The 57,671-nt window shown below is 33.3% G+C and carries 62 protein-coding genes (1 of these 62 running past the window's edge); 29 read left to right on the top strand and 33 right to left on the bottom strand.

Translation table 11 applies throughout. The features are described 5' to 3' along the window. The 12 genes from ACGLWY_RS16655 to ppsA form a co-directional block, all read right to left on the bottom strand. Nucleotides 1-372, bottom strand: partial view of an MBL fold metallo-hydrolase RNA specificity domain-containing protein gene (locus ACGLWY_RS16655; protein ID WP_396620805.1) — the 5' end (the start) only. 1,002 nt of this gene lie to the left of the window's left edge; only the first 372 of its 1,374 coding nucleotides appear in the window; the start codon lies at nt 370-372; the stop codon falls past the left edge of the window. 4 nt (nt 373-376) lie between these two features. Next, nucleotides 377-1,213 carry an ATP cone domain-containing protein gene (locus tag ACGLWY_RS16650; RefSeq protein WP_396620804.1) on the bottom strand — a complete coding sequence of 279 codons (837 nt, stop codon included), beginning with the start codon at nt 1,211-1,213 and terminating at the stop codon, nt 377-379. A 38-nt stretch (nt 1,214-1,251) separates the two neighbouring features. Next, entirely contained in the window at nt 1,252-1,650 is a 399-nt protein-coding gene (locus ACGLWY_RS16645; RefSeq protein WP_396620803.1) for a hypothetical protein, read from the bottom strand. Nucleotides 1,651-1,912: 262 nt separating this feature from the next. After that, nucleotides 1,913-2,767: a universal stress protein gene (locus ACGLWY_RS16640; RefSeq protein WP_396620802.1), complete on the bottom strand. Its 855-nt coding sequence runs from the start codon at nt 2,765-2,767 to the stop codon at nt 1,913-1,915. Between the two features lie 293 nt (nt 2,768-3,060). After that, a complete protein-coding gene (locus tag ACGLWY_RS16635; protein WP_396620801.1) occupies nt 3,061-3,900 on the bottom strand; it encodes a universal stress protein in 840 nt (279 codons plus the stop codon). Next, nucleotides 3,897-4,754 (bottom strand): universal stress protein, encoded by an 858-nt coding sequence (locus tag ACGLWY_RS16630; RefSeq protein ID WP_396620800.1) that lies wholly within the window; start codon nt 4,752-4,754, stop codon nt 3,897-3,899. The genes ACGLWY_RS16635 and ACGLWY_RS16630 overlap by 4 nt, the downstream gene beginning before the upstream one ends. Nucleotides 4,755-4,782: 28 nt before the next feature. After that, nucleotides 4,783-5,628 (bottom strand): universal stress protein, encoded by an 846-nt coding sequence (locus tag ACGLWY_RS16625; RefSeq protein ID WP_396620799.1) that lies wholly within the window; start codon nt 5,626-5,628, stop codon nt 4,783-4,785. 79 nt (nt 5,629-5,707) lie between these two features. Further along, complete coding sequence (locus tag ACGLWY_RS16620) at nt 5,708-7,426, bottom strand: adenosylcobalamin-dependent ribonucleoside-diphosphate reductase (protein WP_396620798.1); 1,719 nt, start codon at nt 7,424-7,426, stop codon at nt 5,708-5,710. A gap of 134 nt (nt 7,427-7,560) precedes the next feature. Beyond that, nucleotides 7,561-8,139, bottom strand: coding sequence for a hypothetical protein (locus ACGLWY_RS16615; RefSeq protein ID WP_396620797.1), 579 nt, complete (start codon nt 8,137-8,139; stop codon nt 7,561-7,563). Between the two features lie 50 nt (nt 8,140-8,189). Next, on the bottom strand, nt 8,190-9,299 hold the full coding sequence (locus ACGLWY_RS16610) for a fatty acid desaturase family protein (protein WP_396620796.1): 1,110 nt from the start codon (nt 9,297-9,299) through the stop codon (nt 8,190-8,192). Between the two features lie 65 nt (nt 9,300-9,364). Further along, nucleotides 9,365-10,120, bottom strand: coding sequence for an SDR family oxidoreductase (locus ACGLWY_RS16605; protein WP_396620795.1), 756 nt, complete (start codon nt 10,118-10,120; stop codon nt 9,365-9,367). A 6-nt stretch (nt 10,121-10,126) separates the two neighbouring features. After that, nucleotides 10,127-12,538: a phosphoenolpyruvate synthase gene (gene ppsA / locus ACGLWY_RS16600; protein ID WP_396620794.1), complete on the bottom strand. Its 2,412-nt coding sequence runs from the start codon at nt 12,536-12,538 to the stop codon at nt 10,127-10,129. A gap of 197 nt (nt 12,539-12,735) precedes the next feature. On the opposite strand from ppsA, the gene upp reads away from it, so the two are divergent. Beyond that, a complete protein-coding gene (gene upp, locus ACGLWY_RS16595; protein WP_396620793.1) occupies nt 12,736-13,389 on the top strand; it encodes a uracil phosphoribosyltransferase in 654 nt (217 codons plus the stop codon). Between the two features lie 1,434 nt (nt 13,390-14,823). Here upp and ACGLWY_RS16590 read toward each other — a convergent pair. The 3 genes from ACGLWY_RS16590 to ACGLWY_RS16580 form a co-directional block, all read right to left on the bottom strand. Further along, a complete protein-coding gene (locus ACGLWY_RS16590) occupies nt 14,824-15,666 on the bottom strand; it encodes a universal stress protein (protein ID WP_396620792.1) in 843 nt (280 codons plus the stop codon). A 205-nt stretch (nt 15,667-15,871) separates the two neighbouring features. Beyond that, complete coding sequence (locus ACGLWY_RS16585) at nt 15,872-16,918, bottom strand: response regulator (RefSeq protein ID WP_396620791.1); 1,047 nt, start codon at nt 16,916-16,918, stop codon at nt 15,872-15,874. Further along, nucleotides 16,915-18,417: a PAS domain S-box protein gene (locus ACGLWY_RS16580; protein WP_396620790.1), complete on the bottom strand. Its 1,503-nt coding sequence runs from the start codon at nt 18,415-18,417 to the stop codon at nt 16,915-16,917. Before ACGLWY_RS16580 ends, ACGLWY_RS16585 begins: the two co-directional genes overlap by 4 nt. 351 nt (nt 18,418-18,768) lie before the next feature. Between ACGLWY_RS16580 and ACGLWY_RS16575 the strand changes: the two genes are divergently transcribed. From ACGLWY_RS16575 to ACGLWY_RS16535, 9 genes are all read left to right on the top strand, one after another. Next, on the top strand, nt 18,769-18,972 hold the full coding sequence (locus ACGLWY_RS16575) for a dodecin family protein (protein ID WP_396620789.1): 204 nt from the start codon (nt 18,769-18,771) through the stop codon (nt 18,970-18,972). 353 nt (nt 18,973-19,325) lie between these two features. Continuing rightward, nucleotides 19,326-19,724 (top strand): hypothetical protein, encoded by a 399-nt coding sequence (locus ACGLWY_RS16570; protein ID WP_396620788.1) that lies wholly within the window; start codon nt 19,326-19,328, stop codon nt 19,722-19,724. A gap of 2 nt (nt 19,725-19,726) precedes the next feature. Then, complete coding sequence (locus ACGLWY_RS16565) at nt 19,727-20,125, top strand: DUF302 domain-containing protein (RefSeq protein ID WP_396620787.1); 399 nt, start codon at nt 19,727-19,729, stop codon at nt 20,123-20,125. After that, on the top strand, nt 20,115-20,414 hold the full coding sequence (gene trxA / locus ACGLWY_RS16560; RefSeq protein ID WP_396620786.1) for a thioredoxin: 300 nt from the start codon (nt 20,115-20,117) through the stop codon (nt 20,412-20,414). The genes ACGLWY_RS16565 and trxA overlap by 11 nt, the downstream gene beginning before the upstream one ends. 358 nt (nt 20,415-20,772) lie before the next feature. Then, a complete protein-coding gene (locus ACGLWY_RS16555) occupies nt 20,773-21,381 on the top strand; it encodes a WG repeat-containing protein (protein ID WP_396620785.1) in 609 nt (202 codons plus the stop codon). 13 nt (nt 21,382-21,394) lie between these two features. After that, nucleotides 21,395-22,480, top strand: coding sequence for a site-2 protease family protein (locus ACGLWY_RS16550; RefSeq protein WP_396620784.1), 1,086 nt, complete (start codon nt 21,395-21,397; stop codon nt 22,478-22,480). Nucleotides 22,481-22,490: 10 nt separating this feature from the next. Beyond that, nucleotides 22,491-23,564 (top strand): efflux RND transporter periplasmic adaptor subunit, encoded by a 1,074-nt coding sequence (locus ACGLWY_RS16545; protein ID WP_396620783.1) that lies wholly within the window; start codon nt 22,491-22,493, stop codon nt 23,562-23,564. Further along, complete coding sequence (locus ACGLWY_RS16540; protein WP_396620844.1) at nt 23,561-24,823, top strand: ABC transporter permease; 1,263 nt, start codon at nt 23,561-23,563, stop codon at nt 24,821-24,823. Before ACGLWY_RS16545 ends, ACGLWY_RS16540 begins: the two co-directional genes overlap by 4 nt. Before the next feature lie 659 nt (nt 24,824-25,482). Then, a complete protein-coding gene (locus ACGLWY_RS16535) occupies nt 25,483-26,082 on the top strand; it encodes a hypothetical protein (protein ID WP_396620782.1) in 600 nt (199 codons plus the stop codon). A gap of 79 nt (nt 26,083-26,161) precedes the next feature. On the opposite strand, the gene ACGLWY_RS16530 is transcribed toward ACGLWY_RS16535, so the two are convergent. Next, complete coding sequence (locus tag ACGLWY_RS16530) at nt 26,162-27,865, bottom strand: ABC1 kinase family protein (RefSeq protein WP_396620781.1); 1,704 nt, start codon at nt 27,863-27,865, stop codon at nt 26,162-26,164. Next, nucleotides 27,849-28,238 carry a hypothetical protein gene (locus ACGLWY_RS16525; RefSeq protein ID WP_396620780.1) on the bottom strand — a complete coding sequence of 130 codons (390 nt, stop codon included), beginning with the start codon at nt 28,236-28,238 and terminating at the stop codon, nt 27,849-27,851. Before ACGLWY_RS16525 ends, ACGLWY_RS16530 begins: the two co-directional genes overlap by 17 nt. A gap of 261 nt (nt 28,239-28,499) precedes the next feature. On the opposite strand from ACGLWY_RS16525, the gene ACGLWY_RS16520 reads away from it, so the two are divergent. From ACGLWY_RS16520 to ACGLWY_RS16465, 12 genes are all read left to right on the top strand, one after another. Continuing rightward, nucleotides 28,500-28,907 (top strand): HPP family protein, encoded by a 408-nt coding sequence (locus ACGLWY_RS16520; protein WP_396620779.1) that lies wholly within the window; start codon nt 28,500-28,502, stop codon nt 28,905-28,907. Nucleotides 28,908-29,014: 107 nt separating this feature from the next. After that, nucleotides 29,015-29,296, top strand: coding sequence for a heavy-metal-associated domain-containing protein (locus ACGLWY_RS16515; RefSeq protein ID WP_396620778.1), 282 nt, complete (start codon nt 29,015-29,017; stop codon nt 29,294-29,296). A gap of 221 nt (nt 29,297-29,517) precedes the next feature. After that, nucleotides 29,518-30,192 (top strand): ABC transporter ATP-binding protein, encoded by a 675-nt coding sequence (locus ACGLWY_RS16510; RefSeq protein WP_396620777.1) that lies wholly within the window; start codon nt 29,518-29,520, stop codon nt 30,190-30,192. An 87-nt stretch (nt 30,193-30,279) separates the two neighbouring features. After that, nucleotides 30,280-30,732, top strand: a complete 453-nt coding sequence (locus ACGLWY_RS16505) for a hypothetical protein (RefSeq protein WP_396620776.1) — start codon at nt 30,280-30,282, stop codon at nt 30,730-30,732. 1 nt (nt 30,733) lies between these two features. Further along, nucleotides 30,734-30,934 carry a hypothetical protein gene (locus ACGLWY_RS16500; protein WP_396620775.1) on the top strand — a complete coding sequence of 67 codons (201 nt, stop codon included), beginning with the start codon at nt 30,734-30,736 and terminating at the stop codon, nt 30,932-30,934. A gap of 12 nt (nt 30,935-30,946) precedes the next feature. After that, nucleotides 30,947-31,840, top strand: coding sequence for a DnaJ C-terminal domain-containing protein (locus ACGLWY_RS16495; protein ID WP_396620774.1), 894 nt, complete (start codon nt 30,947-30,949; stop codon nt 31,838-31,840). After that, the gene (locus ACGLWY_RS16490) at nt 31,840-32,142 is read left to right on the top strand and encodes a chaperone modulator CbpM (RefSeq protein ID WP_396620773.1); all 303 of its coding nucleotides are present in this window, start codon (nt 31,840-31,842) and stop codon (nt 32,140-32,142) included. The genes ACGLWY_RS16495 and ACGLWY_RS16490 overlap by 1 nt, the downstream gene beginning before the upstream one ends. Nucleotides 32,143-32,252: 110 nt before the next feature. Continuing rightward, nucleotides 32,253-32,849: a CDP-alcohol phosphatidyltransferase family protein gene (locus ACGLWY_RS16485; RefSeq protein WP_396620772.1), complete on the top strand. Its 597-nt coding sequence runs from the start codon at nt 32,253-32,255 to the stop codon at nt 32,847-32,849. Between the two features lie 11 nt (nt 32,850-32,860). After that, complete coding sequence (locus ACGLWY_RS16480) at nt 32,861-34,087, top strand: metallophosphoesterase (RefSeq protein WP_396620771.1); 1,227 nt, start codon at nt 32,861-32,863, stop codon at nt 34,085-34,087. A gap of 196 nt (nt 34,088-34,283) precedes the next feature. Beyond that, a complete protein-coding gene (locus ACGLWY_RS16475) occupies nt 34,284-34,748 on the top strand; it encodes a pyridoxamine 5'-phosphate oxidase family protein (RefSeq protein ID WP_396620770.1) in 465 nt (154 codons plus the stop codon). Between the two features lie 97 nt (nt 34,749-34,845). After that, complete coding sequence (locus tag ACGLWY_RS16470) at nt 34,846-35,961, top strand: DUF6544 family protein (protein WP_396620769.1); 1,116 nt, start codon at nt 34,846-34,848, stop codon at nt 35,959-35,961. Beyond that, nucleotides 35,948-36,112, top strand: a complete 165-nt coding sequence (locus ACGLWY_RS16465; protein ID WP_396620768.1) for a hypothetical protein — start codon at nt 35,948-35,950, stop codon at nt 36,110-36,112. Before ACGLWY_RS16470 ends, ACGLWY_RS16465 begins: the two co-directional genes overlap by 14 nt. 166 nt (nt 36,113-36,278) lie before the next feature. Here the strand turns inward: ACGLWY_RS16465 and ACGLWY_RS16460 are convergent, their stop codons facing one another. From ACGLWY_RS16460 to ACGLWY_RS16450, 3 genes are read right to left on the bottom strand one after another with little or no spacing between them, the layout of a single operon-like run. Next, entirely contained in the window at nt 36,279-37,262 is a 984-nt protein-coding gene (locus ACGLWY_RS16460; RefSeq protein WP_396620767.1) for an MlaD family protein, read from the bottom strand. Nucleotides 37,263-37,272: 10 nt separating this feature from the next. Beyond that, nucleotides 37,273-38,055 carry an ABC transporter ATP-binding protein gene (locus ACGLWY_RS16455; RefSeq protein WP_396620766.1) on the bottom strand — a complete coding sequence of 261 codons (783 nt, stop codon included), beginning with the start codon at nt 38,053-38,055 and terminating at the stop codon, nt 37,273-37,275. Further along, nucleotides 38,052-38,849 carry an MlaE family ABC transporter permease gene (locus ACGLWY_RS16450; RefSeq protein WP_396620765.1) on the bottom strand — a complete coding sequence of 266 codons (798 nt, stop codon included), beginning with the start codon at nt 38,847-38,849 and terminating at the stop codon, nt 38,052-38,054. The genes ACGLWY_RS16455 and ACGLWY_RS16450 overlap by 4 nt, the downstream gene beginning before the upstream one ends. Before the next feature lie 128 nt (nt 38,850-38,977). On the opposite strand from ACGLWY_RS16450, the gene ACGLWY_RS16445 reads away from it, so the two are divergent. Further along, nucleotides 38,978-39,763, top strand: coding sequence for a patatin-like phospholipase family protein (locus ACGLWY_RS16445; RefSeq protein ID WP_396620764.1), 786 nt, complete (start codon nt 38,978-38,980; stop codon nt 39,761-39,763). Between the two features lie 128 nt (nt 39,764-39,891). After that, entirely contained in the window at nt 39,892-40,851 is a 960-nt protein-coding gene (locus ACGLWY_RS16440) for a L,D-transpeptidase (RefSeq protein WP_396620763.1), read from the top strand. Between the two features lie 387 nt (nt 40,852-41,238). Here the strand turns inward: ACGLWY_RS16440 and ACGLWY_RS16435 are convergent, their stop codons facing one another. Further along, nucleotides 41,239-41,817, bottom strand: a complete 579-nt coding sequence (locus ACGLWY_RS16435) for a hypothetical protein (RefSeq protein WP_396620762.1) — start codon at nt 41,815-41,817, stop codon at nt 41,239-41,241. A 406-nt stretch (nt 41,818-42,223) separates the two neighbouring features. Between ACGLWY_RS16435 and ACGLWY_RS16430 the strand changes: the two genes are divergently transcribed. From ACGLWY_RS16430 to ACGLWY_RS16420, 3 genes are all read left to right on the top strand, one after another. After that, nucleotides 42,224-42,556 carry a hypothetical protein gene (locus ACGLWY_RS16430; RefSeq protein ID WP_396620761.1) on the top strand — a complete coding sequence of 111 codons (333 nt, stop codon included), beginning with the start codon at nt 42,224-42,226 and terminating at the stop codon, nt 42,554-42,556. 13 nt (nt 42,557-42,569) lie between these two features. Further along, nucleotides 42,570-42,842: a hypothetical protein gene (locus ACGLWY_RS16425; protein ID WP_396620760.1), complete on the top strand. Its 273-nt coding sequence runs from the start codon at nt 42,570-42,572 to the stop codon at nt 42,840-42,842. Between the two features lie 231 nt (nt 42,843-43,073). Continuing rightward, a complete protein-coding gene (locus ACGLWY_RS16420; RefSeq protein WP_396620759.1) occupies nt 43,074-44,201 on the top strand; it encodes a T9SS type A sorting domain-containing protein in 1,128 nt (375 codons plus the stop codon). 369 nt (nt 44,202-44,570) lie between these two features. Here the strand turns inward: ACGLWY_RS16420 and ACGLWY_RS16415 are convergent, their stop codons facing one another. From ACGLWY_RS16415 to ACGLWY_RS16360, 12 genes are all read right to left on the bottom strand, one after another. Then, nucleotides 44,571-44,972 carry a hypothetical protein gene (locus tag ACGLWY_RS16415; protein WP_396620758.1) on the bottom strand — a complete coding sequence of 134 codons (402 nt, stop codon included), beginning with the start codon at nt 44,970-44,972 and terminating at the stop codon, nt 44,571-44,573. Between the two features lie 94 nt (nt 44,973-45,066). Beyond that, nucleotides 45,067-46,449, bottom strand: a complete 1,383-nt coding sequence (locus tag ACGLWY_RS16410; RefSeq protein ID WP_396620757.1) for an NAD-dependent succinate-semialdehyde dehydrogenase — start codon at nt 46,447-46,449, stop codon at nt 45,067-45,069. A 240-nt stretch (nt 46,450-46,689) separates the two neighbouring features. Then, nucleotides 46,690-47,241, bottom strand: coding sequence for a ferritin (locus ACGLWY_RS16405; RefSeq protein WP_396620756.1), 552 nt, complete (start codon nt 47,239-47,241; stop codon nt 46,690-46,692). A 24-nt stretch (nt 47,242-47,265) separates the two neighbouring features. Further along, complete coding sequence (locus ACGLWY_RS16400) at nt 47,266-47,937, bottom strand: flavodoxin reductase (RefSeq protein WP_396620755.1); 672 nt, start codon at nt 47,935-47,937, stop codon at nt 47,266-47,268. A gap of 29 nt (nt 47,938-47,966) precedes the next feature. Continuing rightward, the gene (locus tag ACGLWY_RS16395; protein WP_396620754.1) at nt 47,967-49,706 is read right to left on the bottom strand and encodes a thiamine pyrophosphate-dependent enzyme; all 1,740 of its coding nucleotides are present in this window, start codon (nt 49,704-49,706) and stop codon (nt 47,967-47,969) included. Between the two features lie 252 nt (nt 49,707-49,958). Then, complete coding sequence (locus ACGLWY_RS16390; protein ID WP_396620753.1) at nt 49,959-50,153, bottom strand: hypothetical protein; 195 nt, start codon at nt 50,151-50,153, stop codon at nt 49,959-49,961. A gap of 21 nt (nt 50,154-50,174) precedes the next feature. Next, a complete protein-coding gene (locus tag ACGLWY_RS16385) occupies nt 50,175-50,873 on the bottom strand; it encodes a type 1 glutamine amidotransferase domain-containing protein (protein ID WP_396620752.1) in 699 nt (232 codons plus the stop codon). A 21-nt stretch (nt 50,874-50,894) separates the two neighbouring features. Then, nucleotides 50,895-51,890 carry an NADP-dependent oxidoreductase gene (locus ACGLWY_RS16380; protein ID WP_396620751.1) on the bottom strand — a complete coding sequence of 332 codons (996 nt, stop codon included), beginning with the start codon at nt 51,888-51,890 and terminating at the stop codon, nt 50,895-50,897. 66 nt (nt 51,891-51,956) lie between these two features. Next, the gene (locus ACGLWY_RS16375; RefSeq protein WP_396620750.1) at nt 51,957-52,271 is read right to left on the bottom strand and encodes an HPF/RaiA family ribosome-associated protein; all 315 of its coding nucleotides are present in this window, start codon (nt 52,269-52,271) and stop codon (nt 51,957-51,959) included. Between the two features lie 64 nt (nt 52,272-52,335). Continuing rightward, nucleotides 52,336-52,926: an ATP-binding protein gene (locus ACGLWY_RS16370; protein WP_396620749.1), complete on the bottom strand. Its 591-nt coding sequence runs from the start codon at nt 52,924-52,926 to the stop codon at nt 52,336-52,338. 84 nt (nt 52,927-53,010) lie between these two features. Further along, entirely contained in the window at nt 53,011-53,460 is a 450-nt protein-coding gene (locus ACGLWY_RS16365) for a PAS domain-containing protein (RefSeq protein WP_396620748.1), read from the bottom strand. 1,102 nt (nt 53,461-54,562) lie between these two features. Then, nucleotides 54,563-54,799, bottom strand: a complete 237-nt coding sequence (locus ACGLWY_RS16360; protein WP_396620747.1) for a hypothetical protein — start codon at nt 54,797-54,799, stop codon at nt 54,563-54,565. 362 nt (nt 54,800-55,161) lie between these two features. On the opposite strand from ACGLWY_RS16360, the gene ACGLWY_RS16355 reads away from it, so the two are divergent. Together ACGLWY_RS16355 and ACGLWY_RS16350 are read left to right on the top strand one after the other, a co-directional pair. Next, complete coding sequence (locus ACGLWY_RS16355) at nt 55,162-56,268, top strand: zinc-dependent alcohol dehydrogenase family protein (RefSeq protein ID WP_396620746.1); 1,107 nt, start codon at nt 55,162-55,164, stop codon at nt 56,266-56,268. A 129-nt stretch (nt 56,269-56,397) separates the two neighbouring features. Beyond that, a complete protein-coding gene (locus ACGLWY_RS16350) occupies nt 56,398-57,258 on the top strand; it encodes a YceI family protein (RefSeq protein WP_396620745.1) in 861 nt (286 codons plus the stop codon). Nucleotides 57,259-57,671 lie beyond the last annotated feature (413 nt).

Here is a 57,671-nt window from a genome sequence, read left to right as displayed (position 1 = left end):
AGGATTGTGCTTGGTATAATTTTCTTTATTAGCTTTTTCTGCTTCTTCCTCTTGAATTTTTGCACTGTCTCTTAAAATGATTTCCGCAATGGCCAAGGTAGGTGCTGTTCCTATTATTTTTCCCGTAAAGCCCTGTTTTACCAAACGCGGTAAATACCCCACATGATCCAAATGCCCATGGGTGAGCAAAACCAGATCAATAGTGCTAACATCAACAGGAAGGTCACACCAATTGAGTTCTCGAAGCTCTTTAAGTCCTTGAAACATCCCACAATCAATTAAAATATTTTTTTCAGAGGTTTCAATTAGAAATTTTGATCCGGTGACCACTCCAGATGCCCCCAAAAAATTAACCTTTATATAATTGTCCATAGCATCAATGTTTACATAGCATGTTTATCTCTTTAAGGATTTTTGCTTTTCGGATGTCGGAAACTCCTAAGTGATCCAGAAAAAATACATCATCTATTAAATCCCTACAGAGTACAACATCCCTGCTTAATAAAAACTGCTTTTCGCGACCACTCAATAAGGTGGAAACAGTTATAGGATATAATCCCAATCGGTCTATACGATCTCTTAAACCATCGTTTTTTGGATAATCCCAACTCAACAAATACAACCCTATACATTTACCATATTGCAACGCATCTTCAGTAAACCGTGTGTTTGTGACCAGCCAGCCTTCATTAAGCACTGTATCATGTGGTTTTGAATCCCAATACGACTTGATATCTTTGTAACGTGAAGCAATGTATAGAGGTACTTTAACATTGCAATTTCTTCCTTCTTCACTATGAAATTTACATTCAATTACCGTAGTGGTACCGTTCTTACTAGCTACTACATCGATTTCATGGGTCACGCACTCACCTTGTAATATTTCACCAACAAGGGTTTGATACCCTGAATATTTTAAAATAGTGCTTACAAAGCGTTCAAAAGGATACCCCGTGGGTCCCAACTCATAAATTGCCTTTTTAAGTTTGTACTTTGATGCCAGATAGCTTCCCTTTTTTTTGAGTAATGCAAACGCTCGGTTATAAATTTCTTTTGTAGAGATACCATCATATAATTCTTCCTGAACTTTATCTATAATTTGGTTTACTGTTTGATTGTCTGCACCAGATTTTCTTAATGATGTGTGCAGTTTACCCAGTGAAAACTTTACCTTCTCACCTGAAGATTTAACAACTTCAAAATCAGTTTCCATAGATCCTTGAAATAATGTTATAATAACAGCTCTATCTATTATTTAGATTCAAAGAAATCCCTTACCCATGCTACAACCTGATTATCGGTCATGCTATCAGTTTTTCTAATATCTTTGATTTTCATACTTACATTTTTATGGTTTTCTTCCAGCTCTTTTGCGAATTTTTTATAGGTTTCCGCAGGACCAAAAATGACTAATGCATCCGTATCGTTTATCTCTTGCGTTATATCCTTGAAATATGATTTGAACTGTTGCTTTTCTCGTTCTAGATATTTAATATCCTTAACGATTTCTTTTGCACCTCCAACATGTCTATTTGCCGTAACATTATAATTATCTATATCAGAGTGGATTACTTTCATGGTTTCCTTATCGTTTTCTAGATTAACAATAAGTGCTCTGCTTTTATCTAACCAAATACCTGTATTTTTCATATGTAAATATTTAGCCCCCTAGCCCCCGAATGGGGAAACTCATCCTGGTTCTAAGGGTTGTGTTTAATTGTTTATTCGTTTATTTGTTAATTCTGAATTCATAATTCATAATTCTTCCAATCATATGGACACGAGCAATAGCGAACTGGCGAAGCAATCGCTTTGCTTTCATTGGTGTTTATCTCACAAATTTTATTTTCATTGGTGTTCGATGATTATCAATTGTGTTTCTAAATCATGCCGATTTCATTTTCCTATAATTTTAATTTCTTAAATCATGCATCACTAAAATGGGTACTTTTAAATCAAAACTGATTTCTTTTACCAATGGACGTGTAAGTATGCTTCCGAAAAAGGCATGCTTTCTATTGATAAACGCTACCATACCACTTTCTCTGCTTTCAACAAAACAATTAATAGCAGAGGGAACAGATATATTTCTCAAAGAATGGAATGAATGGTTTACATCTTCAAAATATTCATCTAAAAGTTCTTTTCCATTCAATTGCTCTTCATTCAATTCCTCTTCGCCAGCAACGTGTAATACTTTTATTGAGGCTTTACATCTTTGAGCTATATCGATTAAATAGCTTAATTCCCGTTTTTTAAAATGTGTTTTGTAACTGGTTGGAAATACAATTTCCTTTGGCAATTGTATTTCTGCTAATTCGGGAACCACTATCACAGGACAGTTTCTCACTTTCTCCATAATACTAACGGCGGTGCTTCCAAAAACATTGCCTCTTGCTTTTGTTTCGCCTTTGGTACCCATAACAATGAGTTCAATATCTTTCTCCTCTACGACATTTTTAATGGCCTCCAAAGGATTGTTAAACAGCGATATGGTCTGAAAGTTATGTTTTGGATCTCCTTTCTCCCCAAAAGCAAAAATGTTCAAAAGTTTTGCTAATTCGCTTTCTGAGTTTGTTTTCTCTGTTTCATACATATCACTTCCCGGCACCATGTTAGCAATGCTATAAATATTTTTTGAATCGACAGAAAACACATTGAGGAGATAAAATATACACGCCTCATTCTTATAAAGTTCCAAAGCATAGTGGATAGCCTGCAAAGCATTCGTTGAAAAATCTGTTGGTAATAATATCTTGCGTTTCATCTGTTTGTATTTATTATTTTTTTAATTGTCAGATGACATGCTCAAATATCATATCCCGAAAGCTTTCGGGAGGTTTTTGACATATTTGTTAATGGGCATTTCATGAGTTTATTTTTTTGATTATATAATCATTGTTTCCTATAAAAATTTTTACAATTCACTGCAAACACAGTGATAATGGATTTTTAAAGAGATTACTGATTTGTTGTGACCTAGCTTTTTGTAATAATTAATCTAAATAATCTTCCGAATTTTCTATTGTCTATTCTCTATTCTCTATTTTCTATACCAGCTCACTCTGGTATTACCAATACGGGAACTTTTGGGTGGAAAGCCAGTTTCTTTATCACTGGCTCATTGATTATGGTTTCTAAAAGACTGTGCTTATACTTTACCATAGCAAGCATCTCTATTTTGAGTTCTTCAATAAATGTTGTAATCGCTTCTGCTTTTTTTGTGTAATCGGGCAACCAATGAAAACTGCATTCATAATCGACCAGATAGTTTTCAAGCATCGCCATATTATACTTTTGAATACTTGACAATTCTTTTTCGGTACTAATATGTACGACTCGAATTTTAGAATTGAATAAATCTGCCATATTTTTGAGTGCCCTTAATTCATCATTGTAAAAGCGATTGTAATCCGTTGGAAATGCTATTTGCTTTGGCGCAATGAAATCATGTTCATCTGGAACAATTAAAATTGGGCAGTTTTTAATCTTGTTAACGACTTTTACTGTATTGCTTCCAAACAAATAATCAATTGAACCTGTTGCTCCCTTAGTTCCCATAATAACAATATCAATAGCATTTTGTTTAACTGCTTCATTAACAGCATCCATTAGTTCCTCTTCAAATAAAAGCGTTTTGAAATCATGGTTGGCATTGGCATTGGCAATTTCTGTCTGGTCTTTTAGATCTGCCAATTCCTTTAATGCTTGCTCTTTTAACGTATCGACATAATGCGTGGTAATATAAGTTCTGGATACAGGATTTAAAATATATCTGGAATGCAAAAAATAAAAGGTACAAAATTCGTCTGCATATAATTTTAAAGCATATACAATAGCGTTCCAAGCATTATCGGAAAAATCGGTTGGCAGTAAAATATGTAATGTCTTGGTTTTCATGACTCGCGATGTGATTTAGAAGGAATTACCAAAAATGGAATATTCAAATGAAACCCTATTTGATTGATAGTATTCTTAAAAAATAAATTTTCAAAAAAAGAATGTTTATTGTTTATCATGGCTAACATATTGATTCTATACTTGAGCTGAAATTTAGTAATGGCATCTACTATCTCCATACTTTCAACATCATGGAATAAATAAGCTGTGCTTTTGAACATATTTTCTAATACCAGTTTATGACTCTCTTGTGTTTCTGTTAAATCATAGCCTGTTGAAACATGCATGGCATTTATTCTTGAATGGTGCATTACTGCAATATCTACCAGAAGGTCTAAGGATGTTTTTTGATAATCAACATCAAGATCGGTTGGAAACAGAATCTCTAAAGGTGATTCATATTCAAAATCTGATGGAATGGCTAGAATTGGGCATTTTATATTTTTAAAAACCTGAACGGTATTTGAGCCTAACAATACTTCTTTGGCTCCTGTTGCCCCTTTTGTACCCATAACTATAAGGTCAATATGGCGTTCGTCAATCAATTCTTTAATACCAAGAACCAAAGTATCAAACCTGGCAATCGTCTCAAATCTATGGTTTGTATTATTTTTAAATTCCTTAGAAATTCGGTCCATAAACCTGTCCAAACCCTGCAATGAAGCCTCTCTTATGGCATCTCCCAAACCGAATTGAGCTGGATATGCCAACACATACTCTACATGGTAAATAACGGGGATATACGTGTTAAACAAATGAAATGTACATTCATCATCTTTATAAAGTTTTATTCCATATTTGATGGCATTCCATGAATTATCTGAAAAATCGGTGGGTAAAAGAATATTTTTCATAACCAATAACTTTTTAATGTATTTATATCTACCGTGTTGCGTTTTGCAGCGCCAAAAGTGGTATTTTAAGGTCCACACTTACTATATCTATGTTAGAAGGAAACAGCATATCCTCTAAGAATGAATGTTGGGTATTCACCATAACCAACATATCTATGGCATGAGTCTTTATATAATTTTGAATCGTTTCAGTTATTTTTTTACTGTGCTCTATGTGAAAAACAATCTTGGTTTTACAGATGGTTTCTTTTATAAAAGCTTGGTTATCTTCTTGTCTAAGTGATAATTTATCGCTTTTCGAAATATACAATACATCTATAATGCTTTTATTAGATACGGCCAGATCACATAACAATTTTAGTTCGCGATGTTTGTATGGAATTAGATAATCGGTTGGAAACAAAATATGTTTTGGCTGTGTATTGGTATAATTTGAAGGAATCGCCAAAACTGGACATTTCACGTACTTCAAAACCTGAAAAGTATGGCTTCCAAATATAATATGTCGCTCATCAGACTTTCCTTTCGTACCCATTACAATCAAATCAATCTTTTTAGAATCCGCAATGAGATTAGCTTCGTCTACCAGCGTATTGTAAGCAGATATGGCGTGAAAAGTGAACCTAGAGTTTGACGTCATTTTTTTTACAGTCTCAAGAAGATTTTCAAGACTTTTTTGCGATTGGTTCTTCACTTTTTCCAAAATATCATCAAAAACCTCACGGGACGCCAACTCTTCATGATTATAAAAGTCATTTTGATAGGCATGCATAAAGAAAAAATCAACCTTTTGATGTTTAAAAAATTCCAATGCATATTTGACCGCATTCATTGAATTTTCAGAAAAATCTGTAGGAAGAAGTATAGATAGCATCGCATATACTTTTTAGGATTTCAGATAAATTTAAACTGTTTTTTAGATAGAAACTATGATATATATCAGATAAAATCAATTAGCAATCTGTACTATTATTAAGACTACATTTTTGAAGTATCTGGTGGTCTTTACTGCCATAGCGATAAATCGTGATACCTTTCAGTTTATATTCCCATGCCATCCTATAAATATCAGAAACATCTTTAACACCAGCATCTTTAGATAGATTTATAGTTTTTGAAACGGCATTATCAGTGAATTTCTGAAAAATCTTTTGATGCAACAAATGGTACTGCCAAGATATTTCCAAACTTGTTTTAAATAAAGACTTTATTTGTGGAGGTATGCTTTCTACTCCCTGAATACTACCAGATTGGTAGAGTTGCTTTTTCAAGGCATCGGTCCATAGATTCAGCGCCTTCATTTTTTGTAGAAAAACACTATTTAACTCTGTTTGTTTTTTTCCTCCTAAGATGCCAACTCTTTTATAAGCCAAGGCAAACAAGGGCTCAATCGAATAGGATGTGTTTGCAATAACCGAAATAGTCCCTGTAGGTGCCATACTATTACAGGTAGCATTTCTCATTTTGTAATTTGGAAAAAAAATGCTTCTTTCCCATTCTGGAAATGAACCTTTTTCCATGGCTATTGCTGCTGAAGCCTTATAGCTTTCTTGTTTAATAAATTCCATAAGTTTTTCACCTAAAGTGAGTGCTTTATCGGATTCATAGGGTATTTCCAATAAAATGAGAAGTTCTGCCCATCCCATGACTCCCAGTCCGATTTTTCTATTGGATTTTGTTATCGCCTCCACTTCTGGCATTAAGTAATGATTTACTGTAACAACATTATCCAAAAATCGAATGGCAATTTGAATGATAGAAGCTAATTCCTCCCAATCAACCTCATATTTATTATTGACCATACGTGTCATTTTTGAAAGGTTGATTGACCCTAAATTACAACTTTCATAATTCAACAAAGGCACTTCACCACAGGGATTTGTACAATTTATATTTCCCTGTTTAGGTGTTGGATTTGCGGCGTTTATAGCATCCAAAAAAACCAATCCAGGATCTCCTGTTTTCCAAGCTTCTTCGACAATCAGTTGCCATATTTTTTTTGCTTTGAGCGTTTTCTCTATGTTAAGTGTACGAGGGTTTATAAGTTTCCAGTTAGAATCGTTCTCAACAGCTCGCATAAAATCGTTTGTGATACCTACGGAAATATTAAAATTCTCAATAGCTTTTTTACTGGATTTTGATTGAATAAACTCAATAATGTCAGGATGGTTGACATTTAAGATCCCCATATTGGCTCCACGCCTTTTGCCTCCTTGTTTTACATATTCCGTGGCAGCATCATAAATTTTCATAAAAGCAACTGGACCAGATGATGTACCGCTTGTGGAACTCACCAAATCATTTTTAGGTCGCAGCTTCGAAAAATTAAACCCAGTGCCTCCTCCACTTTGATGTATCAAAGCTGCATGCTTTAAAGTCGTAAAAATACTTTCTAGGCTATCCTCTATTGGTAAAACAAAACACGCACTTAATTGACCGTTTTTGCAACCTGCGTTCATTAAGGTTGGTGAATTTGGCAAGAATTTAAGCTGACTCATAAGGTCGTAAAACATATTTTCCCAATCGACAACACGCTCCTTTTCGCAACTTGCAACAAATTTGGCCACTCTACGAAAAAGCTGTTCGGGATTTTCAATAAGGGCTCCTTTGCTATCTTTTAGTAAATAACGGTCCTCAAGAATTTGTATGGCATTTTTGGTCAATATTTCCATATTAAGAGAGTTTAAAGCATTGTTTTTACCTCCCCCCCTTACAATGACTATTTTATCTTAGAATGGTATTTCTATAGTTATTTATTGTTTTATAATCCATTCTATATTAATAATATCACTATCTATTTTGTCCGTTATATAGCAGGTAAATAGTTAGAGAACTCTACTTTTACCTCCACCATCTTCAAGTAAAAGAGAAGCTCCTTTTTTGTTTTCTTCGAATCATATACAAACTTGTCAAGTCCCGCCCAAACCATAAACCAGCCCGCAGGTTCAAACAAGACCCGCAGCATGTGTGTGACATACTGTTCTGACCCAACGAATGAAATATAGCTCGCAATAATCATACAAATAATGCCGGACACAGTTAATATAAAACCTCTTCTATTTGTTTTCCTGATATCATCACCAAGTTGCCCAGCCATCATTTGAAAATGTTCATGTAGACGCTTTGCAATCGTAGCCTCGTCTTGCTTACTTCTCACCTGTTCTATCAATAGGAGGTTTAATTTGGATAGTTTTTCACCCTTTTTTCTAACCATTTTCTTTACCTGAATAATAAAATCATCTGAAAGTGTTCGTTCTGAATAAGGCATGGGGTCAAAATCAGAAAATAAATCATCGTAGGAATCAATCCATATACTTACTTCACTCGGCTTTGATGGTGATTTTTTGTAAGTTTCAGCTTCCTTACCCTTGTAGATAATTTCCATGATAATAAAATTATGTGAATACTAAAGTCAATTTTTAGCGTTATACTGGCTTAGAAGAGCAGAGTATGCTCTTCGTTACCTTGTTGTCTGCCCAACGCCCTCAATCTCCTTATATGTGAAGTAAATGCATCAATTAATGTTGGTTTAAGATTATATGTTAGTCCAAAATCACGTGCAGTTTGTTCTACAATAGGTGCCATTTTTCTATAATGGATATGGCAAATATTAGTAAACAAATGATGTTCTATCTGGAAATTAAGTCCACCTATATACCAATTTAGAAAAAGGTTATTTCTAGCAAAATCAGATGTAGTCAGTAACTCATGAACGGCCCATGTATTTTTAATAACACCTTCTTCGGGAAGAGGTTGTTCTGTTCCTTCCACCACATGCGCCATCTGAAAAACGGTACTCATAATCATTCCAGCAGTTATGTGTAGGATAGCAAAACCTACCAATATTTGCCACCAGATAAAATCTGTTAATAGCAGTGGCAGACCAATAATAATAGATACATATATTGCCTTTGCTATTATAAGTTTAACGATTTCAAGGGGCGGTTTGCGGCCTTGTTCTTTGGTTAATCCTGCTTTATTAAATTTTACCAATTGCCCAAAATCTGTAACCAGCTTGGATAGTGTCATAAGCCCATAAAAAAAGAAGGCATAAACATGCTGGAACCGATGAAATTTTTTTAATGGTGCATGCCGGCATAAACGTATGACTGCTTTTGTTTCAATATCCTCGTCATATCCATAAATATTTGTAAATGAATGATGAAAAATATTGTGCTGAACTTTCCAATTGAATGTATTGCTTCCAAGAAGATATATGGTAGAAGCAAATAAATTATTTACCCATTGTTTGCTGGAAAAAGCACCATGTGCCGCATCGTGCATCACCGACATGCCTATACCTGCTTCACCAACACCCATTAGTATAACAAGCAATACTACCAACCATATATTCATTGGGGTAGTTAAAATAAATACAAATGGTACAATGTAGATAGACAACATGATGATTGCTTTTACAAACATCATTGCATTTCCTTTCTTGGAAATTCCTTTTTCTCTGAAGTAATTATTAACGTTTTTTCTTACTTCCGTTCCAAATTCTTTTTGATGTGAATCATTGGAAATAAATTTTACTGTTTTCATTGTCTAATATTATTTTATAGTGAACAAAATATGAAAAAACGATTTTTATGAAAAATTAAACATAACTATTGAACTACCCATCCGCCATCAACCACCATGGCATGTCCTGTTACAAATGATGCTTCATCCGAACACATCCATAACACGGCATTCGCAACTTCTTCTGGTTGTCCGAGTCTCCCTATGGGTTCCATTGCTGCAAACTGCTCTTCAGCTTCTTTTTTGTTTCCAGTAATCCTATCAATCATGGGCGTTTTAATTGCACCAGGGCAAACGGCATTCACCCTTATCCCTAACTTTGCATATTCTAAAGCGGCGGTTTTCGTTAGCCCAATAATACCATGCTTTGAAGCTACATAAGCTGGTAAACCAGAAAAGCCCACCAACCCTGCAATAGATGCCGTGTTAATAATGACACCTTTGCCCTGTTTTTGCATTTCGGGAATTTGATTTTTCATGCAAAGCCAGATACTTTTGAGGTTAACACCAATGGTTTTGTCCCAATTTTCTTCGGTACATTCATGCGTCATTGCCATGATTCCTTCAATGCCCGCATTGTTGAATGCATAGTCTAGGCGACCAAAGGCACTAATCGTTTTCTCTATCATTGTTTTTACATCCACTGCTTTTGATACGTCACATTTGATAAATATGGCTTCTCCTCCCGAAGATTTGATGAGATTGAGTGTTTCATTATCCTCTACCCAATCTACAACAGCTACTTTTGCTCCTTTTTTTGCAAATGCAATGGCTGCAGCTCTACCGATTCCGAATGAGCCTCCAGTTACGATGGCTACTTTATTCTTAAATTGTGTTTCCATTATTATTTATTGTTTTACTAATTCACGCTCTGCATCTATAATATTTTCAATTCCCTTGATCAAAGCATCAGGATTAAATGAAATACTATCTATTTCTTCTTCTACTAAAAATTTGGCAAATGCAGGAATATCACTTGGTGCCTGTCCACACAAACCAACCTTAATTCCTTTTCGTTTTGCAGCGCGAATCGCTTCTCTTATCAATCCTTTTACCGCAGGATTTTCTTCACTGAATAAATAACTAATTAATGCTGAATCCCTGTCTAAACCTAATGTAAGTTGAGTCAGATCATTAGAGCCTATGGAAAATCCGTCAAATAGTTTGGCAAATTCATCTGCTAATATGACATTACTGGGAATTTCGACCATCATATAAATCTCCAAACTATTTTCTTTTTGAGTCAATCCGTTGATTGCCATTTCTGCAATTACTTTTCGTCCTTCTTCTAAAGTTCTGCAAAATGGAATCATTAATTTAACATTGGTCATACCCATTTCATTACGTACCTTTTTCATGGCTTCACATTCCAAAGCAAATCCCTTTCTGTAAAAATCACTGTAATAGCGAGACGCCCCACGGAAACCAATCATTGGGTTTTCTTCATGTGGCTCAAAATACATCCCTCCAATTAAATTTGCATATTCATTGCTCTTAAAATCACTCATGCGGACAATCACATCTTTTGGATAGAACGCTGCTGCCACCATGGAAACTGCCTCGGCCAATTTATCAATGAAATAGTTTTTTCCGTCTTCATATTCTTTTGTCAATTCTTTTAGTTCCTTCTTCACCTGTTCATCTTGTATTTTCTCTGGTTCAATGAGTGCCAATGGATGTACTTTTATAGCATTCGAAATGGCAAATTCCAAACGCATGAGTCCAACTCCTTTATTGGGATAATTACTAAGCTCAAAAGCGCGGTCGGGATCGGCAAGAATGAACATGGGAGCAATGTCCGGCATAGCCAATTGACTAAAATCCTGTTCCGATATTTCCATTTTTAAAATTCCTTCGTATACATGTCCTTCTTTTCCTTCTGCACAAGAAACGGTGATTTCTTGACCATTCTTAATGACCTCTGTTGCATTACCACAGCCAACCACAGCCACTGTTCCCATTTCTCTTGCTACAATAGCGGCATGACTGGTTCTACCTCCTTTATTAGTAACAATGCCTTTGGCTTTTTTCAATACTGGATCCCAATCAGGGTTTGTAATATCGGTTACCAAAACCTCTCCTTTTTGCAATTGATTTCCGTCCCGTGGATTCAAAATGATTCGAGCTTTCCCTGTTGCTATTTTATCGCCTAATGCAATTCCTTTGGTCAGTAGTTTTCCCTTTTCTTTAAGCGTAAAAATCTCACGTATTTGCTTTCTCCCTTTTCCATGAATAGTTTCCGGTCTTGCCTGAACGATATATAACTGATTAGTTAATCCATCTTTCGCCCATTCAATATCCATTGCCTTTCCATAATGTTGCTCAATTTTGTAACACCATTGAGCCAATTGAATAACTTCCTGGTGTGTCAATGAAAATTTATCCTGCTTTTCTAAAAGGGTATCCCTATTTATAATTGTTTTTTCTGCTGATACGCTTTTAGTCTTATCCACATACACCATTGTATATTCTTTCTTGCCACAACGACTTTTTAAAACAGGGTTTAAATGATTATTCAAAAGTGTTGGTTTAAATACAATCCACTCATCGGGTGTAATTCTACCCTGAACAATATTTTCTCCCAAGCCCCAACAACTATTAATGATTATGGCGTTTTGAAATCCACTGTCCGGATCAATTGTAAATGCCACACCCGAAGATGCCTTATCGCTTCGCACCATTTGCTGAACGCCAACCGAAATAGCGATGTCCATTCCTGTAAAACCCATGTCGTGGCGATACTTTATGGCCCTATCGGTAAATAAAGATGCATAGCAAAGATGTACCGCTTCAAGTAACTGTTTCTCTCCACTAATATTTAAAAAAGACTCCATGCGTCCTGCAAAACTGGCAGTAGGCAAATCTTCAGCGGTGGCACTACTCCGAACCGCGACATCTAAATTTTTAATACCACAATCGTTAGAAAGTTTTTTATATGCTTCATTGATTTCATCAATAATTTCGGTTGGAAATGTTCCAGATAAAATCAAAGTTCTTGACGTTTCTCCAATGATAGCAAGATTTGAATACTGTTTTGTATCTAACGAAAACAATAAATCATTTAGTTGTTGCTCAATCATATTGTGTTCGAGAAATAAGCGATAGGCATCTGCTGTTAATGAAAAACCATTAGGAGTGTTAATCCCTTTAGGGTTTAACTTATTGTACATTTCGCCAAGCGAAGCATTTTTTCCGCCAACTTTTGCAATATCAGAAATACTGATTTGATCAAAGAATAAGATGCGATTTGTACCTTTCATTATTACTTTAATTGGTGGTGTGATTGGAATTATGTTTATAAAAATTTATATCTTCATAGTTTAATCACAATATAATTCTATCCTTGTATGAAGTTAAATGTATTCACATAAATCAATAACATCAATGATATATGTCATTTAAAAATTGAATTTTATTCATCAATTTTAATCCACATAACATATTAATCTCAAAATCAATGATTGTCCATGATTTTTCTAAAAACAATTCTATTTTAAATCAGTTCATGTCTGAATTAAGGGATATTGATATACAAAAAGATGCCATGCGCTTCAGAAAGAATATTGAGCATATTGGTGAAGTATTAGGATATGAATTGAGCAAAACATTACATTATAAAAATAAAGATATTAAAACACCTTTTGGGAGCAAGACGATGGCCGTATATGATGATCAACTTGTTGTATGTTCAGTGTTAAGGGCTGGCCTAACTTTGCATCAGGGATTATTAAATTACTATAACAAAGCTGAGAATGCATTTATATCGGCCTACAGGGACCACAGCAATAACAGTGATTCTTTCGAGATTGTTATTGAATATCTTGCATCACCATCACTTAATAACAAAACCTTGATTTTATGTGACCCTATGGTGGCATCTGGAAAAACCTTGGTAAATGTGCTGAAAGCTTTTAAACAACATGGGGTGCCAAAACAAATACATATAGTCGCAGTTATAGGCTCAAAAACCGGGATAGAATATATCAACAGGATATTTCCTAAACACACCCATTTATGGATTGCCTCCATAGATGACAAGTTAAGTAATAGAGGTTATATTATTCCTGGTCTTGGTGATGCTGGTGATTTATCCTTTGGAATAAAATTATAAGGATTGTTGAATCAAAAACGGAGAAGTTAGATATTTCTCCGTTTTCGTTGTACATTCAATTTTATCTTGTAACCTTTTCTAATCGCTAATATTCCTTCATTGCTAAAGAGAATTTAGCTTTTCAGTTAAAAAACAACTTTGAATGTCTTTTTGTAGATATTTTATATTTATTATGAAATTTAACAGTTAAAAAACAGGAAGTCGAAACTCCCTGTTTTCCCAAAACATTCAATGATGCTATCTAACATGCGGTTTTCAGCAATTGAACATTATCACTAATGATCAAATGGAGGTTTTCCTGTTGTATAACAGCTTCGAACATCTTGTTTCGACCTTGACATCTTGCAATGGCAAGGTCTATGCTTTTTAAAAAACAGGAAGCCAAAGCTTCCTGTTTTCCGAAGAATTTAAGTTTATCAATTAACATTAAAAACAAACAGTATTATAACTCTATTGCTAAAGGGCAACTGATAATGTTATGTTAAGTAATATCTCCAAATTCTTCTTGAAGGCTAAAAAATCATACGATTTATAGACTTCATATATTTTAAATGAGAAAGAACGCTTTTATTTATGATGCTAATTTACTATACCAATATGGGTTTAAAAATGATATATATCAGTTTGCAAAAAAAAAAAAAACGACACTAGTTATCCTATAATAGTATAAAAGAGGCTGTCTAAAAAGTTCTTTAAATTTAATTTGTCAGGTTGAGCTTGTCGAAACCGATATTGATTACCAGTAAGTTAAAATATTTCGATAAAGCCTGTGCTGAGCTTGTCGAAGTGCTCAATATGACATAGAACTAGACTTTTTAGACTGCCTCCTTCTGATTAATAGCTTATTATTTAAGGATTTTCATTCTAAATCTTTAAATAATATTATAAAAATATAGAGGAGATATGTTTAATGAAATGATTATTATCAGTTTAAAACTAATAAAGTACAATACCATATGACTGATTCAAGAGGAAGAGTCCCGTTAGAAATAGCAAAATATAAATAACTTGTACTAACTTAACATTTATAAAATTCAGCCAGATTACTGTTCTTTTAGGTATAATAAAAAGTGCCAAACCTATAAATAAAGATGACCATCCAATAAGTGTAATTATTAAGACCCATGATGGACTCCATATATTATGGAACAATATATTCAACAAACCCACAATGGTTGCCAAAAGTGATGAAAGAATAAGAAATTTTTCGTCCTTTAAATCTTCAAATACTTGTTTAATCCTAATGGGATTGAAAGTCAAAATCACAAAAAATATGATAAGGTACCAACCCCAGAATTTTGCTAAAAAAAGTGATACGTCCATAGATATCGTTTTATGAGGTCAATAGAAGCTCAATTAATAGATGAATCCAGAACAAAGCTATTATTTATGTATTAAAATTATCATGATAATTATCAGCTTAAATGGTATAAACTATTCATGAATTACTAAAAATGGAATATTGGTATGGTAACTTATCTCTTCAACTTTGGAATGGAATAAAATTTGTTGAAAGTAATTTAAATTTTTTGCCACCATGGCAATCATATTAATATCCCTGCTTTGTACAAAACATTCGATAGCATCTTCAACACTTTCATTGGTAAGATTATAAAAACGCACTTCAAAATTACTGAAATAGTCCTGGATTAAATCCTTGTTATCTTGCTGACTTAAATTAAATTTTTCATGTTTATGACCAATATGCACTACTCTTAGGCTTGGATGATGCATCTCTATGATTTCATAAATAGGTTTTAGGAGATTAACGCCATAGGTTAAAAAATAATCTGTGGGAAAGGCTATTTCGTTCAGGTTAGTAAACGTCGCATTTTCTGGCACTATCAAAGTCGTGCACTTTACTTTTTTTATAACATCTGCGGCATTGCTTCCAACAATTAATTTCTTTAGACCGGTAGCTCCTTTGGTTCCCATTATAATCATGTCGATTTTCTTTTCATCCACATGCTTACGAATGGAGTCTATAAAAAACCCATAATCTGTAAGTATAAAAAAATGGTGGTTTTTATTAACAGGAAATTCTTGGGATATCCGCTTCAAAATTTTTCTTAATTGTAATTTAGATGGCTTTATAAAGGTCTTTTCAATTAAATCTTCGGTATCCATATAATATGAATCTTCTGTTATTGCATAACTCAATGTATTGACATGCAATAAATAAAAAGTGCAGGTTGAACCCTCAAAAAATTTAAGTGCATATTTAATGGCATTCCATGAGTTTTCAGAAAAGTCCGTGGGCAGTAAAATGGTTTTCATCTGTTTATTTTTATTGCTTTTTAATTGCCAGATGGAACGCCCTTAATAATCATCCTCGTATCTGTGAATGCTATTCTCATGGGTGTTTCATATCATTTATATTACATCAGTACCTAATTGCTTAGTAGGTGCTTAACAAATATATAGGGTTGGGTAGCGTCCTAAAATGATTTCCATCATGTTTAGGAACAATGACTGATGGTTATTAAATATCCTGAAGTTTTTGAAGGTTCAAAATTTTAATATTTCTTCCTTCAATTTCAATAAGTCCCGCTTTTTTAAAATTAGTCATGGCCCTAATAAACGTTTCGGTTGCAATGCCAGCAACGCTTGCCAAATCACTTCGAGAAATTTTAATGGGATCTTCTGGTTTTCTGTTCATTTTTTCTGCAAACTTCAAAATAGCTGTTGCGGTTTTCCTATTTACAGAACTGTAAGCCATTTGCAACAATTGGTCTTTGACGTCTATAAGGTCGTTAGTAAGTAGCTGAATAAGCTCCAAAGTGACCTTATGGTTATTATCGAGAATGTTTTTGAGTTGGTCTTTTGAAATACCAACCAACTCTGTATTCTTGACAGCCGTTGCAGCTTCCTGATAGGGAATATTTTGAATAAATGATGTATATCCAAACAAATCGTCTGCTTTATATAAGGCAGTTATAAGCTCTTTACCTTGTTCATCTAATTTATGGCATTTTACAACACCCTTAATAACCAAAAAGATATGATTGGAATTTTGTCCTTCTCTATAAATGGCTTCACCTGCCTGAAACTCAAATGCCTCCCCATTATCATCAAAAAAATTTTTAAGATCGTTGAGCGTTCTGATTTCATCATTCTTATCAACTTTTTCCAGAATATCTTTATTCTCCTTTAAAATAGCACCCTTTGCCAAACGACTTTCAATGGCCATTATAAGATCTTCTTCATTAAATGGTTTGGTGATATAATCATCTGCCCCAAGATTCATTCCCAAACGTACATCCTTTCGATCCGTTTTTGCAGACAAAAAAATGAATGGTATAAACTTGGTATTTTCATTTTTTGAAAGCAACTCCAAAACCCCATAACCATCCAATTCTGGCATCATAATATCGCAAACAACAATATCTGGATGCTGTTGGATGGCTTTTTCAACACCTACTTTACCATTGGAAGCCATAATGACTTCATAACCTGATAACTCCAGTATTTCTGCAGTGTTTAGCCTTAATGAGACATCATCTTCTATTAATAATACTTTCGTTGTCATGAGGCATTATTTGGTATGGTTAAAATAAACGTTGATCCTTTATTTTCCTTACTTTTAAAGGTTATTGTGCCACCTAAATTCTCTATATGGGACTTTGCGATATTAAGACCAATTCCCGTTCCTTGGATTATTAAAACATTTTCTGCCCTAAAGTAACGATGGAATATATTCTTTTGGTCTTTCTTTGGAATTCCAATACCAGAATCTATAACTTCAAAAGTTGTCTTGGATTCATCTTGCTTGATATTTAAATGAACAACCGTGTTCTCTGACGAATATTTGATAGCATTATGCACTAGATTGGACAGGGCCAACCCTAAAGCCTTTTCATCTTGTACCAAGGATATATCTTCTATTTTTTCAGGATATTTAATTTGTTGCCCTTCCTTTAGCAACATGTTGGCATTGTAAACAACTTCATCAATTAATTTACTCAATCTAAAGGGCGTAAACTTGTAATTTATTCTTCCGGCTTCCAATTTTTCAATAGACAAAAATTCGTCCAGTATATTATTTAGATAATTCACTTTATCTGTAATCATTTTAATATGTTTTTCCCTTTTGTCTTGATGCTCTTGAAATGAATATTTACTTAAAAGGATGCAAGAGGTTAATATAGTGCTCAATGGTGTTTTAAATTCGTGGGAAACAAGAGATAAAAATTTGGTTTTCAATTCGTTAATATTTTTTTCTTGCTTGAGTGAGGCTTTAAGTTGCTTTGTCCTTAACTTAACCGTTTTTTCTAATTTTTGGGTGTAGTTTCTTTGCTCTGTTATATCTAGAGTAATAGCCACAAAGACTTCTTTCTCTCCTAAAATTGATAATTCCAAATTCACATACACAGGATATGTGGTTCCATCTTTGCGTTTATGGATCGCCTCAAATTCAATTTTGTCTTTACTTTTTTTGACTAAAGGCTCTGTTAGTTTTCTTATTTTTTTCTCATTAAATTCAGGTTTAATATCCATGAGAGTCATTTCTTTTAATTCACCCAACGAATAGCCCAGGTTTTTTTGTGCGCCATAGTTGGCATTGATGAATTTTAGCGAAATCGAATCAAAGACATAAATTTCGTTTAGTGAATCGTCGAATATTTTAGATAGGTAATTGCGTTCTTGTTCGACTTGTTTGCGCTCTGTAATGTCAATGATAAGAACCATTATATAGGTTTTATCGAAAATTGTAAAAGGATTCAAACCGACCTCAACAGGAAATTGATGACCATTTTTATGCAATCCGAATAAATCATGACCATCACCCATTTTACGTTTCTCACTATTTTTATAAAAACCCTCGAAATAAGTATTATGTTTGGAGTGGTAATTTTTTGGGATTAATGTATTTAATCCTTTTCCTTTTAATTCATGTTTGTTATAGCCAAACATAGTATCGGCAGAAATATTTGTGGAAACAATGTTCCGATTTGCATCTACAATAACAATACCCTCTGAAACCGCATCAGATAAAATTTTAAAAATATCCTTATCATCGTTAAACATTTGTTTTTCAGATTAAAAAGAGTTATAGAACTCATCTTGACTTTTTCTATTTCCTAAAACCTGCCTGCCGGCAGGAATGACTAAAATCCGTCCATATTTCGTTTCTTTTTTTATGCTTAGTCTGCTATGCCTTTCAAAAAGTGCCCCATCTGTTCAAATTTTATCTCATTTTCGGTTAAACACAAAAAATCAAGATGAGTTCATAAAGATAAAACTTATTGTACTAATTATCATGGTATTATTTCAATAATAATAACAAATTAACAGGAAATAAGCGTCATGATATATATCATTATAAACGTGACGTTCATTTACTAATTTTAGATGTATTAATTTATAAATTATAAAATCATGGGAGTATTAAAAGTCATTGAAATTTTAGGCAATTCACAAATCAATTTTGAAGATGCTATCAAAAACATTGTTGCTGAAGCCTCAAAAAGCGTCAAAGGAATTAAATCTGTTTATGTTAAGGACATGCAGGTTTGTGTAAAAGAAAATCAAATTACCGAATATAGGGTCAATGCCAAGGTAACATTTAGCGTACAAGATTAAGAGACTATCTAAGAGACTGTTTAAATTTTATCCTTTGGCTCTTTTATGTGCCTTTTTCCGTCATACTTTAGCTATTTTTCGGCCCATAGCTATGGCTATGAATCTCAAAATACCTTCATCTGACAAAAAAATACCCTATAAAACATTCCAAAAATAAAGTTTAAACAGTCTCTGTCAAAAATCCTTTTGTTCAAACCCTTTCTATGTTATACGCTCTGGAAAGGTTTTGTGTTAAAATGAATCGCAAAGTACAGTAGCTTTAAAATGAGTTCATGATATATATCATATAAAAAAATATGCTATTCTTTAATTTTGTATAAAGCAATACCATTAAAATGACATCTAAAAAGCACATGACCTTAAAATTTTATCAGAATTTGGGTAAATTATTTTATGCCATGGCTGCAGCTGACAACAAAGTTCATGAAGCAGAAATAAACAAACTCAAGGAGCTTGTTAAAAAAGAATGGCTGGATGTTGATGACATCGAAGACAAATTTGGAACGGATGCTGCCTACCAGATAGAAATTGTTTTTGATTGGTTATCCCAAACCCAGGATGTCGAACTTAATATTAAAGCCTGTTATGATGATTTTATAGCCTATAAAAAAGAGCAGAAACACCTTTTTACAAAAAATGTAAACCGATTGATTCTTAAAACGGCAAACGCTATTGCAGAAAGTTTTTCTGGAAAAAACAAATCGGAATTAATGCTTTTAGCTAAACTAAATATCGAATTAAATAAAAAATAACCATGAGCTATTATTTTAGTACAGTTATTAAAGGTGATTTTGATAACATCGTAGACAAAACAACAGCATTACTTCAAAAAGAGGGCTTTGGTGTGCTTACACAAATAGACCTCCAACAGACTTTAAAGAAAAAGCTGGATGTCGATTTTAATAGATATAAAATCCTTGGTGCTTGCAATCCGCAGTTCGCTTACAAAGCACTTCAAGTAGAAAATAAAGTTGGTACGATGTTGCCTTGTAATGTCATTGTACAAGAACTCAGCAATGGAACTATTGAGGTGGCGGTGGTCAATCCCATTCAATCCATGCAAGCGATAAAAAACCAAGCATTGAAAGCTATTGCCAATGAAGTTACGGACAAACTAAAGAATGTCATTAAAAACCTAAAAGATGAAAAGTAATTTTAGCAGTATTATCGATTCTAACATTCCAGTCCTTGTCGATTTTTTTGCCGATTGGTGTGGTCCATGCAAAATGTTGTCACCTATTTTAAAAGACGTGAAGACAGAACTTGGTGATAAAGTCAAAATTGTTAAGATTGATGTCGATAAAAATCAGACATTGGCTGCACAATACCAAGTGAGGGGTGTTCCTACCATCCTTTTGTTTAAGAACGGCAAACAATTATGGAGACAATCCGGTGTATTGCAGAAAAATGACATCATCAATATCATAAATAGTCATAGTTAATAACGTTCTTAAATAACCTGAGTTCAATATAAATTTTAACGAAGTTAGATGTTAGAAGGACAAAGTTTTGAGTTCAGAGTTAAGTTAAAAGTTTAGAGCTTGATGTATCGATGAAGTTTGTGATACACGATTCAACGATTACACGGTTAAACAATTAAAAATTATAGGGATGTTTATCAACCTGAATCAAGGATTTTGTAACGATATCGTTTTTTATTTATCAACTATTTAAATACCTGGATATCAGATTTCATTACATCGAACTCACGTTAAATAAGGAAGTAATTTATCATGATCAATATCATTTTATAATAGAAGTACAAATGCTAACTTAGGATTTATTATAAAATATTCAGTCATGAAAAAATTACTAATTATACTTCTTATCATTCCTGTTGTTGCGTATGCACAAATAACAGAGCAGTTAGATTTTATAGCACCTTTTAAAGATGACATAGCAGCTGTTAAAAAAGGTGATTCTTGGGGATTTATAAATGAAAAAGGCGCTATTGTTATAGATTTTCGAGATGATTTAGTTCTAACTGAAGTCGATGGTTATAAATACCCCGTTTTTAAAAATAACCGATGCCTAATTTCTGAAAACAAAAATGGCATTACATACTTTGGATACATTGATGAAACAGGTAAAACAGTAATTGCCCCCAAATTTTTAAATGCTTTGAACTTTAATAACAATAAAGCCATTGTATTAGATGTTATTAAGGAAAAACTAGGAACCAATAATGTCTTGGGTAAAAATGTCGTCAACTATAGATATTATGAAGTTGTTATAGATATTTATGGGAATATTGAACATTATTTAAACCCACAAGGAACCCATATCGTTTTAGACAAAAAATTTCTGAGAACACCACCACCAGAAATAACATCAAAAAGAATATCTGATTACTTGTATGCTGTTATCACTGAAAACAAGAAATGGAAAATAGTAGTAGTAAACAACTAAAAATCTATTTTCAATGAAAGCAAATCTTCATCTAGGCAGTATTTCAGGTATTAAAATAATAGTGCATTGGACATTCTTTTTTTTAATTGCCTGGATAGTTTTAAGCGAATTAAATCGTGGCGGTACTACCGAAAGTATTTCATTTAATGTGGCACTGGTATTGGCTGTTTTTGCATGTGTAGTTTTACATGAGTTTGGACATGCTTTAACCGCCAAACGCTTTGGTATAAATACTAGAAAAATAACATTACTCCCCATTGGTGGCATGGCGAGTTTAGAGCGCCTACCAGAATCACCAAAGCAAGAACTTTTGGTTACGCTGGCTGGACCTTTAGTAAATGTCTTTATTGCTATTTTTCTCTATTTTATTGTTCCTGTTGATATGTTTATGCACTTAAATTTAACAGAAACCTTTGAATCACTTACCAATTATACGTTTCAAAGTTTTTTATTTTATTTATATTTAGTCAATATTGGTTTGGTAGTTTTTAACCTGATTCCAGCATTTCCTATGGATGGAGGTCGCATCCTAAGAGCCCTTTTAGCTATGAAAACGAATCGTGTTAAAGCAACACAGATCGCATCGAGTATAGGGCAATTTATAGCCATACTTTTTTTATTTATAGGTTTATTATTCAATCCATTTTTAATCATTATTGCCTTTTTTATTTTTTTAGGTGCTTATGGTGAAAACCAAATAGTTCAACATCTGGAGTTACTTAAAGGACATAGTGTTGAAGAAGCTATGATCATTAACATGACTACTTTTAATCCAGACGATTCTATAGATTTGGTTGTAAACAAAATCATTTCAGGTACCGAAAATAATTTTGTCGTTATTAAAGACCATGAAATTAAAGGCATTTTATACCATAAAAATATCATTGAAAACTCCAATAAAAATATATTGGTAAAAGATATTATGGAAACAACTTTTAAAACCGTCAAAAATACTGATGATCTCAATGACATTTATCATATTGTTTTTTCTGAAAAAAAATCATTTATACCCGTTCTAAAAAAAGAAAAGCTTGTTGGTGTTATTGATGCCACAAACCTAAACGAATATATTTTATTACAAGCCAAATTATCTAGTTGATATGAACCGCATGCTATTCCTAAGTATTTTTTTTATCATATCGTCTTGTTCTAAAAAAAAGGACAGAATACTTCCTACAAAAAGACCTTTAACCGAGTCGGTATATTCTTCAGTAACCATTCAACCTGATAGCTTATACCAAGCTTATGCTATAGTTTCTGGTATTTTAGATGCTAATCTAGTTGAAGAAGGTGATGTCGTTTTAAAAGATCAAGCTATTATACAAATCATAAATAATACCCCTAAACTTAATGCACAAAATGCCAAATTGGCTTTGGAATTAGCTAAAGAGAATTACTATGGAACAGCGGCTGTTTTAAGCGGTATTCTAGATCAAATAAATGCTGCTAATCTTAAATTCAAGAACGATTCCATTAACTATTTCAGACAAAAAAACCTTTGGGAACAAAAGATTGGATCTAAATTAGAATACGACACCAAAAAACTGAATTACGAACTCTCAAAAAACAATCTGCTAACCCTTCAAAATAATTATGAGAGAACAAAAAACGAATTACAAACCACTGTAAAACAATCAGAAAACAAGTATCAAACAGCATTGATAAGTACTAAGGATTTTACGGTAAAAAGTAAGATTGATGGTAAAGTATATGCACTTTACAAAGAACCTGGTGAAATAGTAAATACCATGGAACCTCTTGCCGCTATTGGTAGCGCTTCTAATTTTATTATTGAAATGTTAGTAGATGAAGTGGATATTGTAAACATTAAACTAAATCAAGACGTTTTAATTCATTTAGACGCCTATAATAGTAACGTTTTTAAAGGAAAAGTCTCAAAGATATATCCCAAAAAAGATGAGCGCAATCAAACCTTTAAAGTTGAAGCAGGATTTGATAAGCAGCCTGAGGTTTTATATCCAGGACTTTCTGGGGAAGCCAGCATCATTATAGCCACAAAAGAACAGGTATTGACCATCCCAAAAGATTATTTGATAGAAGGCGATAAAGTGGAGACAGACAAAGGTATTGTAAAAGTTAAAACAGGTTTACATAGCATGGAATATATAGAGATTACCGATGGGATTACCGAAAACACCCATATCTATAAACCAACACAATAATGAACTGGAAGGTTATTCTAAATATTGCCAAAACCCACTTGATAACCAAGATCAGACAAACTTCCATTGCTGCATTGGGCGTTACTTTTGGTATTGGTTCCTATATTACTTTAGTTTGTTTTATGACTGGTTTGAATAACATGCTAGATGATTTGATATTGAATCAAACACCACATATTCATATTTATAACGAGATTAAGCCTTCCAAGAAACAGCCATTGGATCTTTATGACAAATTCGATAATAGTTTTAATGTGGTGCATTCCATAAAACCTAAGTTAAGTCAAAAAAAGATTCACAATGCATTACCAATCATTCAGTATTTAGAAGACGATCCAAATGTTAGAGGTGCACTTCCACAGATTAAAACCTCCATCTTTTATATGGCAGGTTCCATCGAAATTGGTGGCAACCTCACAGGCATTCATGTCATGGACGAAGCCAATCTATTCAATTTGAAAGATTATATTGTAGAAGGTTCACCCGAAGCCTTGGACATCACCGATAATGGGATTTTACTTGGAATTGGTATAGCTGAAAAGATGTCGCTATCCGTTGGCGATCGCGTTCAGATAAACACTATTAATGGCGATGCATTTCCATTAAAAATAGTTGGATTTTATCAAAGTGGTATTGCTGATATTGATGCCATCCAAAGTTTCGCCAATCTCAAAACTGTTCAACGCATTTTGGGTGAAGCTGAGAATTACATCACAGACATCCATGTTAAATTAAAAGATATAGATTTGGCATTTCCAATGTCAAAAAAAATTGAACAACAATTCAACTTAACAGCAGTGGATATTAAAACGGCAAATGCACAATTTGAAACAGGAACTACCATTAGAAACCTTATTACCTATGCGGTTTCCATAACCTTGCTTATCGTTGCTGGATTTGGTATTTATAATATTTTAAATATGCTTATTTACGAAAAAATGAATGACATTGCCATCTTGAAAGCCACCGGTTTTTCGGGAAAAGATGTACAGTATATCTTTATGAGCCAAGCGATGATTATTGGGTTTTTAGGTGGCATTTTAGGACTGCTTATTGGCTACGGACTGGCAAATTTAATTGACTCCCTTCCTTTTAAAACAGCCGCATTACCAACGGTTACTACCTATCCCGTAAATATCAATCCACTATTCTTTATAATCGGTTTTTCATTTGCAATGGTTTCCACATTTTTGGCTGGTTACCTTCCTTCAAAAAAAGCCAAGAAAATAGATCCAGTAACCATCATAAGAGGGCAGTAAATGCGTGTACGGATTCTATGAAAACAGCTATACTTGGATTGATTTTAGCATAAAAAACAGGCGTTCCAATATTTAAAATTATGATAACATCATTACATATAAAATAACCAAAATCATATAGTAGTCGTTGGTTGTTATTGAACATAAAGAGAATATGGTACTATTAATGTGTTATTCTTTACAGATACATATTGAACTCATCTTGACTTTTTCTATTTCCTAAAACCTGCCTGCCGGCAGACAGGAATGGCTAAAATTTATCCATATTTCGTTACTTTTTTTATGCATAGCGATGCTATGTCTTGCTAAAAGTGCCTTATCTGTACAAATTTTATCTCATTTTCGGTTAAAAATAAAAAGTCAAGATGAGTTCATTGAAAACTGATGGTTATCATTGTACAAATTCTCTTTTGTTAAGATATTTAGAGACTGTCAAAATTTTGTTTTTGGAATATTTTATAGTGTATTTTTTCGTCAGACAGGGCCGAGCGTATAAAAAAGGTCTGGGAGACCTTTTTAGCGAAGGAGCCAGGCTGCCGCGAGGGAGAGGTACATAGCTACGGATCGAAAAATAGCTAAAGTATAACGGAAAAGGCACACAAAAGTACCTGAGGATAAAACTTAGACAGTCTCTAAATAACATCATAAATCTAATAATCATGAAAAACAAGGAGATTCATTTTGTGGATAAAGTCATAGACGCACTTAGAAAATCGGCTAAGGAATTAGAGGAATTTCAAGTGAAAGCTGCTTTAGGAAAGGCTGAAGCTCATGACAAGTATGAAGAGGTTAAAAAGAAATTTAATCAATTTATACATGACAGCGAATTTAAAATCAAAGGAGTAAAAGAAAAAATTGATGAGCTCCATACCAAATTTGATGAACTTCGCGTACAATTGGCTTTAGGAAAGGCAGAGACTAAAGACGTTTTTAAAAAACAAAAAAAGCAATTGCTTTCAACAATACATGACATTGAAGTTAAAATTAAAACCAACGAAACTTTAAATAGAATGTATGCATTAACGCTTATTGAAATAGAACAATTTAAAATTCAGCTAGAGATTTTAGAACAAAAATTTAATAAAGATAAGTCTGAAACTAAAGATTCATTTGAAAAAAGTAAAAAAGACTTTAACTCTTTTATTGATAAATTTAAAGCTAAGTATACTAAGAAAAAAGAAGAAACCAAACTGGAGCATTTTCAGAATGAAATATCTGAAGCTTTCGACCATTTTAAAAGAGCATTTTCTAAACCCTAAGCCGTTATACTTTTAGATAAAAAGAGCAATATTTATTGTTCTTTTTTTTTGTATTAAATGAGGATAACCTACACATAGTTCAATAATCATAATCACCTTTCTTTATATTTGATAGCATGCCAAACCCTAAAATTACTGCTATTATAAAACTAGAAATACCTAACATTGAAATGCCTTTCCAAAGGGGTTGAATTTCAAATATTACAAACAAGGACGCTCCAACTATGAGAGCCACCATAATAAAAGCCGTAATTAATTGCTTTGTAATTCTTTGAAGCGTATGAACCATGGGATCTATACCTTTATGGGTTAAATCTACTTTTATTTGACCAGAGTTTATTTTGCGTATAGCATTCTTTAAATCTAATGGAAACTCTTCCATATAATCTGCTAGCTCTACAATTGAATTAACAATTTTTTTTCCAATTATTAATGGGCTGTATTTTTTTGTAGCACTATCTTTTAAATAGGGTTTAACGATTTCAAATTGCTCTAAATCAGGATCCAACTTTTCAATAACCCCTTCAATGGTAACTAAAGATCTTGCAAAAAGAAAAAAATAAGTAGGGACTTTTAAACCATGGGTAATTATAATATCCTTGATTTCCAATAAAATAGTACTCATTTCATTTTCATGCAAATCTCTTACATAATATTTCTCTACAAATTCATTAATGTCAAACTCTAAATCCCTCCTATTTAAAATCGGCGCATTATTTGAAAGTTGTTGCAAGGCTCTAATTATTTTTTTAACATCTTTATTGGTAATAGCTAAAAACAGCTTTCCAAAAATCGATATATCTCTGGGTAACATACTTCCCATCATACCAAAATCCAGATAACAAATACGATTATTGGGCAATACCAGCAAATTTCCAGGATGAGGATCGGCATGAAAGAAACCATATTCAAAAATTTGTTTAAAATAGCTAATAGCCAATCTTCTAGCAATAACTTTGGTGTCTATTTGTTTTGATTTCAGCTCTTCAATTCTATCGATTTTAATTCCTGAAATAAACTCTAACGCTAAAACTTTTGTTGTAGTAAATTCTTGATATACTCTAGGTGCTTGAGCAAATTGTTCGAAAGAACCATCTTTTTCCAAATTATTATAAAATCGTTGTACATTAATGGATTCATGTATAAAATCTAATTCCTTTAATATAGAAGCCTCAAAATTTTTAACTAACCCAACAGGGTCAAAGCTTTTTAGAGACGGTATTCTTTTTTCTAAAAGGTGGGCAATTCTATACATAACTTTAATATCCTCAATAATAATATCGTAAATTCCAGCACGTTGTATTTTTAAAGCGACCCGTTTTCCAGAATGCAATGTTACTTTATGTACCTGAGCCATAGATGCCGATGCAAAAGGGGTTGGTTCAAACCAAGCAAATAGGTTTTCTACTTTATCTTTTAATTCTATTTCAACGACAGCTTTAGCTGCACTTTCAGACATTGGTGGTACATTATCTTGAAGTTTTTCCAACTCAAAAGTTAATTCTAATGGCACTAAATCCGGTCTGTTGCTTAAAATTTGACCGAATTTCACGAAAGTCGGACCTAGTTCTTCGCAAACCAATCTCATTTTTGCCCATTTGCTATACTTTTCTACACGTTTTTTTGTGGAATTTGGAATTATTTTTTGGATGTATGTATAGTGCTTGTTTTCCTCAAGATATTGCACCAAATCCTCAAAGCCATATTTTATTAAGACTCTTAGAATTTGGTTATATCTTGAGATAGATTTAAACCATTTTATAATATCAATTATAAGCCCCATTTTGTTTTGCTTCCAATTTATTGAGTCTTGCTTCCAACAATGCTACAGAATTCTCCAGCTTTCCTATTTTTTCATTTAAAGCTTTAATTTCGTCCAGATGAGCTACATTTATTTTTTTATAAAACTTAATAACCAACTCTTCTATTTTCTCATCTAGTTCTTCTTTTAGCTCATGGGCTTTTAAAATAATTTTATCCATAAACTCTAATTCGTTTCCATTTTCGTCTAATTGCGATTCGGACATTGCTTTATTGATATTTTCCTTACTTTTTTCTGAAAATTCATTTATTTTTTCCAAAAAGTGAGTGTCTCTTGCTAAAACATAAATGCTAGAACTTAATGTGAGCAACTCCAAAATTGTTTTAGTTTTCATCTGTTTATATTTATTGATTTTTAATTGTCGGATGGAACATCCTTTATAATCATTCTTGTATGTGTGAATACTATTCTCATGATTATTCCATATATTTTTTTAGCGGTAATATGGCAATTTCATAACCTTATAATTTATCCTAAACAGTACTAAAGGTATCAACTAATGGGATTATTTAACATGATTTAAATCATGTTAGATATGGCATTAATACTTTAATTTTAAGTTATTTAGAAACAACAACAATTAATTATAAAACCTATGAAATCCGATTCAATAACAACTGTAATGACCAAGGATGTGGTTTCTGTTTCTCCAGAGCAAAATATTTTAGATGTGAAGCATATTTATGAGAAAAAAAGATGGCATCATCACATTCCTGTTTTAGAAAATGAAAAACTGGTGGGCATGGTCAGTCTAATAGACTTTATGTACAATATCGTTGGAGCTGGGATTAATGACGACCATGAGATTTATAAAAAACTAAAAGTCAGAGACATAATGACCCAAAAACCATTTTATTTAACTACTAGTGCGAAAGTTGAGGATGTCGCAAAAGTTTTGTCTGCTCAATATTATCATGCTGTTCCTATTTTAGAGAATGATAAATTAGTGGGTATTGTTTCTACTGCCGATATTATTAATTATTATTTAAATAAAACATCATAATATCTCAAGAATGACGCTAATAAATTCCTGAAATTTTCAACGATATTCAGTAGGACTGATAATTATCATTTCATTTTTTAAAGAACCATATTTCTAACATAAAGATTATGAAAACCACTCTATATATACAAAATTTGAAATGTAGTGATTGTGTATCAACTATTATAAATAGGCTTTCTGCACTAAAACATATTACTAACATAGCAATCAAACTACAATATGCCACTGTTACATTTGAATATGAAACCAAAGCAGATATTGAAGAAGTAAAACGCCTATTATCTAAAATTGGATATCCGCCATTTGGCGAAAAAAATAGTTTAAATAAAAAAGCAAAATCGTATATGAACTGTGTTACAGGCAGAATTAAAAAATTAAAACCCCAATAATGGCCTTGGGGTCAATAAAAAATACTGCCATAGATTCATATTTCTGAGTTTAAACAAAACAGCAGTATTACCAATGGTTACTATATATCCCGTAAACATCAATCTACTATTTTTTATAATCGGTTTTTCATTTGCAATGATTTCCATATTTTTGGTTGGTTACCTTCCTTCCAAAAAAGCCAAGAAAATAGATCCAGTAACCATCATAAGAGGACAATAAAATGGCACATATATTAGAAGCAAAACATATCAACAAATACTTTAGGAAGCCTGTGGAATTTCAGGTTCTTAATGATATTAGTTTTGAAATTGAAGCTGGCGAATTTGTTTCCATTATGGGCAAATCTGGTTGTGGGAAATCAACATTATTATATATTCTTTCTACAATGGATACAGACTATGAAGGCGAATTATACTTGAACAGTGAATTAATAACCGGTCAAAGTCGTGATAAATTATCATACATACGCAATAAACATATTGGTTTTGTATTTCAGTTTCATTATTTGCTATCAGAATTTTCGGTGTTGGAAAATGTGATGTTGCCTGCAAAGAAATTGGCAGAAAAGACACATCAGGAAATTGAACATGATGCCATGGAAAAATTGGGCATATTAAATATTGAAAAATTAGCACATAAGAAAGCTTCACAGATTTCTGGTGGTGAAAAACAACGGGTCGCTATTGCTAGAGCTTTGATCAACAATCCAACAATTATTATGGGCGATGAACCTACCGGGAATCTAGATAGTCATAATTCAGAAAATGTTTTTAGCATCTTCAAGAAATTGAGTGAAGAAGTAGGCTTATCTCTATTGATTGTTACACATGATGAGGATTTTGCCAAACGCACCAATAGAATCATCACAATGGAGGATGGCAAAATAATTTCTTAAGCTGTTTTTTAAACCTTTAGATGATATTCGTCATTGATAATACATGCGATATAGTCTATCTTAGAAGAAGTTTACAAAAATAAGGTCATGGATAATTTCAGATACAGACCAAAAGATAATTTTATTCAAGAAGCTAGTTTGGATGACCTTTTGGCGCTCACAAAAAACTGGGAAAGTGATTTAATATTTTATAATAATGATTTGAAATTTCTTCAACAGTTGATAGAGGTCCATTTTGTAAAATTGTTATTATATGAAGGAACTAACGAATTTAGGGATTTACAAAATGACATTCAGATATCTATTATACAATGTGAAATTTTACTCAAACAGACGCCAGTTTTTACCAAACACCTGACACATCTAATTGATGAACCTCACAAATATGATACACATATATTAAGGAATAACTATGAACTCTTTGAAGATGATTGCACACAGTATATAGAAACAGTAAAAATAATCAGGTTATTGGCTTTTTCTATGTTAAAAAACATTTTGGAAGAAGAAAAGTCACAATATTTCTGGAAATTCAATTAACATGGAAAAATCAAATCATATCATTGAAGAAATTACAAAATTGACAAATACCATAAAATTTGATTACCCAGAACTCTATGTTTTTTTGGAAGAACTTCCTGTTACCATAACATCACCAAACCATCCACAAATTACAGACACCGTTATGCAAGATTATCTTGACAGTCTAAAACAACTTATTACACATTATAGTAAAACATAAAAAAACAACTAAATGGCTTTCATTGACTATTATAAAATTTTAGGGTTACCAAAAACAGCTTCTGAACAAGATATTAAAAAGGCCTATCGCAAATTAGCGCGCAAATACCATCCTGATTTAAACCCAAATGATAAAGAGGCAGAACGAAAATTTAAGGAAGTTAACGAAGCTAACGAGGTATTAAGTAATGCTGAAAATCGTAAAAAATATGACGATTACGGAGAACATTGGCAACATAGTGAAGCTTACGAACAAACAAGACAACGGCAGCAGCAAAGACCCCAGTATCAAACGAGAGGTGGTTTTTCTGAAAGCGATTTTGGAGGCAGTGATTTTTCGGATTTTTTTGAGAGTATGTTTGGGTCCCAAAGAGGAAATAGAGGACAAATTAAGTTTAAGGGGCAGGATTTTAATGCAGAACTCCATCTCAATTTAAAAGATGTTTATACCTCACATAAACGAACTTTAACCGTTAATAACAAACACATCCGAATAACAATTCCTGCTGGAGTAGAAAATGGTCAGGTTATAAAAATAAAAGGACACGGTGGTCCCGGTGTCAATGGTGGACCCAATGGAGACTTATATATTCAATTTACGATACAAAACAATACGCCTTTTAAAAGAAATAAAGATAATCTTTATACAACCGTCGATTTAGATTTATACAAAGCCATTTTAGGAGGAGAGATGATGGTGAATACTTTTGATGGCAAAGTTAAACTCATTATAAAACCAGAAACAAAAAACGGCACACAAGTAAAACTGACAGGTAAAGGGTTTCCTAAATATAGAAATGAAGGTCAATTTGGAGATTTATACATCACGTTCAATATTACTATACCAACAAAGCTTTCGGTTAGAGAAAAAGAATTATTTTATGAATTGGCTAAATTGAGAGCATAATGGACACTAAAAATTTTATATCGATTAAACAAATTTGTGAGTGCTATAACGTACCTGAATCGTTCATCAATTCATTACATGACTATGAACTAATTGAGATAGTAACCATAAAAGAAATACAACATATAAACACAACACAAATTAACGTTATTGAAAAACTCATAACATTTCATTATGATTTGAATATCAATATTGAAGGTATTCATGTCGTTTCAAATTTACTCAACACCATTGATAGTTTACAAAGTGAACTTAAAGAATTAAAAAATAGACTCAATCTTTATGAACCTCCCTCTAATTAGCGTCTTCGCTGTTCATTAATATGATATTTATCATTTCAATCTTGTTGCAATGCTCTTATTTTTATTGAAAACATTTCCGACGAAACAAAAATCAAACAATTAAATTTCCAATGATGTTTACATTCAAAAATTTCAATATTGCAGATTGGTTTTCCTTTTACAGGATATTGGCAATTCCCTTATTGATTTTGTTGATTATTTTGGATGAGCGTTTAATTTTCACATGGTTTCTTTTGGTAAGTTATCTCACAGATGCCATTGATGGTTATTTGGCAAGAAAGCTTAAAATTACTAGTGCTAGAGGTTCCCAACTTGATTCTTTTGGAGACCAGTTGACTTTAATTATGGGCTTAATCGGTCTTTCTTATTTTGAAACGGAATTTATCAAATCAAATATCATTGCTATAATCATTGTCCTGATACCGTATTTTGCTCAAATGGTACTTGCCTACTATAAATACGGAAAAGCCACTGCATTCCATACCTATTTAGCAAAATCATCTGCTGTGCTACAAAGTATATTTGTTATTTGGGCACTCTTTTTTGAACCTAATTATGTACTATTCTATGTAATGATAGTTTTTGGTCTATTAGAAACTATCGAAGAAATCACATTGATTTTTATGTATGATGAGTGGGTTTCGGATGTTAAAGGGCTTTATTGGGCTTTAAAAGATGAACGTCGACTTCATAAAAAAAGATCCTAAATAATATCAAGATGCGCAGCTATTCCTTATTTACAATTTTCTTGTTGTGCGTAGCAATTCTAATCATTGATATATTAACCTTTTATTGGCTTCAATCCATTACACGATTACTTGAACCATCCCTAAAAACCATTATTCATGCTCTATTTTGGATTTTTACCATTGGTCTTGTCAGTGCTATTTTAATACTGAAAATTAAACTTGATGACATCGATCCAAGACGAAAACAATTACTTATCTCTTCAATGTATGGCCTTACTGTGTCTTCATTCATACCCAAAATAATTTTTATTATTGTTATTTCCCTACTATTTTATATGAATGTTATTTTTTCAGAAAAAGAATCCCTTGTGGTCATTCCTCTTGTAGGTCTTTTTTCTGGATTTTTACCTTTTTTTGTCATTGTTTACGCTATATTTAAAGCCATCTACCGTTTTAAAATCTATCGGCATACCTTAGAATTCGAACAACTTCCTTCATCATTTAACGGATTGAAAATTGTACATATTTCCGATCTGCATTTAGGAAGCTTTAATTATCGTTTCAAAATTATGAACCGAGCCATAAAACTAATCAATGACATAGAACCAGACTTGATTTTTTTTACAGGGGATTTGGTGAATAATTATGCTTGGGAACTACGGGGATGGCAACGGGTTTTTATCAAACTAAAAGCCAATATGGGTAAATATGCCGTATTAGGAAATCATGATTACGGAGATTACAGCAAATGGAAAACTGAAAGCGACAAAAAGGAAAACCATGATGCCATTAAACAATTTTATAAGGACATTGATTTTAAACTACTTCTCAATGAATCGGATATCATTAAAAAGGATCATGGAGACATTGCCATAGTAGGTGTTGAAAATTGGGGACATCCACCATTTAAACAATATGGAGACCTAACTAAAGCCTTAGAAAAAACTACTGAAGTGTCTTTTAAAATCTTGCTGTCCCACGACCCAACGCTTTGGAATGAAGCGGTAATAAACAAAACTGATATCCCATTGACCCTTTCTGGACACACACACGGCATGCAGGCCGCTATAAAAATTAAAGGGCTACAATGGAGTCCCATTAAATATAAATATCGGCATTGGGCTGGTATGTATAGAATTAATGACCAATACTTAAACGTGAACCGTGGGCTGGGATGGTTGGGGTTTCCGGGGCGATTGGGTATGCGACCAGAAATTACTTTTTTAAAATTAATAAGTCATAATAAGAATCACTGATATTTATCATTGCCTTCTTAAATATGACTTTATATTTTTATGCAAACAAAATATCAAACGGTATAACTCTAATTTTCGGACTGACCATCCTATTACTTGCGCAATACCCAAAGAATGGCTAGAATATTTTTTAGTTTACGTCTGGGAAAACTGAAAACCTTAAAGATGATAGAAAACATCTATAAATAGTAACATCATGTTTATAAATTTAGAAGATAAGGAAATCAAGTTCATTTTAGAAAATAATTATATTGGGTATTTAGGCTATATCTATAGAAACAGACCTTATATTGTACCCATCACTTATTATTTTAACAAAGAAAATAACACCATTACTTGTTATTCAGGTGAAGGGCATAAAATAAATGCCATGCGTAAAAATAATGCTGTCTCATTACAAGTAGCATCAATTAACTCTATTACTAACTGGAAATCTGTGTTAGTACGCGGAACTTTCGAACAGCTTTTTGGTAGCAACGCTAAAGCTTATCTCCATAAATTTTCATTAGGGGTAAAAGACGTTATCATGAAGCAAGAACATAGAACTGTTAATTTTATAAGTGAGTTTTCCAGTAAAATCTATAATGATGACATCCCTACTGTATTCATCATAAAAATTGAAGAATTCACTGGAAAAAAAAGACACACCATCCATGCTTAATCTATTGATTTTTAATGATTTGAATTATTTGTAAGAATACTTTGCATGTTGGTATATCTTTTTAAGAGCCTGAACAACCTTTTTAATTTATAATATCATGCGTTTGATATTTGCTATATTGATTACAGCCCACGGACTCATACACTTTATGGGGTTTGCAAAAGCTTTTGAATTTGCAGATAGCAATCAATTAGAACAAAACATTTCTAAAACAATAGGATTGCTTTGGCTTTTTACAGCAATGCTATTGCTCATTGCCGTCATTTTATACCTAAAAAAAGACCAATGGTATTATATTGCTGTTCTGACAATTGTTCTCTCACAAATTCTAATTATCATGTCTTGGAAGGACGCAAAATTTGGTACCGTTGTCAATGTTATTCTTCTTCTAGTAAGCATTTCAGCTTATGGCAAATATGAATTTAACAAAAAAGTTTATAATGAAACCAAATCACTATTAAAAGGCGTTATAATTGAACCCGATGCTATTATCACAAAGAAAGATGTAAAGTACTTACCTGAAATAGTTCAAAAATGGGTAAAAAATTCAGGTACTATTGGTAAACATAAAATTGTTTCCGTACAGTTGAAACAAAAAGGAGAAATGAAAACCAAGCCTGGCGGTAAATGGATGCCTTTTGAAGCAGAACAGCATATTAATGTAATCAATCCCAGTTTTGTTTGGTCAACAGAGGTTCATGTTATGCCAATGATCCAAATGATTGGTAGGGATAAATTCGCAAATGGCGAAGGCGAGATACTAATCAAATTTGCATCCTTTATTCCAGCTGTAAACGTAGGCAAAAATGAAAAAATAAACCAAGCAGCCATGTTAAGATATATGGCAGAGATCGTCTGGTATCCAACAGCAGCATTAAATCCATATATGTCGTGGGAATCCATTGATAGTGCCTCTGTTAAAGCAACATTTACAATAAATAACAAGCATGTTGTTGGGGTTTTTAAATTTTCTTCTAAAGGTGACTTTATGTCTTTTAAAGCCAAACGCTATTATGAAACAGGAGATGATGCGACTTTAGAAACATGGTATGTGGAATCAAAATCTTTCAAGGAATTTAATGGTGTAAGGATACCAAATAAATACCAAGTCATTTGGAAACTAAAAGAAGGGGATTTCAATTGGTTGAACTTTGAAATTACATATTTAAAATACAATGTGAAATATATAAATAATGGGCATGAAAATCAATAAAGAATGGCATCTCACACATAAAATGCCAAAAAACCCAACAATTGAGCAACGCATCCATTGGCACTTAGAGCACTTAAAAAATTGCCAGTGCAGAACTGATATTCCTGAAAAGTTAAAAACTGAAATTAAGAAAAGAGGAATTAAGACATAATGAAATCTGATAGATTGTTATGGCTCGAAAATACTTTAATTCCACAAAAGACAATTTTGATATTTTCTTGCCTAATTGGTTAGCTAAGTATAACAAACTTAATGAACTCATCTTGACTTTTTTTGATCGCTGTGAGCATACATTTACCTGTCGATAAACAGATAACTTAATTACTTTTAGTCTTTCTCTCTTCTCTCTCCAATTTTCTAAAATATCCTCTAGTCAAAAAATTGTGTTTTAAAGCTTCCATATTCTGGTTAAACTTGTCTGTACCCTCATTCACGTTTTTTAGAGTAGATTTTAAACTATTAACCAAGGATGTGTCTTTCATGATGTAATTAAAGGTTCCTTCACTGGTATTGATATTTTCAATAATGGTATTTACCTTTTCCATCGCATTTTCCATTTTAATACTTGACGTTTCGAGGTTGCTCAATGTCATTTTTAACCTATTGCCCGAAATGGTGTCGTTTAGCAATAATCCCAAAAAAGACGTATCATCCCTTTTGACTGATTCAACAAGATCATCTAATTCAACTAATATGTTTGAAGCATCTTGACTCATTACCTTAATATTTCTAACGGCTTGTTTTAAATCATAAGACATGATGGTATCATTGAGAACCGCAGCCAATATACCCTTACCATTGTTGATGGAGTTGGTTATTTTCAACAAATCTTCTGTCAAGACTTCAGTGTTTTTGATGGTAACGCTCAAATTACTCAACAAATCATCGGGTCCTATTTTACTAAATGATTTTATGACATCACCATTTTCAATGATGTCCGCCATCCCATCTCTGGGTAAAATATTAATAATCATATTTCCCACCAAACCATCAGAACCAATAGTGGCCACAGCATTTTTTCTAATATACTTTACGATATTTTCCTCAATGCCCATCTCAACTTTAACAATAGAATCATTGACCATCTCAATAGTTTTTACGGTTCCTATATTGATTCCGGAATAACGTACATTATTACCTTTTTGCAAGCCATTTACGTTTTGGAATTCCGCACTAATGACAAAGGTTTTTTTAAACATATTTTGTTGCTGACCTATCAAATAAATGCCCACAACAAACAATAGCGTGCCAATGATTACAAATAGACCTAATCGTATTTTTTGTGAGTTTGTATTTTTCATGACATGAGATTTAGTGTTTAAAAAATGCTTTTATTTTTGGATCTGTTGAAACAGATAAGGCATCAAATGTTCCTTCTGCATAATTGGTGCCATCAATCAATAAAATCATTCGATCCGAAATAGCTCTTGCACAATCCACATCATGTGTTATAATAAGTGACGATGTGTTGTATTTCTTTTGAATATCCTGCATCAGAATAATAATTTCTTTGGCAGTTATGGGATCTAGCCCACTTGTTGGTTCATCATATAAAATAATTTTTGGTTGTAAAATCAAGGTTCTTGCCAATGCAACTCTCCGCTGCATACCTCCAGACAGTTCTGCTGGCATTAAATCTACAGCATGGGCTAATCCCACATTTTCCAATGCTTCCATAACCAGTGCATTTGTATCCATATTCTTTTCAAATCTACTTGAATGCCTACGCATGGGAAATTCCAAATTCTCACGAACCGTCATGGAATCATACAATGCACTGCCTTGAAATAAAAAGCCAATATCCGACCGTAAAATATCTAATGCCGTTTGATTTAATGTTGTAATGTCTTTCTGCATTACCGAAATAATACCACTATCCGCTTGCATTAATCCCACAAGACATTTAATCATCACCGATTTCCCAGAGCCTGATTTCCCCATAATAACCAGATTCTCACCCTTATAAAGTTTCAGGTTAAAATTTTTAAGAACATGATTATCACCAAAACTCTTGTTCAGGTTTTTGATTTCAAGAACAACTTCTTGTGTTTTTGTAATGCTCTCCTGTGGCGATATGGTCTTACTTTCATTCATAAGTCATAAAAAATATCAGCTGCAAATACAGCTATAAAATCAATAATAAATAAGAGCAGAGACGTAAACACCACTGCCGAATTTGCTGCACGTCCTACCCCTGCCGTACCTTTATCGCAATAATAGCCTTTAAAGCAGCCTACAAGGCCAATGGCCAGCCCAAAGAAAAATGATTTTATGGTTGCAGGAATAATATCTCCAAATTCCAACGATTCGAATACCTGATTAAAAAATAACCGAAAAGACACATCGCCTTTAAGGTGTTCAACCAAATAGGAACCATATAATCCAATAGCATCTCCAATAATTACTAATAGTGGAATCATAAAAGTTGTTGCCAGAACCCGTGTAACCACCAAATATTTAAACGGATTTGTGCCAGACACTTCCATGGCATCAATTTGCTCGGTTACTCGCATCGAACCCAGTTCTGCACCGATTCCAGAGCCTATTCTACCAGCACATACCAACGCCGTAATCATGGGCCCAATCTCTCTAATAATGGAGATACCTACCATGGATGGCATCCAAGAAACCGCTCCAAACTCCATAAGCGTCGGCCTAGTCTGTAAGGTTAAAACCAAACCGATGATAAAACCAGTAATTCCGACCAACATTAGTGAACGGTTTCCCATACTATAGCATTGTCGCAAAAACTCTTTGAACTCAAACGGTTTCTTAAAGGATTCTTTAAAAAAGCGTACCGTGAAATAAGAGAGCTCTCCTATTTCTTTCAAAAATGCTTGAATATTAGATTTTATGTTGCTTATACCCGACATGTTCTTCTGTAACATTACTCAAATGTAAAAGAATAGAATTGAGTGTAAAATGATATAAATCATATGCTTATACTGATGGATATCATATAATAAATCAACTTTGAGTACTAATTTTAAACATTCACATATCATACTGATTGGTCATGAAGATTGGTTTAGCTCTTTCCGGAGGAGGCATGAGGGGTATGGCTCATATAGGGGTTATCCACGCATTGGAAAAACACGGCATTATACCTACCCACATAGCAGGCTCTAGCGTAGGCGCTATTGTTGGTGCTTTGTATGCTTATGGATATGATTGGAAAGAAATGTTGAACTTCTTTAAAACCATACAGATTTTCGAATTAAAAAAATATGCAGTGAATAAACCGGGAATTATCGACGCTGAAAAGTTCTATAATGTCTTTAAACTATACCTCAAAGAAGATGATTTTTCGATTCTAAAAAAGCAATTGTCTGTTACAGCTACCAATGTGTTAAACGGGGAACTAGTCATATTTAACACTGGTGAATTAATAAAGCCCATATTGGCATCAGCAGCTTTTCCAGGCATATTCGCTCCTGTTAATATCAAAGATTCATACTATGTGGATGGTGGTGTTTTAAATAATTTCCCTGTAGACCTATTGAAGAATACCTGTGATGTTATTATTGGAGTATATGTTAATGGTTTTGATATCGTAGCAATAAGTGATTTAAAACATTCCCACAATGTAGTTGAAAGGGTTTTTAAATTAAAAACCGTAAGAGAAGACATTAAAAAATTCAAGAAATGTGATTTGGTCATATATCCCAAACAATTAAGTAAATATGGCACTTTTGATAAAAAATATCTCGATGATATTTTTAAAATTGGCTATGATGCTACCAATAAAGAACTCGTCAACCAACAATTATTGAATAAGATCTTTCCTTTAAAAGCGGGTTAAAGGTGACAATTATCATTTTTAAACAGCACTACGGAAATTACCTTTATTAAAGTGGAATGTGATGAATGTAAAGCTAACAGTTCTCCATAAATTTTCTGAAATCAAGAACATAATACAATACAAGAATCATGAAAATACCTTTAAAATTAAAGCAAAGCTTATTGGTTCTTATTCTCGTTATGCTGTCGCTAAACTTATACTGTCCAAAGAATACCGGCTTCCTTTTATTGGAAAAAAATCTTGCTTCGAACTCTATTTTTCAACAAAATTTAAAAACCAGACCAATTTTGGTTGAAAAAAACATTACCGTTAGCAACTATTTTAAATATATAGATTCTCTTGTTATTAAATACGATTCGATTACCCCGTTTAAGTTAACCGAACATCTCTTGGTAAGATCAAATCCTTGGATTATTGATACACTACAAAATACGGACTACTATCGAATGATAGACCGGGATTCTTTTATCTATGATCAAAAAAAAATGATTGTACTTCCCAAAGGAGCTATGATTATAATACCTGATTCTATTAACGCTAAAAAACTTATTACTGCATTTAACCATACCTTGATTGACATTAATATCCCAGAGTTTAAACTTCGTATTTATGAAGATTCAAAACAACTATACGAATTTCCGATTAGGGTTGGGAGAAATGAAAAGAAATACCTGGCAATGGCCGGAAGAACAATGGACTTAAAAACAAAAACAGGAAAAGGATTCATTGTTTCCCATATAAGGAACCCTGATTATTATAACCCTGTAGATGGGCGTCGCTATTATACAACGAAACGAGATGATCAAAAAATTACCAAGTTACCACAGATTCCTTTTTTGGAAACCGAAATTAATGGAATTAGATATGGACAATTGATACATCCAACTACCAATCCTGTAACGCTTGGAAAAGCGTATTCCAACGGATGTATTGGCACTAAAGAAGCTGATGCATGGGTTATCTATTATTATGCCCCTATAGGTACGAAAATAGACATCCGCTATGATTTACAAATTATTGATTCCTTTGGAAAAAATATCCTTTTAAAAAATATTTACGGTTATGCCAGTCCCATAGATCTCCCGTAGATACTCCGTGGATACTTCGTACATAAAGTAACCTAATGTTAAAAATGCAAAAACTACAAATTATACAAAAAACTCCAGAATCTCCAAATACTCCAAAAAGTTGCAAAAACTACAAATACTCCAAAAAATGTAAAAAACAACAACGGCATAAAACTATCCCACATGCGTGTGAAACCTCATTCAGCGTGAAAAACTGGATGGTTAGAAAGATATTTTTAAAGGACCACATGAACTTTTCACCCAAACCTTGAACCCTGAACCCAGAACCTGAACCCATAATCTAGAACTAACAACAAACCAACAACCAACTCTAATATTTTTGCTTAAAAACAATGTTTGGTCATGATCCTTCAAAACCTTTAGAGCTATAAACAAGTCCTTACATGATTAATTATTTTCTTTAGGAATAAGGGATTCTTTTTTTAATGACTTAACAATGGCTTTCACATAATCGTTAACAGTAGAATTGATATTAATTGGGTCTACAACATTATAGGAAGCAACCCATACAAGGGATTTACCATTGCTTGTTTTAATATTATATAATGAAGCTTCTATATGATAAACTTTATAATTATTGTAATAATCAGGTTCAAAATACACATTTTGATATAAATAATAATAACGACCAAAATGGTGCCAATAATACCCCGTTAAGAATTTGTTTCCCGAATAAGATATTTCATTGTCTATTCCTTTTACTGCAGACACCAATATAGAATCATATCCATCGTCCACAAGTCGGTCTACTTCTAGGTCTATTTGTTCTTCGGTTTGCTTTGAGTCTATAAAGCCTTCTTCAAAAACAATGGAACTCTCAACAGCATCAATGCCTTCGTTGAAGAGCTTGTCTTTGAGTTTTTGCTCAAAAATTTTTCGAGCAGTTAAATTGCCTGTAATACCCACAATCAACACTTTTTTGGGCTGGTAGTTAGTATATTCCCTACTCTTCCAACTATCTATCATTCTTGTGGAAGAGCAACTTATAAAAAGGCATATGGCTACTATATAACAAAACAATTTCATGATTTCTTATATTTTTAATAAAAATATTTCTAGAAATTGGTTATTCCAATGATATATATCAGTTGGGTATTATTCTGTGTAATATTCGTAATACGTGAATTATGTAAATCTTCACAGGTTTTGTGTAACATTTTTTGATATTTAATGAACCATATTTATATCCTTATTATTAAGTTACAAATAAAAACACAAAAAGATGTGTAGTACAATTATCTTATTAAAAAAACCAAGTCAAAAGATGCTTCTGCAGAAAATAAAATAATCATGAAAAGTCTTGTTTATAATAGGTCTGGAAAGATATATAGATATACTGAAGACCAAATTTGAAAAACCAATAGATGCTCTTTTGAAACTAATTAAGTACAGCAGTATTTGGCACAATATCTATCCCCCAATTATGTATCAATTAGATTATGTCCAAACAGGTTCAGAGCAGTTTGAACTTCTTGATACGATCAAAGAAACATCCAAAAAAGGATTAGAAGGTTCATTTGTCTGCCGAAAATGGAAAAAAGAAGAACAGCACAACATACTATGTTTATTGGAATCTAGACTAAAAGGAAGAAAACCAATTGTAGTTTCAAAACAGTCAAACACTATTGAACTAACCCTATTAGGAGCCATTGACAAACTAAAATTTTCGTTGGAAACCATATTAGGACGTATACAAAATCATTAAAACAAAAAAAAAAATGAAACTAAATAAAAACTTAGGCATCTGGATGGATCGTTCAATCGCAAATTTAATAGACTTAAATGCCAAGAAAAACAATCATTTTATATCCTCAAAATTTACTTCTAACACAAAAGAAGAAGCGTTGAATAGAAGTAAAAAAGTGATGCATAACAAACGACAACAAATGCATGAAGCCTATTACAAAGAAATAGTAGATGAGATTTTGAAATATGATTATGTGCTATTATTTGGTCCTACAAAGGCAAAACAGAACTTCATAATTACCTAAATAAAGGCCTACATTTTAAAGAAGTAAATCGACATTGAAATAGCAGATAAAATGACAGATAATGAAAAAAATGCATTTGTAACAAGGTATTTTGAAAACATCTAAGAAACCTTAGAATTGATTGTCCACCCAATCAAGAAACTATCACACCTACAAAAAAAGTAAACACCATTAAAACAGGCATTTATTCAGTTGTAACAAATAATAAAATTAACTAAAAACAATAAAATCATGATTAAAAAAATTACACTTCTTTCTGCCTTTTTTATTTTAAGTGCAGTAACTGCGCAAACAAATTTTGGATGGGAAACTGCCGAGGTTTCATTGATTACAGAAACTATTAGCGGAATTACTACCACTGTTACTATGGTGGGATCAGGTGATTCAGGAATTGTAGATATTGGAGAGTCCTCTGGCAATATTGCTACAAGTTCCATCAAACCTCCTGGAACTCCTATTTCAACCGCTATTTTTAATTTTAGTGAACCTATAAATATTAATTCAATAGTTGCTTTAGAAGGAGTTGGTGCTGATATTGACTACACCTTCACGCCTTCAGGAGGAACTAATCCTATTGTTGTGGCTTCTTTAGTTAATGGTGTCGCTTCGGTTAATTTAAATTGGACTGATGTAACGTCTTTTACAGTGACTTCTTCAGGCTCTATTTTTGGGTTTGATGACTTACTAATTAACGGTGTAACAAATTTTGGATGGGAAACAGCCGATGTTTCAGTGATTACAGAAACTATTAATGGAATTACCACCACTGTTACTATGGTGGAGTCTAATGATTCTAGAGTTATAGATGCCTCAGGTTTCGGGGGGGCTTCTAATAATGTTATCGTAAGTTCCAATACCCCACCTAGAACCCTTATTTCAACAGTTATTTTTAATTTTAGTGAAACTGTAATTATCAATTCAATATTAGCTTTAGAAACAACTGGCGCGGATATTGATTACACCTTCACACCTTCAGGAGGAACTAATCCTATTGTTGTGGCTTCTTTAGTTAATGGTGTCGCTTCGGTTAATTTAAATTGGACTGATGTAACGTCTTTTACAGTGACTTCTTCAGGCTCTATTTTTGGGTTTGATAACTTACTAATTAATGATTCTTCTTTATCGGACACAAATTATTTTTCAGAAAATTCAATAATTTATCCAAATCCTGTTCAAGATTTCCTTTATTTAGAGACTATTAAAAATTTAAAATTTACTAAAATTTATAATAATTTAGGGCAGTTAATTATAGAAACAAAAGATAATAAAATTGATTTTAGCAATCTAAATACTGGTGTATACTTTCTACAATTAATCACAGATAAAAGATTAATAAACAAAAGAATAATTAAAAAATAACGTGTTACAATAACTAGAATAACTAGACAACAAGGTTACTGCCATATTGGGAAGCATGCTGATGAAGGTATCAAGCCAACTTTCTAACTTTTGTACTACCGTTTGTACTGGTTCCGCCACTTGCTCTTGTATGTCCTGTATCATTGTCCTTTTATAAATTCGCCTTTTTTAGTAGGCAGCTCGATTATGAATTAAGGTCAAGCCAATCATTCCACTGCTTCCGGTCATAATTACTACTCCAATTTTGCCTTTCACTTTCTCCTCCTAAACCTTACAAAATACAAGATTACTAGTATAATAAGAATGGGTATAAACCACACTCCCCAGCCCATTCCCATTCCCCAATGCCAATTGCTCTCGTGCATCATGTTAGTTGGTTTTAGATGTATTCATTTTCATGACCTTGTTCCACATTTCCGGATTATCTTTCATCATTTGAATCATTGAATTAAACATGAGGGTATCTTTAGCCGCCATATTAACCATATAATCCATTGTAACCTTCATTCTTGTCGGTTCTTTCATCATCATCCCCATCATTTCGGGCATTTCCATCATTTGTTGCCCCATGATGTTCCTGCAACTGTCATTTTGCATCATGGCATTCATCATTTCCATTCTATAAGGTTGGTGATGTACAAATGAGCTAATAATTTCTGAACGCTGCGCATCATTTTTTAGTAATTGATTTACAGGTTGTCTGGTTTCGCAGGCCGTGATTAAGAATATAACACTAGCCATAAGCATTGAAATAATCAGTATTTTTTTCATTTTATTTTGTTTAAGTTTTTAATAGTGGTAGCATGCCATCTAACAATCCTTGTTAATTTTTAATTTATGAGCTATTGCTTTATACAACTGCTTGTTAAAACGGATCATTAAGACCACTTATGCGTATCAGTTTCTTATTCACAAACTCCATAATCCCCAACTCAGATAGTTCACTACCAAAGCCCGAACGCTTTGTTCCACCAAAAGGAAGGTCAGCTTGTGTCCAGGTAGGGTGATTGATAAAGACCATGCCGGTATCAATCTGATCAGCCATTTTTTTACCACGTTCGATGTCTTCTGTAAATATGGATCCACCTAAACCAAAATCAGAATCATTAGCAAGATCTATGGCAGCCTGCTCGTCTTTCACCACATAAAAGGATGCCACTGGGCCAAATAATTCTTCATGATAGGCAGCAATACCAGGTTTCAGATTGGTGAGTATGGTAGGTTCCATAAAGGCTCCTTCACGATCTGCTCGTTTACCACCCAATAGAACTTTTGCTCCTTCGTCAATTGAACGTTTCACCTGATCGGCTAAATGAACGGCTGCAGCTTCACTGCTTAAAGGTCCCAAATCTGTAGCGGGATCCATCGGATCACCCACTTTCATTTTAGATAACTTATCCTTAAATTTTTGAATGAACTCATCGGCAATGGCTTCCACTGCGATAAACCTTTTTGAGGCGACACAACATTGACCATTATTATTCATTCTGCCAACAACGGCCCATTCTACCGTTTTTTCCATATTGGCATCTTCCAGAATAATAAACACATCGTTACCACCTAGCTCGAGCACCACTTTTTTCAAATGTTTCCCAGCTTCGGTAGCAATACTTGCACCTGCTTCATCACTTCCTGTTAAGGAAACACCTTTTATTCTTTTATCAGCAACCAAAGCTGATGCATGTTTGCCAGAAATAAATAGATTGGTATACAATCCTTTTGGCGCTTCTGCTTCTTCAAAGAGTTCTTCAATAGCAGCTGCACATTGTGGCACGATTGAGGCATGTTTAAGTAAAATAGTATTACCAACCATAATGTTAGGCGCAGCAAATCGAGCTACTTGATAGAAAGGGAAGTTCCATGGCATCACACCTAACAATACGCCAATAGGACTGTTTCGAATAATGGCACTTCCATATTCTGGGTCAAGTATTTTATCGGAAAGAAACCATGCTCCATGATTGGCATAGTAATCAAGGATATCGGCACTTAAATCGATTTCTCCTTCTGCCTGGGCAAGGAGTTTACCCATCTCTAATGTAATGGTTTTTGCTAGTGCTGTTTTTTTAACTCGCATAAGGGTAGCTACTTTATGCAGTAAATCAGCTCGATGTTGGTAGCTAGTCTCTTTCCAATCAGTATAGGCTACTTGTGCTTTAGCTACCTTGGCATCAACAGACTTCTCTGTCATTTCTTCAAATGATTTTACTGTTTTATTGGTATTTGGGTTAACTGTTTGAATAGACATTTGTGAAAATTTTGTTTGTATTTTAGTAAAGGACTTTCCTTTACTATTTTGGAAGCTTTGCCAAAAACATACTTGAATTTCATAACCCTAATGGGTAAGACAGAATTTAATGAATGACTTTAAGGTTCCTTGAAGCAAGGTAGGTCCAACATCAATTAATCGTATTACACAAGTATTGGTAATAGTTATATAATTCTCATAATAGAAAAAATGGTAATCAAAAAATAGGTCACTTAAAATTTACGGGGTCTCGGTTGTTACTTCTTGTGCGGGTCTCACTTCATTGGATGCTTTTTCCATATCTTTGTCAAATGAATATAAAGCATCGCTACTCATTTTTTCGCCTCCTGCTATTTTCATTTTATCCAATAAGTTCATCACAAGCGTTTCTTCCTCCACTTGTTCCATAACAAACCATTGCATAAAATTCCATGTTGCCCAATCTTCTTCTGCATGGCTCATTTTTACCAGTTTGTAAACCGCATTTGTATTATCTACTTCGTGCTCTAAGATTTTTTCAAAACAGTTGTTTATACTTACCGGACTCGCGGGGGGAGCTGGAATAGCTGTCACTTCTACTTCCGCACCTCTTTTTAAAATGTATTCTAATATTTTCATCATGTGGTTTCGTTCCTCGTGTGCATGTCTGAAAAGAAAACTTGCTATACCTGCGAATCCTTGTCCGTCAGCCCAAGCAGCATACGACAAATATATTTGCGAAGCATGTGCTTCTTTTGTAATTTGTGCATTCAATGCTGCTGCCATAGTTTTTGAAAGTCTATTCGTGTTCATGTGATTTTTATTTAATGAATTAATCTAAAATGCTTCTTTGACGATTGATTTTTCATCTACATGCAAATCGGCCAATTGCTTTTCGATTGCTTCCATCATTGGCGGAGGACCGCAGAGATAAAACAGTTTATTTGTGCCGCCACAGTTTGCTTGAATGAAATCTTTTGTAATTTGACCATTCGCATAACCATCCACTTTTTCATCCGACAAAATATTGATAAAATTACTGCCTAATAATTTTTGGAATTCATCTTCGAGTATAATGTCATTCTTTGCTTTGTTGGCAAAAATGAGTTTGTTATTTCCTATTTTATTTTCCGATTCGAGATGCCTGAAAATGGAGATGAATGGAGTAACTCCTGCACCACCAGCTATAAACGTACCTTCACCTTTGTAGCTGATTGCGCCAAACACCTCATGTAAAATTAAATCATCGCTTTTTTTTAGATAGAGTAATTCATTTGTCACACCTTTATGCGATGGATATGTTTTTATAGTAAACTCGAGGTAGTTATCAACAGGTAGACAAGTGAAGGTAAACGGCTTTTTTTTATCCCTCCAAGCATATTTATTAATGGAAATCTCTGTGGCTTGACCAGGGGAAAAAGCGTATTTTTTAGGTTTTTCAGTAACAATTTTCAAGACATCATGAGTGACCTTGTCAATTGATTCTATTTTTACAATATGTTTTTCCATCTTATTTTTATTACTTCTTCAATAATACCTTATATTAATTCTCGCAAGTATTTTAGTTCACTCTTGGTCGTATCAACTATTTCTGCAAATTTTCCATTCACCATCAATTTTGCCATGGATTGTGCAAAACCTTTTACTTGGTCAAAATTTAGGGAAGGTGGCATTGCCAGTGCATTGGAATCTGTAAAAATGTTGATAATCGCTGGACCATTATGTTTGAATCCGTTTGAAAGAGCCGTTTCAACTTCATTGGATTTCTTAGCTTCCCATGCTGCAATGTTCATGGATTCAGCCAATTTTACAAAATCAGGATTTACCATATCGGTTTGCCAATCCATATAGCCTTCTACTCGCATTTCAAGTTTTACCATTCCTAAAGAACGATTATTAAAAATGATAATTTTTACAGGAATTTGATATTGGCTAATAGTCATTAAATCGCCTAAAAGCATTGAAATACCACCATCTCCGCAAAAAGCAATTACTTGTCGGTTGGGATGTGATAATCCAGCTCCAATGGCCATCGGCATGGCATTAGCCATAGATCCATGATTGAACGAACCAGTCAGATAGCGATTTCTACCTGCTTTTAGGTAGCGCGCAGCCCATACGGCACTCATCCCTGTATCTACAGTAAATATGGCATCGTCCTCTGCTAATTTATCAACCATATAGGCAACATATTCTGGGTGAATATGTTTTTCAGATGCTTTTTCTTCAACATAACTATTGTATGTAGCTTCAATTTCTTGGTGTAGTGAACGCATTTTGTCAAGGAAATCGGTAGAAGTTTTTGTTTCAACCATGGGCATAAGCTCTTGCAGCGTTGATTTAATATCACCACAGTATCCAAAGTCTACCTTAGCTCTACGCCCTAATTTTTCGGGTTTCGTATCTATTTGAACAATCTTGCATTTTTCGGGAAGGAACTCACTATAAGGAAAATCTGTACCCAACATCAATAGGACATCTGCTTGATGCATAGCTTCAAATCCGGATTTATTGCCTAAAAGCCCATTCAACCCAACGGCATAAGGATTTTCTTTGCGTTCAAAAAATATTTTTCCTCTAAAACTATATCCCAAAGGCGAATTAAGTGTTTGTGCCAATTGCATGACTTCATCTATTGCATAACGACATCCATGCCCGCAAAACAATACCAGCTTTTCGTGGTCATTGATGATACTTGCCAGTTCCTTAAGGTGTTCAGGGCTTGGAATTATTCTAGGTTGTGTATAGAAATTTTTATTGGAAGTATGTACAGATTCCAAATTGGCTGCTGCCACATCACCTGGAAGTCCTAAAATAGCCACCCCTTTTTTACCAATAGCATGTTGAATCGCGGTTTGTAGTCCGTTTATAGCTTGTTTGGGTGTATTCGCTAAAAATACATATTTTGAGCAATCTTGAAATAAGGATTCAGGTCTTGTCTCTTGAAAGTTGTCCAGTCCCATTTTTTCAGTATGAATAGTTGAAGCAATAGCAATGACAGGATTTTCAGCTCTGTTGGCATCGTATAATCCATTGATCAAATGAATATGCCCTGGACCACTACTCCCCATACAACAACCAATACCATTCAGTTCTGCCTCCATAGAAGCCGCATAAGCTCCTGCTTCCTCGTGCCTTACATGTATCCATTGAAGTCTACCATCTCTTCTTACTGCATCATTTACTGGATTTAGACTATCACCGGTTATAGCATAAATTCTCTTAACCCCAGCTTCTACAAGCATTTCTACTATATGATCGGATACATTTTTGGACATAACTCGTTTGTTTTTAAATTAAATTTTCTGACTTAACGCGTACTTTCTTCCTATTGATCTTCTTCTTCTTCTTCTTCTTCTTCTGCGTGATCTGAAAAACAATCCTGCTAAAACAATTACCACAACAATGATGAATATCCATCAGCAAAGTGCATCATGTCCATCTTTAGCTTTTGACTTGTGTTCTAGTGGGGTAATTTATAACTACCATTCCTCTGCTTCAAGTCACAATTACTACTCTGATTTTGTCTTTCATTTTCTTCTTCTAAATCTTACAAAATAGAGGATTGCTGCTATAATGAGTATTGGTATAAACCACATTCCCCAGCCCATTCCCATTCCCCAATGCCATTCGCTATTGTGCATATTAGGTTGTTTTGTCTCACATGCTGTAAACAGTAATATTCCAATAGATATAAGCATTGAAATAATTAGTAATCTTTTCATTTTCAATAGTTTTTAAAGTTATTATCGAACATTCTCTTTTTCCCCTTTAAGTGTCTTTAAAAGTAACTTGGCTACCTCCTCGGAAGAGCCTGGATTTTGACCTGTAATTAGAAAGCCGTCTTGTTTAGTGTAAGATGCCCAATCACTTCCTTTGGAGTAATGAGCCCCATGTTTTGTGAGTTCATCTTCCAGTAAAAAAGGTACTACTTTAGTTAATTTAACAGCCTCTTCTTCCGTATTTGAAAAGCCTGTCAGATGTTTGCCCTTCACCATAGATTCACCGTCAATCGATTTAACATTAACCAATGTCGCGGGCGCATGACACACAAAAGCAATCGGTTTTTGATGATTGTAAAAGGCTTCTATTAATTTGATAGAGGTTTTATCAGTAACCAAATCCCATAATGGGCCATGCCCTCCAGGATAAAAAACAGCGTCATAATCCGTTTCATTTACTTCGCTAAGTTTCAGTGAATGTGCCACTTTATCAATTAAGATATTGTCCTTGTAAAATCTTTTTGTTGAACTTGTTTGAGCATCTTTTACTTCGCTTTTGGGATCAACCGGTGGCTGACCTCCTTTTGGTGAAGCAATGGTGATTGCTGCTCCACCATCTGCCAAAACATAATAAGGGGTTGCAAATTCGTCAATCCAAAAACCGGTTTTTTCTCCCGTATCCCCCAATTCACTGTGAGATGTCAGTACAATTAATATTTTCATTATAGTTATTTTTTTCTTTTATTAAATTTTCACAATCATTTTTCCTTTGTTTTTTCCCTCAAACAAATCAATAAACGCCTGCGGAATATTGTCGAACCCTTCAACAATAGTTTCACTAAACGTTAGTTTATCGGCTTTCAACCAAGCTGTTAGTTGTTTGGTGGCAGCAGGAAATTTATCTACTAAATCACCTATGATGAACCCGCGCATGGCAGCACTTTTAGTGAGGATTATAGGCTGCAATCTAGGACCAACCGGAACCTCCGTTTTATTGTAGAGTGATATGGCGCCACAAACTGGCAATCGTGCATACTTATTGATGTTAGCTAAAACAGCGTCTGAAATCTCCCCACCTACATTGTCAAAATAAATATCTACTCCTTTAGGACAAGCATTTTTAACGGCTTCTTTTAAGTTTGAGGTTGTTTTATAATTTATGGCATAATCAAATTTGAACTTTGATTTCAATAGGTCTACTTTTTCATCTGAACCAGTAAGTCCAACCACTTTACAACCTAGCAATTTGCCAATCTGACCCACGACTGTCCCAACAGCTCCGCCCGCACCGGACACAACTAGTGTTTCGCCTTTTTTCGGCAATCCTATTTCCGTTAAACCTAAATAAGCGGTAAGCCCAGTCATTCCTAAAATCCCTAAATAACTTGATAATTTAGCTTCATTTTGATTTACCTTATGCAAACCTTTTCCGCTAGAGGTTTGATATTCCTTCCATTCTAAATTACCAGAAACAAAATCCCCTTTTTTAAAATCGGCTTGTTTGCTTTCCATCACCTCGGCAATAATACCCGATTGTATGGGTTTATTTAATTCGAACGGAGGAACATAGGATTTAGCGTCATTCATCCTGCCTCGCAAATATGGATCAACTGAGACATAGACTGTTTTTAATAAAATTTCACCGTCTTTTGGAGTAGGCCCTTCTTCGCTGGTAATTTTAAAATCGCTAGGTATCGGTTTTCCTTTTGGGCGTTTATTCAGAATGATTACTTTATTCATGTTTTAAATTTTTTAGACTAGCTTTTTATCTAAGATAAAAAGCTAACCGCAACTTTTATATTAAGTTTAATATTTTTTTAAACGCCCTTCTATGGTTTCTAATGAAGCCTTTAGTTTTTCAAGAGCTTCATTCACTGCTATTTCTACAGTATTAGCATGGCTAGTTACAGCAATAGGTTGTCTGTTTTCAATTCTCGCTTCGAGCATACAACGTTTGTCATTCTCTCCCTTTTTCTGACTATTTTCGTCTGACAGATGAACTTCAATTCTTGTTATATTATCGCTAAAATTCGATAATTCCTCTTTTATTAATGTGCCCAAATAGCTTTCAAGTCTTTCGTCTCCAGCTATATTTTTATCGGTGTTTAATTGAATTATCAATATTTTTTATTTTAAAAGTTAATATATGTTTTATGCTTCCTATTTTTCTTTTCCTTAGGCTGAATTATGGAATTAACACTATTGTGAATTTTGTCCCTTGGTTTAATTCGCTTTTCACACTTATTTTTCCATCTAATTTTTCTACTTGCACTTTTACCATATACAGTCCCATTCCTTTTCCTTCAGCTTTGTCCTTATGAAAGCGTTTGTATAATCCGAATAAACTATCTCCATTTTTTTTTAGGTCAATTCCCAGACCGTTGTCTTGAAATGTAAGAATGATTTTTTTTTCAACTATGTAGCTTTCAATTGCAATCTCCAGTGATTCATTAGGTCTTCTATATTTAATACTGTTTGAAATTAGGTTATAAAAAATGCTATATATGTAACTTTTAATTGTGAGTATTTCGTCTACTCGCTTAAAATCAATTTTAAAATTCACCTGTTCTTTTTCAAGAATGTTTCGGATGCTATCTTGAATATCACTAACAACTTTTGAAAAATGAACCAACTTCTTTTTTTCGTTTAATTGTTTTCCAGTACTTAAAATAACATTCAAATCAACAATCACCTCATTTAATCTTTCAGCAGAAGTAGTAAGTGAATTCATGACATATTCTCTTTCGTCTTCTTTTAAGTCTTTATCATTTGCCAATGATACCAAACTAATAATGTTAGAAACAGGTGATCTTAGGTCATAAGATATAATGCTGTCAAAGTGTTCGTGATCTTTATTTCGCTAAAGTAAATCATCTGTGATTTTTTCTTTATGAGCCTCCTCCTCCTTTTCCTTGGTTATGTCTCTAAACACGAGCACAACTCCCATTATATGCCCTTTTGTGTCGAGAATTGGCGCACAACTGTCGTTAATATAATATTCCTTTTTATCAAGGTGAGAAATCAGTATAGTATCTACGTCTAATTTTAATGATTTTCCCGATTTTAAAACTAATTCAATAGGACTATCGCTTTCTTCCCTCGTATGTTTATTGATAATATGAAATACCTCTGTTATTGGTTTGTTCTCGGCTTCTTCAACCTTCCATCCAGTAAGATGTTCTGCTATCGGATTCATTAGTATGATGTTTCCATCCATATTTGTTGCAATTACCGCATCTCCAATACTCTGAAGTATAGCCGACTGCCGTTCTTTATCAAATTGCAGCACATTTTCAAAGTGTTTTTTCATCTCAATCTTATCCGCAAAAATTGCCATAGGATAGTCATCAACAAATTTGTATTTAAACGCTCTTTACTTCTCATAATAAAAAATTACTTTGTTTTTTTATAAAAATGACGTTTACAGTTATATCAAAACTTAAAGCCTATTTCTAAAATAAAGTCTTTTTAACAAATAATTGCCTAGCTTCCAATACCATCCCTCTTCTTTTCCTGATAGTCCCCCTTATTATTCTGTCTGATAGCATACCGGTTTACTAAATTGCCTAGAGGTGTGCTTTTCTTTAATTTAGGATTTAGATTTTTGTATAGTTTTACAAAAATTAAGATAAATACTATTAATATGAATCCCAATGTTATGTAATTTACCGAAAAATAATAGTTGTTATAGTGCATCATGGTTTTTTCATTTACTTTTGATTAAAATGAGTTTTGCCTTAACATTTTATTTCCAAGTGGTTTTTGGCTTTCAGTTGTCCTGCTGCCTCCAGATTGTTTCCAACAATCATAATACAAATTATTTCGTCTTTTATACTGATACTAAACATGTAGCAAGTACACATCTCTCATTCAATTATACTATTGGTATACACTAAGAAAGCAGACTAGTAAGTCTGCTTTCTATTGCCAAAAGAGACTATTCAATTAGCCTTCCTTAACTAACTAACCAATTAATATCTATTAACAAAAATGGTTAATTAATTAATATTCTAGTTACATCTTAATTTAATATATTTACATAAATCACTGTTTTTTAGCTATTTGAACAAACAAAAAAAAAAAAAAAAAAAAAAAGAGCAGCTTTTTAAAACTGCTCTTTTAATTTTATATGGATTTTATGTAAGAAGCTTGTATTAGAAACAAGTTTTTTGATTAGTTTTTAAAATATAAATAATCTCATTAAGTTTTTTTTTTAGACGACCTCTATGTTACCAAATAAAACCATTTGGCTATGTAATTGATTAATAGCATTACAAATATAATTACCTATAAAGCTATTTACTTAGATATTTTTTAAGCAGATTTATATTAATCACTGATTTTATTCATGGAAAAAAGAACAGTTAGTTAAATAGCTGCTCTTTTTTACATTTTAATCATTAACTTTTAGATTAACAACAAGCTTTTTCATTTGTTTTTAAAATATTAATTACTTCATCACGGCTTTTCCCTAATCTATTTTCTAATCTCTTAAATAAATCCGTTTCTTTTCCATTTTCAAACTTCACATCTTCGCTTGTAAGCATTGGATATTTTGTTCTAAGCGCGCTAGATTGTTTGTTCCAATCACCACTTAATTTAAAAAAAAGACTTGTTGTTTTTCCTTCTAATTTGTTCTTAGACTCCATAATCATATAATTTTAAACAGCACTTAATTGTACTGATACAAAGATGCTTACTTATTTTAATTTAAATATTACATAACTATATTCCTAAGTTACAAATGTTACAGGTTTAAAGTAATTGTTTTAAAATGAACTACGAGGCAGAGCCATCGAGGTATCAAGCGGAAAATTATCTTTTAATTGATGAAAACCTAAGGTTTTCAAACTTTCCACTTAACCCCGACGCAGAGAGTCGAGGAATTCTTTAGATTAAATAAGCAGGATGCATAATATTAATAAGTGATATATATAAACTTTAAAACTGAATGTGTAACGCTTTTTGGAGTTAAATGAACCACTTTTACGTCTAAATATTTAGTTAAAAGATGTCAAATACAATAGCCCCCATTAAAAAAAAACAGTCAAATGGTGCTTCAGCCGAAAGTAAAACAACTATGAAAGGTCTTGTTTATAATGGACCAGGTAAGATAGAATATAAAGATGTGCCAAAGCCAATAATTAAAAAACCAACTGACGCTATTGTGAAAATTGTGAAGACCACAATTTGCGGAACAGATTTAGGTATTTTACATGGTAAAACACCTTCTGTAAAATCAGGTACCACACTTGGTCATGAAGGTATTGCAGTGATTGAAGAAGTCGGTACAGGGGTAAATAATTTCAAGAAAGGTGACCGTGTAATTATTTCATGTATTACTGCATGTGGAACATGTGAGTACTGCAAAAAGCAAATGTATGGTCATTGTAAAGACGGCGGTTGGATACTAGGTAACTTAATTAATGGTACTCAGGCAGAGTATGTGCGTATTCCGTATGCAGATAATAGTCTTTATATGGCTCCAAAAGGAATGGATGATGAAGCTTTGGTAATGCTTAGTGATATTCTGCCAACTGGTCATGAGATGGGTGTGATTAATGGTTGTGTGAAACCGGGGGATACTATTGCCATTATCGGTGCTGGACCAATTGGGATGTCTACCTTACTTACCGCACAATTTTACTCTCCTGCAAAAATCTATATGATTGATTTGGATCAAAATCGTCTTGAACTTGCTAAAAAATGGGGAGCTACAGATATTATAAATTCAGGTACAAATGATGCTATTAAAAAAATAATGTCTGAAACAGGTGATGGAGTCGATGTGGCTATCGAAGCCGTTGGTGCTCCAGCTACTTTTAATATTTGTCAGCAAATTGTACGTCCTGGAGGTCATATCGCCAACATTGGTGTACACGGAAAAAGTGTTGATCTACAAATTCAGGATTTATGGATTCGTAATATAACAATTACCATGGGGCTTGTTAATACCAACACAACCCCAATGCTATTAAAGACTGTAGAATCAGGTAAAATCCAACCAGAGAAATTAATCACACATCACTTTAAGTTGAACGATATTATAAAAGCCTATGAAGTATTTGGTAATGCTGCCAAAGAAAAGGCTATGAAAGTGATATTAACGAATCAATAATTCGCTAAAAATAAATACAGAGGCGTTTTAGGAAAAGAAAAAGCTTATCCACATCAGCTAATTAAGTAATCCTTTTTAAGGTTACCGTAAAATGGAATGGCTGTTGCTTAACAATCTAAAAAAAAAATAATGAAGAAACATTCCTTATTACCTACAGCATTAGGTATTGTAATGTCAATTGCGTTTGTGCAATGCAAAAAACCTGTAACTACTGGAGAAAAAGTAAAAGCTCAAATAGAGAATACCATTTCAGTGGACACCTCAGAATCAAAAAAAAATATAAGTAATTCTGAATCAACAGTTATTGAAAAGTCAATAACTACAACAGGTGATAAGCTTAAGCCAATTGTTATTGACAAACCAAAGCTCACAACAACTAATAACCCTAAGCCAATTGTTGTTAAGCCAATACCAACAACCACCGATAAACCTCAAGCAACAAGTGTAGATAAGCCGGCACCATTGGTGTCTGCTGACTTTTCCCTGAAATCGGTGAAGGCAACAATCGAAGGAACTTCCACATTGCACAGCTGGAAATCGAAGATTACAATAATGGAAGGCAAAGGTTTGTTTCAATTAAAAGACAATATGCTCGCATCAATAAAAAATGCTGAAATTAAAATTGCTGTGGAGGGTATTATAAGTGAAAAAGGAAAAAAAATGGATAATAAAACTTACGAAACCTTTAAGTCCGATGAGTATCCTTATATAACTTATACGTTCAGTAATGCAATGATAAAAATAGATGATTCCAACTTTGTAAGCATGGAAGCAACAGGCACTCTTAGTATGGCCGGTGTGAGTAAGTTGGATTCTATAACGGCAAATGGAAAAAAATTACCTAATGGTGATTTGCAACTAACAGTTTCCAAAATAATAAAAATGACAGATTTTAAAATGAAGCCACCTGTTATGTTTCTTGGAACCATAAAAGTTGGTGACGAAATAACAGTCAACTTTGACTTCGTGCTTTATGAAATTAATAATTAAAAAGCTGAAACTCTTGTTTGATATACCATTATAAATTAAAAAATAGGCGATGAAAATTCAATTTAATACAGACAAAACTATTAGCGGGGGAAGGAAGAAATCAAGATTTTTTTTCTTCTCAAATAGCTAAAGGATTGAATAGATATGAATCTTATATAACGAGAATAGAGGTTCATCTATCAGACGAAAACGGTAAAAAAGAAGGAAGGAATAACATACAATGCTTATTAGAAGCTAGAATTGAAGGCAGGAAACCAATTGCCGTTTCAAATCAGTCAGACACTACTGAGCTAGCAGTATCAGGAGGCATTGATAACTAAAAGCTTCTTTAGAATGATTTCGTCTTTTTGTTAATACATTTTATTACCAGACGAAAGTCAAATCACTTTAAAGATACATTTATTATTCCAACC

The organism is Mariniflexile sp. HMF6888, assembly GCF_044335535.1.
GTDB lineage: Bacteria > Bacteroidota > Bacteroidia > Flavobacteriales > Flavobacteriaceae > Mariniflexile.
Note: the sequence above shows the minus strand (reverse complement) of the source record. Positions and strands in the feature narration are given on the sequence as shown.

Excerpts from the sequence above, each read along its gene's own strand:
- ACGLWY_RS16650 (WP_396620804.1), bottom strand. The coding sequence starts at position 1,213 with ATGGAAACTGATTTTGAAGTTGTTAAATCTTCAGGTGAGAAGGTAAAG.
- ACGLWY_RS16645 (WP_396620803.1), bottom strand. The coding sequence starts at position 1,650 with ATGAAAAATACAGGTATTTGGTTAGATAAAAGCAGAGCACTTATTGTT.
- ACGLWY_RS16640 (WP_396620802.1), bottom strand. The coding sequence starts at position 2,767 with ATGAAACGCAAGATATTATTACCAACAGATTTTTCAACGAATGCTTTG.
- ACGLWY_RS16635 (WP_396620801.1), bottom strand. The coding sequence starts at position 3,900 with ATGAAAACCAAGACATTACATATTTTACTGCCAACCGATTTTTCCGAT.
- ACGLWY_RS16630 (WP_396620800.1), bottom strand. The coding sequence starts at position 4,754 with ATGAAAAATATTCTTTTACCCACCGATTTTTCAGATAATTCATGGAAT.
- ACGLWY_RS16625 (WP_396620799.1), bottom strand. The coding sequence starts at position 5,628 with ATGCTATCTATACTTCTTCCTACAGATTTTTCTGAAAATTCAATGAAT.
- ACGLWY_RS16620 (WP_396620798.1), bottom strand. The coding sequence starts at position 7,426 with ATGGAAATATTGACCAAAAATGCCATACAAATTCTTGAGGACCGTTAT.
- ACGLWY_RS16615 (WP_396620797.1), bottom strand. The coding sequence starts at position 8,139 with ATGGAAATTATCTACAAGGGTAAGGAAGCTGAAACTTACAAAAAATCA.
- ACGLWY_RS16610 (WP_396620796.1), bottom strand. The coding sequence starts at position 9,299 with ATGAAAACAGTAAAATTTATTTCCAATGATTCACATCAAAAAGAATTT.
- ACGLWY_RS16605 (WP_396620795.1), bottom strand. The coding sequence starts at position 10,120 with ATGGAAACACAATTTAAGAATAAAGTAGCCATCGTAACTGGAGGCTCA.
- ppsA (WP_396620794.1), bottom strand. The coding sequence starts at position 12,538 with ATGAAAGGTACAAATCGCATCTTATTCTTTGATCAAATCAGTATTTCT.
- upp (WP_396620793.1), top strand. The coding sequence starts at position 12,736 with ATGATTGTCCATGATTTTTCTAAAAACAATTCTATTTTAAATCAGTTC.
- ACGLWY_RS16590 (WP_396620792.1), bottom strand. The coding sequence starts at position 15,666 with ATGAAAACCATTTTACTGCCCACGGACTTTTCTGAAAACTCATGGAAT.
- ACGLWY_RS16585 (WP_396620791.1), bottom strand. The coding sequence starts at position 16,918 with ATGACAACGAAAGTATTATTAATAGAAGATGATGTCTCATTAAGGCTA.
- ACGLWY_RS16580 (WP_396620790.1), bottom strand. The coding sequence starts at position 18,417 with ATGTTTAACGATGATAAGGATATTTTTAAAATTTTATCTGATGCGGTT.
- ACGLWY_RS16575 (WP_396620789.1), top strand. The coding sequence starts at position 18,769 with ATGGGAGTATTAAAAGTCATTGAAATTTTAGGCAATTCACAAATCAAT.
- ACGLWY_RS16570 (WP_396620788.1), top strand. The coding sequence starts at position 19,326 with ATGACCTTAAAATTTTATCAGAATTTGGGTAAATTATTTTATGCCATG.
- ACGLWY_RS16565 (WP_396620787.1), top strand. The coding sequence starts at position 19,727 with ATGAGCTATTATTTTAGTACAGTTATTAAAGGTGATTTTGATAACATC.
- trxA (WP_396620786.1), top strand. The coding sequence starts at position 20,115 with ATGAAAAGTAATTTTAGCAGTATTATCGATTCTAACATTCCAGTCCTT.
- ACGLWY_RS16555 (WP_396620785.1), top strand. The coding sequence starts at position 20,773 with ATGAAAAAATTACTAATTATACTTCTTATCATTCCTGTTGTTGCGTAT.
- ACGLWY_RS16550 (WP_396620784.1), top strand. The coding sequence starts at position 21,395 with ATGAAAGCAAATCTTCATCTAGGCAGTATTTCAGGTATTAAAATAATA.
- ACGLWY_RS16545 (WP_396620783.1), top strand. The coding sequence starts at position 22,491 with ATGCTATTCCTAAGTATTTTTTTTATCATATCGTCTTGTTCTAAAAAA.
- ACGLWY_RS16535 (WP_396620782.1), top strand. The coding sequence starts at position 25,483 with ATGAAAAACAAGGAGATTCATTTTGTGGATAAAGTCATAGACGCACTT.
- ACGLWY_RS16530 (WP_396620781.1), bottom strand. The coding sequence starts at position 27,865 with ATGGGGCTTATAATTGATATTATAAAATGGTTTAAATCTATCTCAAGA.
- ACGLWY_RS16525 (WP_396620780.1), bottom strand. The coding sequence starts at position 28,238 with ATGAAAACTAAAACAATTTTGGAGTTGCTCACATTAAGTTCTAGCATT.
- ACGLWY_RS16520 (WP_396620779.1), top strand. The coding sequence starts at position 28,500 with ATGAAATCCGATTCAATAACAACTGTAATGACCAAGGATGTGGTTTCT.
- ACGLWY_RS16515 (WP_396620778.1), top strand. The coding sequence starts at position 29,015 with ATGAAAACCACTCTATATATACAAAATTTGAAATGTAGTGATTGTGTA.
- ACGLWY_RS16510 (WP_396620777.1), top strand. The coding sequence starts at position 29,518 with ATGGCACATATATTAGAAGCAAAACATATCAACAAATACTTTAGGAAG.
- ACGLWY_RS16505 (WP_396620776.1), top strand. The coding sequence starts at position 30,280 with ATGGATAATTTCAGATACAGACCAAAAGATAATTTTATTCAAGAAGCT.
- ACGLWY_RS16500 (WP_396620775.1), top strand. The coding sequence starts at position 30,734 with ATGGAAAAATCAAATCATATCATTGAAGAAATTACAAAATTGACAAAT.
- ACGLWY_RS16495 (WP_396620774.1), top strand. The coding sequence starts at position 30,947 with ATGGCTTTCATTGACTATTATAAAATTTTAGGGTTACCAAAAACAGCT.
- ACGLWY_RS16490 (WP_396620773.1), top strand. The coding sequence starts at position 31,840 with ATGGACACTAAAAATTTTATATCGATTAAACAAATTTGTGAGTGCTAT.
- ACGLWY_RS16485 (WP_396620772.1), top strand. The coding sequence starts at position 32,253 with ATGATGTTTACATTCAAAAATTTCAATATTGCAGATTGGTTTTCCTTT.
- ACGLWY_RS16480 (WP_396620771.1), top strand. The coding sequence starts at position 32,861 with ATGCGCAGCTATTCCTTATTTACAATTTTCTTGTTGTGCGTAGCAATT.
- ACGLWY_RS16475 (WP_396620770.1), top strand. The coding sequence starts at position 34,284 with ATGTTTATAAATTTAGAAGATAAGGAAATCAAGTTCATTTTAGAAAAT.
- ACGLWY_RS16470 (WP_396620769.1), top strand. The coding sequence starts at position 34,846 with ATGCGTTTGATATTTGCTATATTGATTACAGCCCACGGACTCATACAC.
- ACGLWY_RS16465 (WP_396620768.1), top strand. The coding sequence starts at position 35,948 with ATGAAAATCAATAAAGAATGGCATCTCACACATAAAATGCCAAAAAAC.
- ACGLWY_RS16460 (WP_396620767.1), bottom strand. The coding sequence starts at position 37,262 with ATGAAAAATACAAACTCACAAAAAATACGATTAGGTCTATTTGTAATC.
- ACGLWY_RS16455 (WP_396620766.1), bottom strand. The coding sequence starts at position 38,055 with ATGAATGAAAGTAAGACCATATCGCCACAGGAGAGCATTACAAAAACA.
- ACGLWY_RS16450 (WP_396620765.1), bottom strand. The coding sequence starts at position 38,849 with ATGTTACAGAAGAACATGTCGGGTATAAGCAACATAAAATCTAATATT.
- ACGLWY_RS16445 (WP_396620764.1), top strand. The coding sequence starts at position 38,978 with ATGAAGATTGGTTTAGCTCTTTCCGGAGGAGGCATGAGGGGTATGGCT.
- ACGLWY_RS16440 (WP_396620763.1), top strand. The coding sequence starts at position 39,892 with ATGAAAATACCTTTAAAATTAAAGCAAAGCTTATTGGTTCTTATTCTC.
- ACGLWY_RS16435 (WP_396620762.1), bottom strand. The coding sequence starts at position 41,817 with ATGATAGATAGTTGGAAGAGTAGGGAATATACTAACTACCAGCCCAAA.
- ACGLWY_RS16425 (WP_396620760.1), top strand. The coding sequence starts at position 42,570 with ATGAAACTAAATAAAAACTTAGGCATCTGGATGGATCGTTCAATCGCA.
- ACGLWY_RS16420 (WP_396620759.1), top strand. The coding sequence starts at position 43,074 with ATGATTAAAAAAATTACACTTCTTTCTGCCTTTTTTATTTTAAGTGCA.
- ACGLWY_RS16415 (WP_396620758.1), bottom strand. The coding sequence starts at position 44,972 with ATGAAAAAAATACTGATTATTTCAATGCTTATGGCTAGTGTTATATTC.
- ACGLWY_RS16410 (WP_396620757.1), bottom strand. The coding sequence starts at position 46,449 with ATGTCTATTCAAACAGTTAACCCAAATACCAATAAAACAGTAAAATCA.
- ACGLWY_RS16405 (WP_396620756.1), bottom strand. The coding sequence starts at position 47,241 with ATGAACACGAATAGACTTTCAAAAACTATGGCAGCAGCATTGAATGCA.
- ACGLWY_RS16400 (WP_396620755.1), bottom strand. The coding sequence starts at position 47,937 with ATGGAAAAACATATTGTAAAAATAGAATCAATTGACAAGGTCACTCAT.
- ACGLWY_RS16395 (WP_396620754.1), bottom strand. The coding sequence starts at position 49,706 with ATGTCCAAAAATGTATCCGATCATATAGTAGAAATGCTTGTAGAAGCT.
- ACGLWY_RS16390 (WP_396620753.1), bottom strand. The coding sequence starts at position 50,153 with ATGAAAAGATTACTAATTATTTCAATGCTTATATCTATTGGAATATTA.
- ACGLWY_RS16385 (WP_396620752.1), bottom strand. The coding sequence starts at position 50,873 with ATGAAAATATTAATTGTACTGACATCTCACAGTGAATTGGGGGATACG.
- ACGLWY_RS16380 (WP_396620751.1), bottom strand. The coding sequence starts at position 51,890 with ATGAATAAAGTAATCATTCTGAATAAACGCCCAAAAGGAAAACCGATA.
- ACGLWY_RS16365 (WP_396620748.1), bottom strand. The coding sequence starts at position 53,460 with ATGAAAAAACACTTTGAAAATGTGCTGCAATTTGATAAAGAACGGCAG.
- ACGLWY_RS16360 (WP_396620747.1), bottom strand. The coding sequence starts at position 54,799 with ATGGAGTCTAAGAACAAATTAGAAGGAAAAACAACAAGTCTTTTTTTT.
- ACGLWY_RS16355 (WP_396620746.1), top strand. The coding sequence starts at position 55,162 with ATGTCAAATACAATAGCCCCCATTAAAAAAAAACAGTCAAATGGTGCT.
- ACGLWY_RS16350 (WP_396620745.1), top strand. The coding sequence starts at position 56,398 with ATGAAGAAACATTCCTTATTACCTACAGCATTAGGTATTGTAATGTCA.